The following is a 56,861-nucleotide window of genomic DNA, read 5'->3' on the forward strand; positions in this document are numbered from 1 at the left end:
AACCTCATGGAGCGAGCGGCTCTCGCTTTTGTCGACTGGTTCGTTGATCGCTTTCCAAACACAACATCCACCAAAATTTTCTGCGGGTTAGGCAATAACGGGGGTGATGGCTTAGCGATTGCCCGTCTGCTTCTTGAACGCGATTACCCAATCGATGTGTATGTCGTTCGGTATGCGCCCCGCGAGTCCGACGATTTCATGCACAACCACCGGCGTCTTAAGCTCGTCATCGAGCGTATCCACTACGTCGAATTAACGGAAGATATTCCTGCCATCCGCCATAACGAAGTAGTTATTGATGCCATTTTGGGCTCCGGTCTATCGCGGCCCGCCGAGGGTATTATCAAGGATACCATTGGAGCGATCAACCGCGCTCCGGCTACGGTAGTCTCGGTGGATATTGCCAGCGGTCTTTACACCGATCAACCCAACAGTCTGGCTGATGCTATTATTGAACCCGATTATACAATCACCTTTCAATTGCCTAAACTGGCCTTCGTGATGCCTAAAAACGGGCGTTACGTCGGCGAATGGCACCTTGTTGATATCCGGCTTCACAAGCGATATATCGACCATGCGCCAACGCCGTATTATTACACCCAGCCCAAGGACGCCCGTCTGCTGCTCCACAAGCGGGAACGCTTTTCGAACAAAGGTTCGTTTGGCCACGCTTTGCTGTTGGCCGGTAGTTACGGAAAGATCGGTGCCGCGGTGCTATCCGCGCGCGCTTGCCTGCGGTCAGGCGTTGGCTTACTGACGGTCCACGCTCCCAGCTGTGGCTATACGACGCTGCAAACGGCGGTTCCCGAAGCAATGTGCCGCCCGGATTCCAATGAGCGGATGCTAACGGGTCACAGTGAAGTAGATACTCCTCCCCCAGCCGACTACTCCACCGTCGGCATTGGGCCTGGTATTGGTAAAGCGCCCGAAACCCTGGCTATGCTGCGGGACTTACTGCCAACGCTGACGAAGCCAATGGTAGTAGACGCTGATGCCCTTAATTTGTTGTCGGAGAACCGGGAGTTACTGGATAAACTACCGAAGTATAGCATTCTAACCCCGCATCCCAAGGAATTTGAACGGCTCACCCAGACGTGGAAAGACGATTATCAAAAATTAGAGCTACTCCGCAACTTTGCGAAGAAGTATAAAGTCGTCGTCGTTCTGAAAGGTGCTTATTCGGCAGTAGCTACGCCCGACGGCGATATTCATTTTAATTCGACGGGAAACCCTGGTCTGAGCACCGGTGGCACTGGTGACGTACTTACGGGTGTACTAACCGCCCTACTTGCCCAAGGCTACGACCCAATCGAAGCAGCCGTACTAGGTGTTTTCTTCCACGGACTGGCGGGTGATCGAGCAGCGGAACAACGCGGCCCCATTGGAATGACGGCTTCTGACGTTGTCGATGCGCTACGGTGGGAGTAATCTGTAGAAAACGTTTAACATAAGTGTAGAGCGTATTCTACACTTATGCTCTAGAGTAACTTGATTCCAGAATTAGCGTAGCTACCGAATAATAAACATCGACGTATATAGGTTTCTAGCAAATCAGGTAGTTATACGCAGAACACAAAATCCGGATTTTCGCTCTAGGCGATAGCAGAAAACGGCCCCAAATTTGTACTGCACTTTGTAGCTTTATACTGACAAGTACTTATGAAACCTACAGCACAGCGTGATTGGCGCGTAAGTCGTCCTTCGCGAAAGAACCGGGCGACCTTCGATCAAACCAGCGCTTTAGGCGGCCTAACCCTGGCATTATTTGCTTATATTGTCTACCACTTTATTTATCCCTTGATCTCAAAAGGATTGCTTTGGTAATTGTAATTCTTTGTAAGACGTTGATCCCTGTCAGCCAAGCGCTGGCGGGGATTTTCTTTATAAACCAGATCCGACCGAATTGGTTAGCTACCTTTTAGCTTTTACAGCTTATTTTGTTAATGCGTGAACTTGTTTGTAACCCAGTCGCTGCTTGATAAGCAAGAAAGCACGTCTATATCGGCTGTAAGCAACCGACCTGGTAAGCACCCTGTAGCCTTTGTTTCGAATACAGTTTGGGAAAGGGCTGAGTTCAGGTTCAAGGATCGGATTACACAACTCAATCAGCCGCTAAACCTTGTCGGGGGAAGTACCTACCGCCACCATATTAGCTTAGCGAATGATAGGTTACGAATGCGGCTCCATAGGCTAATGCCATCATGTAAACCAGCTGAACCATCGGCCACTTCCAGCTTTTGGTTTCACGCTGGGTTGCCGCCAGTGTACTCATGCACATCATGGCGAAAACGTAGAAAATCAGCAAGGACCAGGCCAGCGCCGGTGTGTACATACGATCCCCCGTCTGCGGGTTGCGCTCCTGCCGAAGCCGCTCCCGAATCGTAACCCCTTCGTCGTCGCCCGTTCCAATGCTGTAAATGGTCGACATCGTACCGACAAATACCTCGCGGGCGGCAAAGGAACTGATTAACGCAATACCGATTTTCCAGTCATAGCCAAGCGGGCGGATAACGGGTTCGATAAAATGACCAAAGCGCCCGGCATACGAGGCTTCGAGTCGTTCGGAGGCAATTCGATTCGCCAATTCGTCGGCGTCCAATGGCTGGCTTTGCTGGCGGACCTGCTCTTCGGCGCGTTGCATGGAATCGCCGGGGCCGTAACTGGCCAGTACCCACAGCACGATCGAAATAGCCAGGATAACACGCCCGGCTTCCCACACAAATGCCCGCACGCTTTCCCAAACAGTTAGCGCCACGTGGTTCCAGCGGGGTAATTTGAACGTAGGCAGCTCCATGATAAAGAAACTGCGCTCTTTACTGCGAAGAACCAGTTTCAGCACATAGGCAGCAAGCAGAGCGCTCACCAAGCCTAAGAGGTATAGCCCCATCAGCGCCAATCCCTGTACGTTAAATATACCCAGCACACGCTGGTTCGGTACGACTAAGGCAATCAGAATAGTATAAATTGGCAATCGGGCCGAACAGCTCATGAGTGGCGTCACCAGGATCGTTATCAGACGATCCCGTCGGGTACCAATGCTACGGGTAGCCATAATGGCGGGAACAGCGCAGGCAACGCCCGAAATCAAGGGTACGACACTGCGTCCGTTCAGGCCGAATTTGCGCATGATGCGGTCCATGATGACCATTACCCTCGACATATAGCCCGATTCTTCGAGTAGCGCAACTAACAAGAACAAAAACGCGATTTGCGGGATAAAGACCAGAATCCCTCCCACTCCGGCCAGAATACCATCGGTAAGCAGATCCGTGAGCGGTCCTTCGGGTAAGCTGTCTTTTAGCCGACCGTTGAGCCAGGCTACGCCCGTATCAATACCGTCCATGAAGGGTTGTGCCCACGCAAAAATGGCCTGAAAAATGAGCATCAGGACCAGGGCGAAAATGGCGTACCCCCAAACCGGATGCAACAGCACACGGTCAAGTTTCTGCGTCCAGGTGGCTTGATCGGCCGGGCGCTGATCGGTAACGGTTTCGGCAACGACGTTCGCGATCCGCTTGTAACGCGTGATTGTTTCGCCCGCCTGAAACGTGGGTTCGTTAAATTGGTGTTTCGTAATGATGGCATCCAGTCCAGCCTGCTGCTGATGATTCAGAAACGTAAATCCATCGTGCTGAATGACGTACTGTAATGCCAGGTAATTGTTGCCGAGCTGGTACTGCGCTTTTGTATCGGCAATCAGATCAGCCGCTTCCTCGCCCGGATCAAAAAATAATTTCTCCTGCAACGTTGGTTTACGAAGCTGGCCCAGCACGGCTTTCTTGAGTGGCTCGATCCCTTCGCCCGTACGCGCATTGATGCGCACAACGGGCACTCCCAACTGCATCGCCAAACGTACGGCATTAACGTCTTTTGCCTGCTGGCGAGCCACATCGAGCATGTTCAGGGCCAGTATGACCGGAACGCCCAGATCAGCTATTTGGGTAAAAAGCAGCAGGTTGCGGTGCAGATTGGATGCGTCAACAACCACGACAGCGACATCGGGGTAATCCGGGTGAGCCGGATTAGCGAGTATGTCGGTAACGATCTGCTCGTCTAGCGATTTCGGATAAATGGAGTAAACACCGGGTAAGTCAACGACGTTGGCCGTTAGTTGATCCGTTATCGACCACGGACCAGACTTTTTGTCTACCGTAACGCCGGGAAAATTACCCGTCTTCTGGCGGAGCCCAGTCAGTTGGTTGAACAGCGACGATTTACCGGCATTAGGATTGCCAACAAGGGCGATTACGGGGGATGATTTCAAAGCAGTTATACAGATTATAGCATCCGGCTTACGACTCTTATGCGCCCGCAAACCGCCATAACCCTTTAATTGTCAATCAGAATTGTAGCAGCTTCGGATTTTCGCATGGCTAAACAATAGCCTGCCACGTTTAGGCAGATTGGATCGCCCAGTGGCGCTTTTCCACTTACGCACACTTCAGCTCCCGGCAAACAGCCCATTTCAAGTAGTTTAAGCGACATTAATTGATTGTCGAACGATTGAATAACCGCTCGCTCACCAATTTTCAAATCGGCAACGCTACGTTTGCTCATGGTACCGGGATCTTAAGCTTATTTAGATTCAGTTTAATTAACGCAAGATTACAACGGAAAGTTTGGGTTTGCAAGGAGCATTTGAAAATATCTTACCCCATCCACTCTACTACTTTTATCGGTAACGACTTGCCCTTACGGGTTATTTTATCCAACTAAATCCCAGCCAAATCGTATAATCGTCGCCGTAATGACGAGCAGAAAAAAGATGCGGATGAATTGGTTGCCTTTCAGTATGGCCAGCCGGGCTCCGAAAAAAGCGCCACACAAATTAGCGACGGCCATCGGTATCGCTACAGCATACAGGATTGTACCTTCTTTGACAAAAAATAAAACGCTGGCGAGGTTAGTAGCGGCATTGACCAATTTAGCGTGCGCGCTGGCTTTTAAAAAGTCGAAGCCGATCAAGGCAATAAAGCCCAACACGAGAAAACTGCCCGTGCCAGGGCCAAAAAAGCCGTCGTAAAAGCCAATACAGGCACCCATTGCCCACATCCGTATGCGCTGCTGACGCGCAGGAACGGACTGACGCGTTACTTGACCAAATTCTTTTTTTGTCAGTGTATAGATAAAAACGGCAATGAGAATAACCAGCGCAAACGGCTTCATAAAACTGTTGGGCACCCGGGTAAGCGTCCAGGACCCCAACCAGGAAGCGCCGAAAGCAATCGCCATCATCGGGGCAATAAATCGTCCGGCAACGGCTACCCGCCGACCGTACTGGAACGCGCCCATCAGGCTACCGCATAGGGATGGTATTTTGGTTGAACCGATCAGCGTTGGAATAGGATATTGGGGTAAGGTAAACAGAATCGCGGGCGTTTGAATCAGGCCGCCCCCACCAATGATGGCATCCACAAAACCAGCTAAAAACGAGAAACCGCAGAGAAGCAGAACAACTGAATAATCCATCACGAATAACTCTTACCGCACGTTGACAGGTCCAAACCAGACTACGCTGAGTAAAAGCCAACGCCATTTAAGGAGCAAATATAGTGATGTCTCGACGAACGTGATTCATGCGGCATGTACCAAGGGCTCTGTCCTGGTCGCTGTCAATAATCGGTTTGTCGTTTTGCCTGACAGCGCTCACGGGGTTCTATGACAACGATCATCAGCTTTAAGAACACAGAATACAAAACTATTTCTTTTTCGCATCGGCATTGCGCCGTAAATTTGCAGTCGTAAACGAATGACATGACCGATTCAGTACGACAGTTGAGTGCGTTGATGCGTAAAGAGTTTCTGCTCGAGTGGCGGCAACGCTACGCGCTCAACGGGATGCTATTATACATTGTCGGGGCGGTGTTTGTGTGCTACCTGAGTTTTAATGCCCGTCGTGGTCAATTGACGCCGATTGTCTGGAACACCCTGTTTTGGATTATTCTTTTGTTCACGGCGATCAACGCTATTGCGAAAAGCTTCGTGCAGGAACGCGCTGGCCGACAATTGTATTACTATATTCTGGCAAGTCCTGAGCAGATCATTATCTCAAAAATACTGTACAATACGGCCCTGATGCTCGTGTTGGCCTTGCTGGGATTTGGCGTCTACGCCTTTGTACTGGGCAATCCGGTTCAGGACGTAACGCTCTATCTGCTTACGTTGATCCTGGGTGCTATTGGTTTCGCGGCTTCGCTGACGCTCGTTTCGGGCATTGCTAGCAAAGCCGAGAATCCAGCGACGCTCATGGCGGTGTTAAGTTTCCCGATTATTCTTCCGCTGCTGCTGATGCTGCTGAAAATATCGAAAAATGCGCTCGATGGGCTTGATCGTGGTTCAAGCTGGGACGAGATCGGAATCGTACTCGCCATCGACGCCATTGTTTTAACATTATCCTGGCTGTTATTTCCGTTTTTATGGCGGAGCTAACGTAACGCGGACATCTCCGCTTACTTACATTAACTATACGGACAGAACGTCCGTGTTACTTATGAAAAAGAACTGGTGGAAAGCCCTTTCGGTCCTTATTCTGACCTATGTGATACTACAGGGGTTGCTGGGTGTCGTACCCCGTCAGCCCATTCTCAACGAAAGCATTCGCAACGTGTATTTTCACGTTCCGCTTTGGTTTGGTATGATCATTCTGCTTCTGACATCGGCGGTTTACTCAATTCGTTACCTGCGAAATGGTCGGCTCACTGACGATCTGGTAGCCATCGAATTTGCCAATACGGCGATTCTGTTTGGTCTGCTGGGCTGCGCGACGGGTTCGTTATGGGCTAATTTTACCTGGGGTGACCCCTGGCCTAATGATCCTAAACTAAACAGCGTTGCGGTTGGTATGCTGCTTTATCTGGCTTATCTGATTTTGCGCGGCTCGTTCGACGATGAACAGCGCCGTGCTCGCATTTCGGCGGTTTATAACATCTTTGCGTTTGCCGTTTTTGTTCCGCTTATTTTCATCGTTCCTCGCCTGAATGATTCGCTACACCCCGGTAATGGTGGCAATCCAGCGTTTGGCAAATACGACATGGATAACAACTTACGCATGGTGTTTTATCCGGCCATTATTGGCTTTACGCTTCTGGGCGTATGGATTACCGAGTTGCGGGTCCGGCTCCGGCGGATAAAACTAGCGCTCGAAGAATAATTCTGTGGGTGTAAACCGGAATGATTCTTTATATTTTTACGTTATTTTTTTGACTTCTTGTTCTTATTCAAATGCGACTGTCTTTTCTGACGAAAGCCCCACTAGCAGCCCTTCTTCTACTGGGCCATACTCTAATGGCTCAACAGCCTGTATCGGACGGCGTTGAGATGGCCGACAAGCTCCGGGCCGATGGTAAAATATGGGTGGTGGTGGCTGTCATCGCAGCCGTATTTGTGGGCATCATCGTTTATCTCGTTCGGCTCGACCGCCAAATCGGGAAGCTGGAGGATGAGGTCAAAGGCCAACGAAGAAACGTAACGGATACACCTGAGCGGACTAAAAATGCCATTCATTAATCAGTAGACCCGCTTATTTTTAGTTAACCTATCTTGTTTCACAGTTATGAAACTCTCTCACATTTTCGGGATTATTGTTATTGCATTAGCCATTGGTATCATTGTTGCAACGGCGGGTGATGCCAGTTCCTACGTTACCTTTAAACAAGCGGCCGAACTTGCTCAAGATGGCGACGATAAGATGATTCACGTCGTTGGTAAGGTTCAGAAAGATGCCCAAGGACGGGTTACGGACATGCTTTATGATCCTGCTATCGACCCAAACCACTTTGAGTTTACGCTGATCGACAATGAAAACCGGGCGCAGAAGGTTGTTTTCAACAGTCCTAAGCCACAGGATTTTGAGCGTTCCGAGCAAGTTGTCATCATCGGGGCAATGAAAGGGGATCACTTCCAGTGCGATAAGATTTTGCTAAAATGTCCGTCTAAGTACCAGGAAAATAAGCTGGAAACAACCGAACACGAAGCCAAAACAGCCCAACTTTAAAAGGCTTTCAGCTTACAGCTTTTCCCACTGAAAATTAAACATGATACATACAACAGTCGGGCAACTCGGCCATTTTTTTGTTATTCTGTCCTTCGTTACTGCGCTGGTAGCGACAGTGGCTTATTTTATTTCGTCGCTTGGTCGACGGACTGCGAAGCAGGCAATACCCGTTGAAGAACCCCAGCTTGCGTACGCGGGCGAATCGTCGTTCGGGGGAAAAACGGCCAAGCGGAAAGCTCCTGTCCAGGCAGCCAGCCCTTCTGCTCCCGAGAAGGACGACTGGAAAAAGCTGGCTCGGTGGGCTTTTTATATCCACGGTGCGGCTGTCGTTGGGGTGGCTGCCAGTCTGTTTTATATCATCTACAATCATTACTTCGAGTACCACTACGCCTGGAGTCACTCGTCGCGGGCGTTGCCGGTTCACTACATGATTTCGTGCTTCTGGGAAGGTCAGGAAGGCTCGTTTCTGCTCTGGCTGTTCTGGAACGCAACGCTGGGCGTTATTTTGACCCGTACCAGTGGTAGCCAGTGGGAAGCGCCGATGATGACCGTGTTTGCCTTGGTGCAGGCTTTTCTGGCATCGATGATTCTCGGCGTTGTTTTTGGTGGCACCTTTAAGCTTGGCTCCTCACCGTTCCTGCTGCTGTCGGAAGCCATGCCCGACGCCCCGATCTTTACGGCAGACCCGACCTTTGTGCCCAAAGATGGCAATGGTCTGAACCCGCTGCTCCAGAACTACTGGATGGTTATCCACCCGCCTACGACCTTTTTGGGGTACGCCCTGACGCTGGTTCCGTTTTCGTACTGCATTGCCGGACTTTGGCGCAATGAGCCCTTTGCGTGGATTCGCCCGGCCCTGCCCTGGACGTTGATTGGTGGTCTGGTACTTGGTACGGCTATTATGATGGGTGGCTACTGGGCTTACGAAACCCTTAACTTCGGTGGCTACTGGAACTGGGACCCCGTCGAAAACTCGGTTTATGTACCCTGGCTGGTCTTGGTTGGCTCCCTACATGCAATGCTGATAGCCAAACGCAGCTCAACGGGACTAAAAACGACGATTATTTTGAGCATCAGCACCTTCCTGCTCATTCTGTATTCTACGTTCCTCACCCGTAGCGGTATTTTGGGGAATGCATCCGTACACTCCTTTACGGATCTGGGCTTATCCGGACAGTTACTGGTTTATCTGCTGGTATTCGTTGGTCTGGCTGTGGTCTTAGCCGTGAGCAAGTGGAAATATATTCCAACCGACGAACAGGAAGCGTCGGTTTACACTAAAGAATTCTGGTTGTTTATTGGCGCTACGGTGCTGTGTTTGGCGGCTTTTCAGGTCATTGCCACCACGTCGATTCCAGTCTACAACAAGATTCTGGAGTCGTTCGGAAAGGTTTCGAACCTGGCCCTGCCCGCTGATCAGATTAGCCACTACAACAAATTCCAGGTTTGGTTCTTTGTCGTCATTGCCTTGCTGACGGGCGTTGGGCAATTCATGTGGTGGCGAAAACTGGAAAACAAAAAATGGGATGCGCTGATTACACCGGGGATTATAACCCTGCTTATCAGTGCCGGTCTGATTGCGTTCGGATCGATCAAAAATCCGGTTTACATGGCCTTGTTGGTTGCGTCGGTCTTCGCGCTTGTCACCAACGGTACCATTCTCCTTGGTATCGTACGGGGCAACTACCGTCTGTCGGGCGGAGCGATCGCACACATGGGTATGGCGTTGATGCTCATCGGTATCCTGTATTCGGCGGGCTACTCAAAAGTTATTTCGATTAATACGAGCGGATTACTGATTTCCAAACAGGACGAGTTTACCAAAAACGACAACAAGGAAAACAAAGAAAATACGCTGCTCTGGCTCAACCAGCCCGAACGGATGGGGACTTATCAGCTTACTTACCGTGGCCAGCGGATTGAAGCACGCGACGTTCCCGGCTACATTCCCCGCAAAGACGTGATGGTCATTGAGGGTGACTTCCACGGTATCGCGCAACGTGACATCGAGCAGAACGGCAAAGTGTACCACAAAAAAGGAGACACGCTCGCGCTTTATCCGGAAAACACGTATTACGAAGTAGAATACCGGGAGCCAAGCGGCAAGGTATTTAGCCTCTACCCGCGTGCCCAGGTGAATGAGCGCATGGGTCTGTTAGCCTCTCCGGACACACGCCATAAGGTTGACCGGGACATTTATACGTACGTCAATTCCGTACCCGACCCAACTGCCGAAAACAAATGGGAAAAAACAGAAACGTACAGTGTGGCGATCAAAGACACGTTCTACCTGAATGATTACGTGGCTATTCTGGATGACGTTGTTCGGACCAATGAAGTTGAAGGTATGGAAATTGGTCCGACTGACGCGGCTGTGCGCGCTCGTGTTCGGGTGTTGAGCAAAACAGGAGAGCAAACACTGAGTCCGGCTTTTGTTATCAAGAACCGCATGGTAGCTCACCCCGCCGAAATGAGCGATGAATTAGGCGTTCGTATCCAGTTGAACGAAATTGATCCCCGCACGGGTAAGTTTACCTTCGCCGTTAACCGGACGCAGCGAGATTACATCGTCATGAAAGCGTTCGAAAAACCGTTGATCAACGTACTTTGGGTCGGCACGCTCATTGTTATCCTGGGCTTCCTGATTTCGGCGGTTCGGCGGTATCGTGAGTTTAGCAAGATGCGCGACAAAATGATTTAAATGAAACTAAAGCTTTCTGAAATACTGCTGCTCTCGGCGGGGGCCGGATTCCTGATTCTGTGGATTGCCGAATACCAGCGGACAACATTTGCCGAGAGTTATTGGTTGTTGATGCTGTGTTTAGGCTTTCTACTGGCTTTCCAGTACGTAAAAAATAAACGGCTTGAACGCGAAAAAACGGTCTCTCCAACCATCAAGCAGATGCTGGAAGACCGGAAGAAAAAGAAAAAATAACGACTGGTTTGTAGTTTTGGGTCAAGAACGATAAATCAGGCGTTATACAACCAAAACTACAACCCATTGGAATCCTACGCGTTGCTCTTTGGAGCGTTACTGGCTCTTGTGCTAGCCGGGTTTTTCTCGGCAGTAGAAATGGCTTACGTATCGGTCAATCGACTGTATTTTGAAATACACGGTAAACAAGGTCCCCTCGGCGAGAAACTGGTATCGAGTTTTCTGCGGAATCCGGTCTTGTTTGTTGGCACAACGCTGACAGGAAATACGTTATTTCTGGTACTATACACGGTATTAGGCGTTATGGCGCTGAATCCGTTACTGATGAGCATCTTACCCAGCGCCTGGTCTGCTCATCAGTTTGTCTTTATCACCATTGAGACGCTGGTACTGACGGTGATTTTTTTACCGTTCGCCGATTACTTACCCAAAAGTCTGGCGCTGATACATCCCGACCGATTTCTGGAAGCGCTGGCCGTTCCGCTTTGGGTTCTTTATAAGTCCATTGCCCCGCTCGTGCGTATTCTGGTCGGAACAGCCCGTTTTGTTATTCATTACATCCTTGGCAGAAGTAATCCGGAAATTCGGCCCGTTTTTGGGCTCACGGATCTGAACCAGTACCTTCAACAACTCAATCAAAAAGCTGACCCTGAGGAAGAACTGGAAATCGATACGCAGATTTTCAACAATGCCATCGAGTTTCGCGACGTTCGCGTTCGGGACTGTCTGATTCCCCGCACGGAAATTACGGCAATTGAGGTAGACGATACGACGGAGGAACTACGGCAGGCTTTTCAGGATAGCGGCCATTCAAAAATTCTTATTTACCGTGACACCATCGATGACGTAATTGGCTATTGTCATGCGTTGGCTTTGTTTCAGAAACCAGCAACGGTCGAGGAAATTATAACACCAATCATTACGGTTCCGGAGACCATGCCCGCCCAGGATCTGCTGCTTCGCTTTTTGTCGGAGCACAAGAGTTTAGCGCTCGTCGTTGATGAATTTGGGGGTACGGCGGGTATTGTCAGTCTGGAAGATATGGTCGAGCAGATTTTCGGGGAAATCCAGGACGAGTACGACACGAACGAGGACTGGATCGAACAGCAGCTCGACGATCACACCTGGCTCTTGAGTGCCCGTCACGAAATTGAGCATCTGAACGAAACCTACGGATGGGCTATTCCCGAAGGAAGCTACGATACACTGGGTGGTCTAATTTTACAAACGAACGAAGATTTACCCCATGTCGGTGAAATAATCGAATTAGCACCGTTTACGTTTACGATTGTGACGATGGATGGCACCCGAATAGGTACAGTAAGAGTTCGTCTGAATCCGAAACACGCAGATTAACCGGCAAGATAACTTCAGCGGATGGCAGTTGTACCAGTTCGATGACAATTCTGCGGTGGAGTTTAAGTAATCAGTAGAGCGGTCTGCTTTCCTTTTCCTAATTTTGGGCCCGTAACTAATTGCTTCTTGTGAATTCACTATCGACTCCGCAGGCCGTTGCCCGGCATCTACTCTCGGTACAAGCCATCCGTTTACAACCCGATACACCATTTACCTGGAGTTCGGGCTGGAAATCGCCCATCTACTGCGACAACCGTGTCACACTGGCCTACCCCGACGTTCGAACGTACATTAAAAATGCACTGGCCGACCGCATCCGGAACGAATTTCCATCGGCGCAGGTAATTGCGGGCGTCGCGACGGCGGGAATCCCGCAAGGTGCCTTAGTAGCCGATGCGTTGAATCTTCCTTACTGCTACGTCCGGCCCGAACCCAAAGCGCACGGGATGGGCAAACAGATTGAAGGACGGCTGGAAGCTGGTCAGCGCGTGGTGGTCATCGAAGATCTGATCTCGACGGGTGGTAGTTCGCTTAAAGTTGTTGACGCCCTTCGTGCAGCAGGAGCCGACGTACTTGGTATGGCCGCTATTTTTACGTACGGCTTTCCGCTGGCAGCTCAGAATTTTGCCAACAAAAATGTTCAGCTGGTCTGCCTGAGTGATTACAACGTTTTACTGACCGAAGCACAGGAACTCGATTATATTTCTACCGATGCACTGGCTTCGCTCGCTGCCTGGCGCGAAAATCCCGCCGACTGGGGAAAGTAGATCGTATCTAAATTGGGGCTAGTGGTTAGCTCGTCAAAAACATTCTATGGTGAACCGGTTGTTTATACGTCATTGACTACCGCCGGCAATTCACGACCGCTAACCACCTCCCACTCTTCTATGGCCACCATAACCGCCCGGATTGAACGAACACCTTACGAAACACACCTATCGACTGGCACACAGGTTATTGTTGTCGATGAGCCGAAGGAAGTTGGGGGTCAAGATCGGGGGATGCGCCCTGGCGAGTTGCTGGCAGGCTCACTCGCGTCCTGCACCGCTGTAACCGTACGCATGTATGCCGACCGCAAAGGTTGGTCGCTTGACTCGGTGGTCATTCATGTCGATTATACGTACGATCCAGCGGAAAAACGGTCGCGTTTTGTCATGAAACTTATTCTAAACGGTGATCTTGACCCGGAACAACGTCTCCGGCTCCGTGAAATAGCGGATCGATGCCCAATTCACCGAGCCCTGGAACATCCAATTGATTTCGAAACCACGCTCGTTGATGAACCTGCGCAACCCGTTGCCAATCAATAACGGCATTAGTCGTTTCGGATTAAATGCTTGTTTCTTGCTTTTGGGAAGAATTTCCGTTTGAGTAGTTACTACAGTAGAAACAACGTTATCGTCTATGGAAACCCTGAACTTCAAAACGAATATCAAATCGAGCGCCGATGTAGCAGCGGTAACGCTAAACCTGAATGACATCGAGCAGGTAGATGGCTGGAACATCGCAACGGATGCTCCTGATAACTTATTGACCGTCCAAACAACAGACAATCGAATTGCCCATTTGGTGCAGAAAGCCGTCGAGAAAGCTGGGTATACAGCGCAGCTTGTCGAACCGTAATAGGCAGACATACCGCTAGCAAAACCTTACTTTCGTGTGATTTTGCTAGCGGAATTCTTTCTTGTCAATCAGGTAACATTGAGCTCAGGTCTGACGAATGGGTTGGATAGGCAAACAACATCTCCCCCATCGCTTTTGCCGTAATTTTATGCTTCATAGCCAGTGCAAAAAGATTGATAACTTCTTCGCTACCAGAGCCTAACAAATGCGCGCCTAAAATCTGGTCGGAATCTTCATCGACAATTGTTTTGAAACCGCTGACAGCTTCGTTGATTCGTCGGGTGCTGTACCAGCCGGCCGTTTCCTGAAACAAAATCTTTGCTTTACGTCCCTCTTTCTTCACCTGCTCTTCCGTCAGACCAATTGACGCCAGGGGCGGCACCGTAAATACCGTTGACGGGACCGGATCGTTTGAGTACATCTTTTTGTTGCCGCCCAGAATATTTTCGGCAACGATCTTTCCTTCGTAAGAAGCCAGGGGCGTCAGTGGCAAGCCTTTTTCGGCTACATCGCCACAGGCGTAGACAATCGGATTGGAAGGGCTTTGCAAATAGTCGTTGACAAGCACTCCTTTCTTCCCGACTTCAACATGGGCTTTATCCAGCGCCAGTTCCTCAACATCGGCCACGCGCCCGGCAGCATGGACAACCAGATTAGCCGATGCCGTATGATTCGCGCCATCACGCTCGTACTGAACGGTTAGCTTATTTGGCTCGCCTTCGATGGCGGTTACTTTTGCTTCTAGCACGATAAAAATGCCGAGAGCGCGCATAGCCTCTACCAGCAGTTGAACAACATCAGCGTCGAAGCCTTCCAATGGCCGTTTGCCCTGGTGCAGAATCGTTACGCTGGCACCGGCACGAGCCGCAACATGCGCAAACTCAAAGGCAATATACCCTCCGCCTACCATGACAATTTCCTGGGGCAGCTCCGGCAGTTCCAGGAAACCGGTGCTGTCCGTTAGTAATTCCTCACCTGGAATGTTCAGCGTCTGCGGTCGATGCCCCGTTGCAATAACGATGTTTTTTGCAACCAGTTCGTCATCGCCAACCCGGATAGTATTATCGGATACAAACGTCGCAACGCCGTGAACGATCTGGATACCTTGCTCCGTGAATTTTTCCTCCGTGTTTTCAGGAATCGGATCCGTAAACGTTTTTTTGAACTGAATCAGATCCGGCCAATGGATCGAAGTGGTATGGTCAATACCTTTACCCACTAGCTGAGCAGAACGGGCGACAACCTCGGCAGCACCAACTAAGACTTTCTTCGGGTCACACCCCCGTTGTGAACAGGTTCCCCCAAATGGTAATTTATCGATAATGGCCACCGACTTACCCGCTTTCCGAACAGCTTCAGCTACTGTTTTTCCGGCGGAACCGGTGCCGATGACGACAAGGTCAAATGATTGCATAGAAATAGTACAGGATAATTCTCGTGTACATAACTAGCAAACCAGACCAATCGTCTAAAAGAAAACGGGGAATCAAGCCCAAAGCCTGATTCCCCGTTTTTTGCGCTTCTTTATCTAGTTAAGCGACAGCTTCATACAACTCTTCCCGCTGCACTTTTACCCGATCGTCGGTCAGGTATTCGTCGTAGGTCATCAGCTTATCGAGAATACCAGCTGGTGTAATTTCGATGATGCGATTGGCAACCGTCTGCACAAACTGGTGGTCATGCGACGTAAACAGAATGGGTCCTTTGAAATCGATCATACCGTTGTTCAACGACTCAATGGATTCAAGGTCAAGGTGGTTCGTTGGTTCATCGAGCATCAGGACGTTCGCGCCCGACAGCATCATTTTCGACAACATACACCGCACTTTTTCGCCCCCACTCAGCACACTCGCTTTTTTAAGTGACTCTTCGCCCGAAAACAACATCCGACCCAGGAAGCCCCGGATAAAGCTTTCGTCTTTTTCGGCTGAATACTGCCGCAACCAATCCACCAGATTCAAATCGGTTTGGAAAAACTTATCTTTTTCGGCATCCGTCGGGAAATAGGACGACGTGATCGTGATTCCCCATTTGAACGAACCGGAATCGGCTTTGCGTTCGCCTGCCAGAATATCAAGCAGGGCCGAAACCGCCAGTCCGTCGCGGCTGTAAAGAAATATCTTGTCCTGACGGTTTACTGTGAACGACAGGTTTTCGAACAACTTCGTGCCATCTTCAGCCGTGTAAGTCAGGTTCTCGACGGTCAGGATCTGATCGCCGGGCTCCCGCTCCGACTTAAAGTTGACATAAGGATATTTCCGCGACGAAGGCTGAATGTCTTCAATCGTGAGCTTTTCGAGCAACTTAGCCCGGCTGGTTGCCTGCTTCGACTTCGATGCGTTGGCCGAGAAGCGACGGATGAATTCTTCGAGTTCTTTCCGTTTGTCTTCCGTTTTCTTGTTTTGATCCTGCCGTTGTTTCAACGCCAGTTGGCTCGACTCGTACCAGAACGAATAATTACCCGCAAAGAGCTTAACCTTACTGAAATCGACGTCAACGATCTGCGTACAAACCTGATCCAGGAAGTGCCGGTCGTGCGACACCACAATAACCGTGTTGTTGAAATTGGCCAGGAAGTTTTCGAGCCAGATCACCGATTCAACGTCGAGGTTGTTGGTCGGCTCATCAAGCAGCAGCACATCGGGGTTGCCAAACAGCGCCTGCGCCAGCAGGACCCGTACCTTTTCCGAGCCGTTCAAATCGCTCATCAAGGAGTAGTGCATGTTCTCTTTGATACCCAGCCCCGATAGCAGACTGGCCGCGTCGGATTCGGCATCCCAGCCGTTCATTTCGGCGAACTCCGATTCAAGGTCGGCGGCTTTTTCACCGTCGGCATCCGTAAAATCGGCTTTTGCGTATAGCTCATCTTTCTCCTGCATGATGTCATACAGGCGTTTGTTACCCATAATAACCGTTTGCAAGACAGGGTATTCGTCGTAGGCTGACTGGTTTTGGTTCAGCACCGACATGCGTTCACCCGGCGTCATTGTCACCGAACCCGTTTGTGGTTCGATTTCGCCGGAGAGAATTTTCAAAAATGTTGATTTACCGGCTCCGTTAGCTCCGATCACCCCGTAGCAGTTGCCAGACGTAAATTTTATAGTGACGTCGTCAAATAACACCCGCTTCCCATAGCGGAGGGAGACGTTTTGTACCGATATCATGCGTTGATTGCTGTTCAGATTGAATGGCAAAGATACGAAATTTTGCCGGGAAATGGTGTGTCTGCATTGGGTCAGTCGTTCTGGCATCGGCTAAAAGAAGTAGCTTTGCCCATCGCAACGCTCACTCTTATGCTGCAAGCCGAAACGCTGACTTTTCTACGTGATTTAAAAGCTAACAATACTAAAACCTGGTTCGATGCGAATCGATCTGCCTACGAAGCGGCCCGCGCAGACTTCGGCCAGTTTGTCAGCCAGTTGATTGAGGGCCTGAACGCCATCGACCCGGATCTGGCCGAATCGAATTTACAGGCGAAGGGATGCATGTTCCGCATCAATCGTGATGTTCGTTTTTCTACGAATAAATCACCCTACAAAACCAATTTCGGAGCCTGGTTCAACAAAGGGGGCAAGAAGCTTGAGACGGCGGGTTATTATTTTAATCTGGAACCCGGCCACAGCTTTATTGCGGGTGGTCTGTACATGCCCGATGCGACCGTACTGGCCAAGGCCCGACAGGAGATTGATTATAACGTTGACGAGTTTAATCAAATTCTCACGGCTCCGGCTTTCGCCAAAACGTTCAACGGACTGAGCCGCGAAGACACGCTGCAACGACCACCCAAAGGCTACACGCCGGACAACCCCGCTATCGAGTATCTCAAACTGAAAAGCTTTACGGCCAGTCACGCGTTGCCGGACGATGCGCTCACCAAGCCCAGTCTTACTAAACAGGCTCTGGACGGCTTTTCTACCTTGCAGCCATTGATTTCCTATTTGAACCGAGCCGTCGAATAACGTGGACGTTCTGCTCGCGTTACAGGGCTAGATTCTCGGAACAAATGGGCTCACCGAAGAAAACAGTAGCCTGCCGGTCAAAGTCATCGGTCGAGTCCGTCGTCAAAAACGTTCGCCGACCGTGTTGACTGCACTGCGCTTCCAGTTCAGGGTGGCGACTCAGGTAATGGGCCAAACTATCGGCAACAATCCCCCCCTGACTTAAAATTGTCGTACCAGCAGGCGCATACTGGCGAATTTTATCGAGCAGAAGCGGATAATGCGTACAGGCCAACAGGATTGTGTCAAGACCGGGGGCCTTTGCAACCAACCGATCAATGTGCTGCTTAACGAAATAATCAGCGCCCGGACTGGCATATTCGCCGTTTTCGACCAGCGGCACCCACATCGGACAAGCCTCCTGAACGACAGCCAGATCGGGGAAAAACTTTTCGATCTCAACCAGATACGATTCAGACGTAACGGTTCCGCGAGTTGCCAGAATACCGACCTGCCTCGTGGTCGAGTAATTACCAATCACTTCGGTTGTAGGCCGGATGACGCCTAACACGCGCCGAGTGGGTCCGTCCAGACCGGGTCCATCTAAGCCAGGATATAATACGGGCAAATTGAGTTGCTGAATATTTCGTAGCGCTTTGGCCGAGGCCGTGTTGCAGGCCAGCACAACCAGTCGGCACCCCCGGTCAAACAGGTGCTGAACACATTCCAAGGTGTACTGGTAAACGGTTTCAAACGAGCGCGTTCCGTAGGGCGTTCGGGCATTGTCCCCCAGATAAATATAATCGTACTGCGGAAGTTTGCGAACAATTTCTCGCAAGATCGTCAGGCCACCGTACCCCGAATCAAATACACCAATCGGCTGGTTCATAAAACATAAAAGTCATTCGGCGGCCATCGGTAATCATTCATTTGCAGAAGACTACCCAAGACCGCCGAATGACAAGCTACTGACTGACTTATCCTAACAACTCTTTACCCTGTGCCAAAGCCGCGTCTAATCCCGACAGATCGGAACCGCCAGCGGTGGCAAAAAACGGCTGGCCACCCCCACCGCCTTTGATGTTCTTAGCCAGCTCTTTCACGACCTGACCGGCATTCAATTTTCTGTCCTGAATAAGCGAATCGGGCAGCATGACGGCCAATTGCGGTTTCCCGTTAATGTCGGCTCCAAGTACGACAGCCAGATTGTCTATTTTCGCTTTCAGATCGTATGCTAACTGCTTCAACGCGTCCGCCGACGGCACGTCTACCCGTTCAACCAGACGAGCGTGACCAGGTCCAGCGGTTTCGACTTTTTCTAGAAGCTGGTTTTTCAGTTGCTGTACTTTTTCGTTCTGCAACGCTTCGACCTGCTTTTGCAGGGCGCTGCGTTCTTCAAGCAACGTTTGAACCGCTTTGACGACGTCTTTGGGCGCTTTCAACAGGTCTTTTAATTCGGTGACAATGGCCATCTGTTCGTTGACCAAGGCTTCGGCACCCGCCGATGTTTTGGCTTCAATCCGACGAACCCCCGTCGAAACCGACCCTTCTCCCGTAAACTTAAACAAACCGATGTGGCCCGTTGCGGGTACGTGCGTTCCCCCGCATAGCTCAACCGAATAGTTGGGATCAAAGGTGATGACCCGCACGAAGTCTCCGTATTTTTCGCCGAACAAGGCCGTAGCCCCTAACGCTTTCGCATCTTCGATGGGTACGTTCCGTTTCTCGTCGAGTTTGATGTCTTCGCGGATTTTTTCGTTGACGATGCGCTCAATTTGGGCGAGTTGCTCATCCGTCACTTTGCTAAAATGCGAAAAGTCGAAACGGAGGGCATCGGGTCCAACGTACGAGCCTTTCTGCGCCACGTGCGAGCCTAATACCTCACGCAAGGCGGAATGCAGCAGGTGCGTAGCCGTGTGGTTACTGCTAGTCAGCCCGCGACGTTCCGTGTTGATGATCGCGTATACCGAATCCGCTTCGGTCAGCAAATCGTCAATACCCGCTACGTCCTGAACGAGGTGGATCACCAGGTCGTTTTCTTTTTTAGTGTCGGTTACCGTCAGCGTACCGATTTGGTCAGAACCCGCAAATAGCTCCAACGTACCCGTATCGCCAATCTGACCACCCGATTCAGCGTAGAACGGCGTTTTATCCAGTACAACCTGTACCTGCGTACCCTGCTTATTCTGAATCTTACGGTACTTAACGATCTGCGCGTACGCTTCTGGTTGGTCGTAACCAACAAACTCGACTTTGTTGTCCAGTTCAGCCAGTTCCACCCAGTCGCCCGCCGACGATTGCGCGTCTTTGCGGGAGCGTGCTTTCTGCTCCTGAAGGGCTTTCTGGAAACCGGCTTCGTCAATCGTCAGGCCTTTTTCGCGGGCAATCAGAGCCGTTAAGTCAGCGGGGAAGCCGAATGTATCGTTTAGTTCGAATACCGTTTCGCCGGGAATTTCGTTTTTGCCGTCGGTCGTCAACTGGCCGATGATCTGGTCCAGACGGCCTAAACCACTTCCGAGTGTACGCAGGAAGGCAATTTCTTCTTCCCGAATAACCGTCGCCACGAAATCACGCTGGGCATTCAGTTCGGGGAACACGTCGGCGAACTGCATGGCTAACGTTGGCACGAGCTTGGTCATAAACGGCTCGGTCAGGCTCAGGTACGAATACCCGTAACGAATAGCCCGGCGCAGAATCCGCCGGATAACGTAGCCAGCTTTTGCATTGGAAGGAACCAGTCCGTCGGCGATGGCGAACGAAACAGCCCGGATGTGATCGGCAATGACGCGCATCGCTACATCCGGCTTTTCCATTGTGCCGCCGTAGGACAGGCCCGACAGTTCTTCGATCACCCGGATCGTTCCTGAAAAAACGTCGGTGTCGTAGTTCGATTTTTTGCGCTGAATGGCCATGCACAAACGTTCGAAACCCATACCCGTATCGACGTGACGGGCGGGCAGTGGTTCCAGCGACCCGTCGGCCTTCCGGTTGAACTGCATGAACACCAGGTTCCAGATTTCAACTACCTGCGGATGATCGGCGTTAACCAGTTCTTTTCCTGACTTTTCGGCTATTTCCTCCGCTGAGCGCAGATCAACGTGGATTTCTGAGCACGGTCCGCACGGGCCCGTATCGCCCATTTCCCAGAAGTTGTCTTTCTTATTGCCGTAGATTATCCGATCCTCGCCAACGATGGGTTTCCAAAGATCGAACGCTTCCTGATCGAAAGGCACATTGTCTTTATCGTCACCCTGAAACACCGACACGTAAAGCCGATCTTTCGGTAATTGATAAACATCCGTCAGCAGTTCCCACGCCCACGTAATGGCTTCTTTCTTAAAGTAATCGCCAAACGACCAGTTGCCGAGCATCTCGAACATCGTGTGGTGATAGGTATCAAAACCAACATCCTCAAGGTCGTTGTGCTTACCCGACACCCGCAGACACTTTTGGGTATCGGCTACGCGCTTCGACGGGGGCGTCCCATTGCCGAGAAAGAAATCTTTAAACTGGGCCATTCCTGAGTTGTTGAACATCAGCGTCGGGTCGTTCTTGGCGACGAGCGGAGCCGATGGCACAATCAGGTGTTGTTTCGAGCGGAAGAAGTCGAGAAAATGCCGACGTATTTCGTGGGAAGTCATTGTGTTCGTCATATGTAGCCAGTCGGTCGTCTGCCGGTTGCCGAGGGTTCTATCCAAAACAGCTACCATTTATTGACTACCAACTGATTTGCAAAATTACGCCAAAACTTGCAGGTTTAATCCAACATCAGCAAGTTTGTCGTATGGAAGGCACGGGGAAGCTGTATTATGGCATCAAGGAAGTGGCAGATCGGTTTGGCATCAATGCCTCCAAGCTGCGTTATTACGAAAAGGAGTTTCCTACGCTCCAGCCCAAGAAAAACCGAGCCGGCGACCGGGTGTACACCCAGGCAGATATCGACCACCTGGCCGAAATTCTGGATTTGATCGACCGGCAAAAGTACACGCTGCCCGGTGCTCGTGAGTTTTTGAAAGAGCGCGATGCCCGTCGGCGGGAAAACGCGAAATACGTTGCTAAACTGCAAAAGCTGAAGTCTTTTCTCGAACAGATCAGAGATGGCCTGGACAAGCCGGAACCAGCGCAGGCCGTTCAGAATCCGGGTTCGGACGCCGGTGATTCAACGAACTAATCGATTAGATTTTTGACGGAGCCACCCCGTAAGTCTTTTTGAAGACAAACGAAAAATGGGAAAGGTCTTCGAATCCCAGGTCCAGATACACCTCCGAAGGGGCTTTGCCTTTTTCTTTGATCAGGTAATAGGCTTCCTGAAGCCGTTTATGCTGTAGCCAGCGACTCGGCGACCGGTGGAATATTTTCTCAAAATCGCGCTTAAAGGTAGCCAGGCTCCGCCCGGTCAGGTACGCAAATCGTTTCAGTTCTACGTTAAAATGAAAGTTTTTATTCATAAACGCTTCCAGATCGATCTTGCCGGGCTCCGAAAAATCGAACAGCACATCGTTTAACTCCGGATTGGTTTTCAATAAAATAAGCACGGCTTCCCGCAGCTTCAACGCCAGTAATTGTTCGTTGCCCGGCTGCGTTACCTGCTGATAGGGAACTAGGGAGTCCATGTAGCTTTTAATCAGCGGATCGGGCTTTAACGCAACGATAGTACTTCCCGCCTGATGCTGTGCCGCCGTGTAGCCGTACTCCATACTCATTGAGCGAAGCATCTCCTGATTAAGAAAAATCGACAGCGATTTAAACGCACCGTCTTTGGGTGGCATCTTCGTAAACTTAACCAACTGGTTCCGTCTCGAAAACCGAAAATCACCCTCTCTAAACGTGTATTTCTGGTTGCCGTCGTTCATCAGCAGCGATCCGGCTATCTGATAGCTTAGAATATGTTCCGGCACAAACTGTTCGCCCTCCCGGCTTCGGGCATGGTTGCACGAATAAGCAATGGATGGTTGTTTCTCTATTTCTTTCTCACTCGTCATACGCCGAATAGCCAACAGCATGGTTGTATCATCCTGATCATAACCATGCTGTTTTTAAATAAGATCAAATAAACGTCGATTTTGACCTAATCGACTCGTACTCACTACGCATTATTTTTTGTTGCTAGGTACGTTTTTCCAAAGGCAGTGTCAAGGAAGTTAACGGCATCGTCGTGATCCGTCGAGCTACTAACAGGCATCCATTTTTCGAGCTCGGCTTGCCGGTCAGCATCCGCCTGTTCTACAATAGCAACCGCTTCGCTGCCCAGCACTAAATGCACGGGTGGCTGCGGGTTGTCAACCAGATCAACCATTACCCTGGCCGCTTTGTCCGGATCACCCATTGGTACGAAGTTACCATTTTTAAAGAATTCGCTTCGCTGATCGACGGTTGTTTCGTAGCCCTCAATCGATGGCGCGTAGGTCATGGAAGCCCCCGCCCAATCGGTACGAAATCCGCCGGGTTCGATGCTCGTCACGTAGATGCCGAGGGGAGCGACTTCTTTGGCAAGTGCTTCCGTAAAGCCACTCAATCCAAACTTGGCCGCCTGGTAAATCGATACCCCCGCGTTACCAACCCTGCCACCTACCGAGCTGATCTGTAGGATACGCCCCGAACGCTGCTGCCGCATGTAAGGAAGTACAATACGAGTCACTTCAATGGGTGCATACAGGTTTGTTGCTAACTGGCTCTGCACTTGCTCATCGGTAAAGGCTTCGGCGGCTCCAATGATGCCAAAACCAGCGTTATTGACCAGTACATCAATCCTACCAAACCGCTTTATGGTTTCTTGCACCGCTGCGACGACCTGCTTTTTGTTTGTTACATCCAGCGGTAAAGGATACAATTGATCCGGATACTGGCTCGCCAATTCGGCCAATGTTTCCGGGTTACGCGCGGTAGCGGCTACCCTATCCCCTTTCGCTAATACGGCTTCGGTCAGGCTACGACCAAGCCCACGCGAACTTCCTGTGATAAACCAAACGTTTGCCATTGTCTTTGCTTTTGTTTTCACAAAATTCGGCAAGAGTAAAGCGGGTGACTTTGTTTAAACGCTCAAAGTTGGTTTGCTCAAACGCTCATACGGCACGCTGTTAACGATAGCCTCAGCAGCGCAACGTCCTGGTATAAACTTGCTTGAAAATCGCACCCGGTTGTTTTTCTACGCAATTGGTTTTCAAATCAGAATTCTGTAAGCTTGCACAAGTAACCTTTACAGAGTTTATTGATTACATTTTTTCGTATCGTTTGTGCCCACCGACACTCAGCATCAAATCGCACTAACGCTCGTCCCGGGCGTTGGCAGCATCCTTATACGGCAACTGATTAGTTATTGCGGTTCTGCAACCGACGTTTTCCGATCTCCCTTATCACGACTAGTAAAGGTGCCGGGTATCGGTGACGTTACAGCGCGTGCCATTCTGAAACCGGGCGTTCTGCTCGAAGCCGAACAGGTGGTTAACCGCCTTCAAAAACTGGAGGCAACCGCCTTGTTTTTTACCGATAAAGCGTACCCGGCACGGCTGAAAACACTGTACGATGCGCCAGCACTCCTTTATTTTCGGGGTTCGGGCAATCTTAACGCTCCACGTACCATCGCCCTGGTGGGCACTCGGCAAGCCACCGACTACGGACGACGTGTCACCAACGAAATCATCGAAGCTGTTGCTCCTTATGGGGCCAGCGTTATCAGCGGGCTGGCCTATGGCATCGACATTGCCGCTCACCGATCTAGCCTGGTCAACAATGTTCCAACAATCGGGGTGATGGCCAGTGGTCCGGACATTATTTACCCCGCTGTTCACCAGAAAACCGCGCAGGAAATGCTTGTTCAGGGTGGGCTGCTCACCGAAAGTCAACCCGGCACCAAGCCCGACGCCCACTTATTTCCGGCTCGTAATCGTATCATCGCGGGTCTAAGCGACGCTGTTGTGGTGGTTGAGGCAGCCGCAAAAGGCGGAGCGCTGATTACAGCAGAATACGCCAACAATTACCACCGGGAAGTTTTTGCGGTACCGGGTCAGCTCATGCAGACGTTTTCGGCGGGTTGTAACAAACTCATCCGCGAAAACAAAGCGCAGATCTACACCAGCCCTCGGGATATTATCGAAGCGCTTAACTGGGATCAACCCCCGCTAAACCCGACGGACTCACCACTAGCAGGCGGTTCTTCGCGCAAAAAAAGCCTACCGCCCATTCCCGTCGATCTTACAGAAGAAGAGAGTCAGGTATTGGCATTGCTCCGCCAGACTTCGGATCTGCACATCGACGACTTAAGCTGGAAAAGTCAGATTCCGATGAGCCGGCTGGCGTCTGTCCTGCTCAATCTTGAATTTCGGGGGTTTGTCAAGTCGATACCGGGAAAAAAGTATGCGGTTGTTTATGTGTAGGCATCGGTTTACAGCCAATTGGCGATCTACCAGAGCGAATACGTAGACAATTTTCGACTGGCCGTCCGGTGAATCAATCTGCATACTTACTTTTACGGTAGATTCACTAACGTTACACTATGCCTAATTTCCGCGCGCTCTTCATTATTTTTCTCTTTGTCTCGATTGCCATTCCTTCACTTGCCCAAAAACCGGCTAGTTCCAATGGTAAGAAGTCGGGCAACCCTGTTTTTCCGGGCTGGTACGCCGATCCGGAAGGTGTTATTTTCGGCAAAAAATACTGGATCTATCCAACCTATTCGGCTCCCTACGAAAAACAGATTTTCTTCGACGCTTTTTCATCGCCGGATCTCGTAACCTGGACCAAACACAGCCGTATTCTGGATTCAGCAGCTGTAAAATGGGCCAAAAAAGCGATGTGGGCCCCTGCTATCGTTGAAAAAGACGGAAAGTATTACCTGTTCTTCGGGGCTAATGATATCCACGATGACAAAAAAGAAGTGGGCGGTATTGGCGTAGCCGTTGCGGACAATCCAGCCGGTCCTTTCCGCGATTATCTGGGCAAACCACTCGTCGGCCAAATTCATAACGGAGCACAACCCATCGATCAGTACGCGTTCAAAGACAAAGACGGTCAGTATTACTTGCTGTACGGTGGTTGGGGACATTGCAATATTGCCCGGTTGAAAGACGATTTTACCGGATTTCTGCCTTTCCCCGATGGCACTACGTTTCGGGAGATAACGCCGAAAAATTACGTAGAAGGTCCTACCATGTTCGTCCGCAACGGCAAATATTATTTTATGTGGTCGGAAGGTGGCTGGACGGGCCCAAATTACTCGGTGGCTTATGCGGTATCCAATTCCCCATTTGGTCCGTTTGAGCGGGCTGGCAAAATCCTTCAGCAAGACCCGGCCGTAGCAACTGGCGCGGGTCACCATTCGGTTATTCAGGTGCCGGGTAAAGATGAGTGGTACATCGTTTACCACCGCCGACCCTTGACGAAGACCGACGGTAACCACCGCGAAACCTGCATCGACCGACTTTATTTTGACGAGAAAGGAGCAATCAAACCCGTTAAAATTACCGTTGCGGGCGTTGATGCTCAGCCGTTGAACTAAGTTTTCCCTAACGAGAAAGGCTTCCGTGCGCTCTATTTTAGACATAGGGCGCACGGAAGCCTTTCTCGTTTATTCCTTATTTTCCTAGTTTACTTCTTTACTTTTTCGACTAATTCAACTAGTGTATATTGAAAACTGGAGCCATCCATCGGGGGATTTTCAATCGTCTCCCGCCTGACCATCAACTTATACTCGAATCCTTCTTCATACGCAAAGCCATCGATACCCCCGTAAAAGAGCTTCCAGCCTGTATCATCCTTTTCTTTCACCAACATACATTGCTGAGGGCCTACCCCCACGCAATCCTGCCGACGATCGCTGATTTGTAAGGTTATGATCTCGGGTTTTACAGTGGCTTTATCACAACTCAGGAGTGAAGTCGCCATTGCCAGAAGACAGGTGTAAATGAGTTTATTCATCGCGTTATGGTTCATTTTATTGCTTTATACTGAATTCATGACCCTTTTTCCAAACATGCCGTTGTAACACACCCAGCTACTTACGGACTCATCCCACCTGTAAGATACTGGTATACAGCAATAAAGGTCTTTGAAATTTGTTCCGGGCAGCTAAATAACCTACTTTTAGTTATTGCCAATCAAACTAGAACGAACACTAAACCAGTTACTGCTGATGGGAAAAGGCGATAAAAAATCACGGAAAGGGAAAATCACGCGAGGCTCTTACGGCAAAACGCGACCACAAAAACCGACTAAAGCAACAGCGTCAAAACCGGACACAAAACCCGCTACTGAATAGATCAACTCGCAATGCGGACACTCTGTCCGTGTTATAACAAACGAGCGGCATAACAGTAAATATCCTGTTATGCCGCTCGTTTGTCTTACTTTCGACTGTAATTACCGCGTTTTGGCTTTCGTCGTTTTTGCGGATGAGCGTTCTAATTCGGGTGTTGATGGCAAAACTGGCTCAGGAGCTAGTACAGGCTCGGTGCGTCGATTACGTCCTTCGAGGAACAAAACGAAACCGATCAGGGCAATCAACAACACATTGCTGATCAGATCGATCATATCACCTATCTTAGCCAGTGGCGGCTCAAACCGGAATTCGATGGTATGTTTTCCGGCGGGTACATGCATGGCCCGCAAGGTGTAGTTAGCCCGCAGATGGGGAGCGGGTTTTCCGTCGATAAACGCCTGCCAATCTTCATTCCCCCGATAATACACTTCCGAGAAAACAACCAGCCCATTCCGAACGGCATTCGCCTGATAAATAAGCTTGTCGGGGCGATAGCTTGTCAACGCAATCGTACTACCCGTATGATCCATCGTAGCGGGCAGGTTGCCTAACTCTGGTGCGAATCGCTTGTCAACGACCGCCGAATCGCGGGGATTGAGCGATTTCATAACGGCCATCTCTTCATCGGCACTACCTACCTGCTGCACCGTTTTAACAAACCAGGCAGCCCCCAACACCTCTGGATTCGGCAAAGCTACCGGCCCCGTCGATGCTTGTTGCGGAACAGCGGGATCAGGCTCGCTAGGACGAATCACGTACTTGGCATTCAACATGTTCAGGATGTTGAGGAAATTGGGCTGAAACGCGTACGTAATCAATTCATTATAACGACGCAGGCGGGTTGTGTTATAGCCACCAATCGAGCGGTGAAAGTACGACGCCCGGTTGCTTTCCATAAACGATTCGGTCTGATCGAAGACCCGGAAACCCAGCGTTTTATCCTGAAGAATTTGTTGATCAGCACCCGTTGGTTCAAAAATAGTGGCTACCTGCGCTTTGGGCACGAAATCCGCATTGTTTAGAAACCGCTTGTCCACGGCAAACAGGTCGAAGATAACGATAGCCGACAGGATTGGGTAGAACAGAGCCGCTTTAATCTTGTTGGTCAGAAACAGCCAAACAGCGCCGGCAGCCAATAAGATAAAAATAACCGACCGGAACGCATCCGAGCGCAGCATACTCTGCCGGTCGCTGATGAGGGCTAGCTGAAAATCTTTAGCGGCTTCGCCAAAATAGCGGGCTAGCATATCGATATCGTTCGGCTTTTCGAACGAGAATAACGTTCCGCCCATCAGGGCCAGTACAAGCGCTACCCCCGCCGTAAGACCGAGGCTAACCAGCAACGGCTGTTTTAACTGAACCAGCGTCAGTTTTTCGTTTACAATCGTCTGAATACCCAGGGCAGCCCCGGCGGCCAGAAACAACTGCGCCAGACAAAGTGCCATCGTCATCGCCCGGAACTTATTCAGATAAGGCAGGTAGTCGAACAGGAACTCGTTAAAGAAAAGCAGGTTTTTCCCCCACGCCAGCATGATCATCAGCACAGCCGCGCTCAACAACCACCACCGGACAGGACCGCGAATGACAAACATACCAAGCACGAACAGAAACAAGAGTGCCGCGCCCGCGTATGCCGGACCGCCCAGAATTGGTTGATCACCCCAGTAAGTTGGTGCGCCGAGTTCAGCCATTTGCTTGGCAGCAGCCGGATCAACACCCCGGCTCGTCATAGCCTTGTAAAACTGCGAATCCGTCGTCAGACCACCCGCTGATCCACCACCGTACACGTTCGGGACGAGTAATGTCAGCGTTTCAGCTTTGCCATAGCTGTACGTAAACGCGTAGTCTTTATCCAGTCCTCCTTTCGACTCACTGGTTGGTGTTTTGCCGTCCGGATTCGTCGTTTTCGCCGTCAGCTCAGACTTACCCCGAATTGTTTCCTTCGTGTATTGGTTTAGGATTAATAGGCGTTTACCGAAGCTGCCAGCAGCCAGCGCCCCCGCCAGAACAATCGTAGCTAGACCCAATCCCAACTGACGGCCTCGCCCACCGCGAATAAGTGCTATCCCTTCGATGAGTACGTACAAGCCGATGGTCATGAACAGGTAGTAGGTAATCTGAATGTGGTTGGCACCCAGCTCCATACAAAGGAAGAAGCCCATCAGGGCTGCGCCAACCCAGTAACGACCGCGCAGCGCCAGAACTACCCCCGCCAGCATACCCGCGCCGTACCCCATTGCAAACAGTTTGGATACGTGTCCCGCTTCGAGACTGACGATACCGAAGGTGCCCAAGCCGTAAGCCGCTGCACCCAGTACCGACAGCCAGGGGTTACAGCCCAGCACTACCAGTAAAATGTACGCGCCCAGCATCACCACAAACAGGATACTTGCCGTGTTTGGCAGTATATTGACAACAGCCATCACGGCTTTGTAAACCAGAATGTACGGGTAATGAAAGTCAATCATGTAGCCCGGCATACCGCTAAAAAGCGCGTCGGTCCAGAGTGGTTTGATACCCGTTTCTTTTGCGATTTCACGAATTTCACGAGCCGAAGCAGAGGCCTGCTGCACATCGGGCATGGATAAGGTTTTTCCCGAAAGCACCGGCGAGAAGTATATAACGGCCAGCACCAGAAGCCCTAGCACGGCAATCAAATGCGGGCGAAGGCGTTGAAAAAGGGTTGGTTGGTTCATAAAGTCAATAGTACGTAGCCCAAAGATACGGCTTTGTACTAAAACGGCGGAATGAACGGGCTATTTTGCCGTGTCAATGGACAACATGCCGTATATTCATCCCTGCATTGGTGACCTACTCTAGCCGGTTTACAGCGATGCGCTTGCCAGCAGATCATTAGCTTATAATCCAGCAACTATACCTTGGAAAAAGAAGCGCTCAAAGCAACCGTATTCCGCACGATGCCCTTACTTGACGAGGAATGGGAAGCTTTTGCTGCTTGCTGGCATCCTGTGCACTACAAACGAAAAACCCTGCTGACCAGCGCCGGGGCTGTTGAACATTACCTTTATTTTGTGCAGGAAGGGGTGCAACGAGCCTTTTATATGGACGATGCATCAACCGAAACGACATTGGTGTTTTCCTACACCGGTTCGTTCGCAGGCGTGGTTGATTCGTTTCAATTGCAACAACCCTCTCGCTATTACCTCGAAACATTGACCGCTAGCCATCTGCTGCGCATTTCGTACGCCGACTTTACCCGGCTGCTCGATACGCATCCCAATCTTGAACGGTGGGTGCGGCTGGCAACGGCCCAGGCCTTATCCGGCGTGCTGCAACGTCAGATTGAACTGGCGACGTGCAGTGCCGAGGAAAAATTTCGCATTCTACTAACCCGTAGCCCACAGGTACTTCAACTAATTCCACAAAAATACCTGGCTTCTTATTTGGGTATAGACCCGGCCACGTTCAGCAAATTGCTTAAATCCGTTCGGGTGTAATGTCGGCGGGGCCGTGGTGTCGGTTTCTCAAAACCGACACCACGGCCCCGCCGACATTACACCGACGAGATCCTTTTGGGTAGTGCTAAAACGTAGGTCGCTAACTCATACATTTTGTCGAATAGCGACTTGTCTTCCGTTACGGATGTATCTACCAAAAGCACAGCGTCGGGATCAAAGCTATCTTCATCACTTCTCAATAAAATCTTGACATACACCAAGATTTTTGTGTGATAGGAACCCTAAGTTTGCGGTAAACATCAACCGCTATGCCGCGTTTCGTGAGTCAGGTTTTGATCGATCAGTTGCAGAAAGACGTAATGATAATACGCCAGCTTGCCGATCAGCATTTTGCGCCTTTATCCGAGGCCCAGTTGCTTGAACGGCCCGGACCAGCGGAGTGGAGCGTCGCGCAATGCCTGGAGCATCTGAACACTTACGGATCGTATTACCTGCCGCTGCTTGAGCAAGCGATTCTTCAGGGCGAACAAAGTGGCTCTGGGGCAAGAGCCTTTTTTCGAAGCGGTTGGCTCGGCAACTATTTCGCCACGTCCATGCGTCCCGGTGCCGACGGACGTATTCGACTTAAAGCGAAAGCCGTTAAAAGCCATACCCCCAATGACCAACCCAATGCACAAAACGTACGGCGCGAATTTCTTCGACAACAGGCGCAATTGGAATCCCTGCTCGACCGGGCGAAAGCGGTTGACCTGGAAGGCTCGCGCATACCCATTTCAATTGCCCGCTGGATCAAGCTGAGTCTGGGTGATACGTTTCGTTTTTTAATTGCTCACGAGCAGCGGCACGTCTTGCAGGCACAACGCGTCCTGAAAGCGGTGGGTATTTCGCCCACCACAAATACGCCCTTCAGGGCCTCGTAAGCCAGCTAAAGTTTTTGTGTACTCGCCTGCTCTTGTTTGTCCAGAACAGAGATTGCCGAGTGGTTGTACGGCAACTTTTACTATAGCTATGGTGCTGAAACGTCGATTTCGACTGCGGTCGTATTGGCTTTTCACCGTTCCCTAAAGACTTTATCCAGCAAGTCAGCTCCTTCAATACATTTGGCCATATCTACTTGTAAACACTATGGCTGCCAGCAACTTTCAGATCGAATCGTACCAGGTATTCGTCACACAAAACTTTCAAAGTTTTTCCCGAACGATAAAACTTGTTAGTCCTGATCTCTCGCATGGTATTCGCGTGCGCGCTACGCTATTCTTTCAAGAAGCGAATGCGTTTCAGAAATGGAATGGTATCGGGAAAGCGACGAACGTTGGCGGCACGAACTTCGACGGGAGCGATTTCCAGATTGTTTGTAATCCGGCCTTGTTCGATGGGTTTTACCAGGTTCTTGTCTCGGAAAAACCGGTGTACCTTGCCTATATCTACGAAAACTGGCCCGATGAACCCAACGGAACGACAAAGCTTCTCCGTCAGGTCACGTTAAAAACAGATTCCGAGCTACCGGGCGATTTCGAATCGTAGAAAAAATGGGGGCCAACAGCTTACGATGTGCCGTAATCTGGAGTCAGCCCGGCGCACTTAAACGACGGCTGTTCTAAAAAATGTAAGCCGATTACCTCGTCGGCAATCGGCTTACAACACTTACTTTTCTGCGGTCTATACCGACAGAATATCTTTTTCTTTGACGGCAAATACCTCGTCAACCCGTGTGATAAAAGCATCCGTTAGTTTCTGAACGCGTTCTTCACCTTGTTTGACCGCATCTTCCGATACCCCTTCCTTTACCAGTTTGCGGATATCGTCGTTCGTGTCTTTGCGGATGTTGCGCACGTTGACTTTCGCCGTTTCTACCTCCTGTTTTACTTTCTTAACCAGATCCCGACGACGTTCTTCGGTCAGGGGTGGAATACTCAACCGGATCTGCTCGCCGTCGTTGTTTGGATTCAGGCCGAGATTGGAATTCCGAATTGATTTCTCAACCTCTCCAATGAGTTTTTTCTCGAAGGGTTTGATCACGATTGTCCGGGCATCGGGCGTATTAACCGATGCGACGGTGTGCAACGGTGACATCATTCCGTAGTATTCAACCTGAATGCCGTCGAGCATCTGAGCAGAAGCCTTACCGGCGCGAATTTTAGTTAATTCGATGGCTAAGTGCTTTAGCGCCTTTTCCATCGTATCTTTTGCATCGTCGAGGTATAGCTCGATCTCTTCCATTTTTGTGGTTTCTATTTACAGATTACCGGTTAGGCGATAAACGCATTTGTTACCCTGAACTGTGATCGCTAATCGCTATTTTATACTGTTTCTTCGGGTAATTTAGTTGTAATCAGGGTACCAACGTCTTCACCCTGAACAAGCCGGAGCAAACTGCCCGTTTCATTCATGTTAAAGACAATAATGGGCAAATTGTTTTCCTGACAAAGCGTAAAGGCCGTCAGGTCCATCACACTTAGTTTCTTTTCGTAAACGTCCTCAAACGTAATGGTGGTATACCGGGTAGCGGTTTTGTCTTTCATCGGATCAGCCGTGTAAACACCATCTACCTTAGTACCTTTCAGAACGGCATCGGCTTCGATTTCGATAGCCCGCAGAGCCGCCGTTGAGTCGGTTGTAAAATAAGGGTTGCCCGTTCCGGCACCAAAGATCACGACGCGGCCTTTCTCAAGGTGACGTACAGCCCGCCGACGGACGTACGGTTCGCAGACCTGCTCCATTTTGATCGCCGACATAACACGGGTGTACAAACCCTGTTTTTCGAGCGAGCTTTGGATGGCCATCGCGTTGATAACCGTTGCCAGCATACCCATGTAATCGCCCTGAACGCGGTCGATGCCCGACCGTTCGCCCGATACGCCCCGGAAGATATTGCCCCCCCCGATCACGATGGCGACCTGAACGCCCATGTCTACTACCTGCTTAATTTCACGGCTGTATTGTTCCAGCACAATCGGGTCAATATTGTACCCGCTAGGGCCCGCCAATGCCTCTCCGCTCAGCTTGAGCAGAATGCGTTTGTAGTTCGTCGAAGGTGTCATGAGGAGAAATTTTGCGGACAAAGATACGAAAAGCGTTGGGCATAGCCCACATGGTCTGACGTTTTACCCTTGTTTTTTACTGTGCGCAACGGTCTTCACAGGCTATTTATGAGGCAAATTCAATCAACACCTGCCCTTTTTCTACCCGGTCGCCCTTAGCCGTACGAATGCTTTTGATGAGGCCATCGCCACTGGCTTTCAGGACGTTTTCCATCTTCATCGCTTCCAGAATCAGCAGACTATCCCCTTTACTCACGGTATCGCCCGGCTGCACGTTGACCCCCACAATTAATCCTGGCATGGGGGCTTTCAGATCGTTTACCTTGGCCATAGCCGCGCTGCTCATGCCCATCTTTTCAAGCAACAGATCAAAGCGATCCTTTAGCTGAACCTGATGAATGTGCCCGTTGATCGTCAACTTCACGCTTTTTTCGGCCTGATTCAATTCCAGAATTTCGGCGGTGTACGAGCGGTTCTGGTACAGAATATGGATAGTCCGCTCAGTCAATTTCACCAGATCCCAATCAAAGGGCGCTCCGTTGAGGGTTGGACCAGCAGCCGTAAGGTCAATTGTAACGGGCTGATTGGCAAGAATCGTTTGGTACATAAAAAGTAGGGTGTTGGCCGTTCAATTTCCGGCTTCTCGACCAGAATCCAAAATCTTTTTCTTCCGGCGTGGCTGACGCAGCAATTTTGCCAATGCCATACCAGTTGTTACGCTCATATACGTAAGTAAGCCTTTATCTTTGGCGCTTATTCAGGTCATTACAAGCCCTGTAAACCAATTAACGCAATGCTCAACGATTCTCAGCCAGATCTGGCCCCGATTACCCGCCACCTACGGGCGATGTTTGGTTCCCGCTTACTTATTGCAGCCGTCAGCCATTTACCCGTTTTTGATTATCTTAGTGACACTTCGCTCTCCGTTAACGAGTTGCGTGAGCGACTGAACTTACAGGAACGCCCGGCCATGGTGCTGTTTCCGGCGCTGTGCGCAATGGATCTGCTCCGTTACGATGCATCAGACCGCTTAACGATTACCGAATTAGGGCGTTATCTAGTCCGCCAGCAAACGCCGAATGTCGCTGGATACGTAGGGCTGGAAAAAGATGATCTGGGCGCCCTTGAAATGGTCATCCGGCTTCAAAATGATGGTCCGCTCGATGCTCCGCAGGGCATCACGTTTGTTAAAGAAGGCGAAGGGCCATCACCGATGGACGACCCGGCTCTCGCGCGGGAGCTAACGCTTGGGCTGTCGGGCCGCGCCCGTCGATTATCGCCCATTGTCGCGTCAAAAATCACGAAGCGCGACGGTCATTTACTGGATGTAGCGGGGGGAACCGGTTTTTACACCTACGAATGGCTCCTGCAAAATCCGACATCGACAGCCACCTTGTTTGACCGGCCAGCGGTCTTATCGGTCGCTTCCGAATTGCTGGACGAATTAAGCCAAAGTGGCCGTCCGGGAGCAGAGACGCTTCGCGAGCGGGTAACATTCCTGCCTGGCGATATGCTGACGGACGAACTTCCCCAAACGGATATCCTGCTGGCAGCGAGCCTTTTTCACGACTGGCCTACCCCCACTTGTCAATTATTAGCCGACCGCTTTGCGGCTGCGCTGCGCCCCGGCGGAGAACTGTGGGTTCACGATGCCTTTCTAAACGACACGCTCGACGGGCCACTGCCGGTTACGGACTACTCCGCTCAATTGTTCTGGGGAACAAAGGGTCGATGCTACAGCCGGGCCGAATACCGAAGCTGGTTTGTGCAGGCTGGGCTGGAACCCACTTCCGACAACATTCCGACTCAGATGGATTACGGCTTGATCTGGGCGCGTAAACCAAACGGGTAATGCGAACGGAATCGCTACCGACCGGGTTATGGAGCAGGTTCACTATGTCGGCTACAAACGGCGTTTCACCCGATTCGCCTAAACAAACCAACGATGGAAGTAGAAATCTGGAGTGATGTCATGTGCCCGTTTTGCTACATTGGCAAACGCAAATTCGAACATGCACTCAACGAGTTTTCGCATAAAGATCAGGTAACGATTGTCTGGAAAAGCTTTCAGCTTAATCCGGCTATGAAAACCGATCCGAGCAAGAATATCAACGATTATTTGTCCGAAGCCAAAGGTTGGAGTCTTGATCAGGCCCGGCAGATGAATGATCGCGTTACGGCGATGGCTGGTGACGTTGGCTTAACCTACGACTTCGATAAAGCCGTCGTCGCCAATTCGTTCGACGCCCACCGCCTGATTCAGCTAGCCAAAGCGCACGGATTAGGTGATGCCGCCGAAGAGCGTCTGTTTCGGGCTTATTTTACGGAAGGCCGTAACACGGCTGACCACGAAACGTTGCTGGAATTAGGCACCGATATTGGCCTGGACGCTTCAGATGTGCGGCAAATGCTGGAAAGCAATCAGTACGCGGAAGCTGTTCAGCGCGACATTTACGAAGCACAGCAGGTCGGCGCACGGGGTGTTCCGTTTTTTGTCTTTAATCGTCGGTACGCCGTTTCGGGCGCGCAACAACCGGAAACGTTTTTGGGTGCACTCAATACGGCCTGGTCCGAAGCACAGAAAGAAACCGTTTAGCGAGCTAAACGTACGAGCGAAGGCCCCACGCAACCCCGGTCTGGTTGCGTGGGGCCTTGCTTGTTGATAACTGTTTACACCAGTTCAGGCATGTATTTTTCCTGTATTTCGTCCAGAAGGGCAGCGACTCCGGCGTAAGAATCCGTCGTAACGAGCTGCGACCGGTACGGCTTAAAATCGGGTAAGCCTTTAAAGTAGTTCGCGTAGTGACGGCGCATCTCAAATAAGCCGACAATCTCACCTTTCCAGCGAATCGAAAAGTCAAGGTGCTGCCGACAAACGGCTACTCGGTCAGCAATAGTTGGAGCGAGTCGGTGTTCGCCGGTGCGCACGAAATGCTTGATCTCGTCGAAGATCCAGGGATAACCGATACTGGCCCGACCAATCATCACACCGTCTACGCCGTATTTATTTTTGTATTCGAGCGCTTTTTCGGGCGAATCAATATCGCCATTCCCGAAGATGGGAATCTGAATGCGCGGATTTTCTTTGATGCGACCGATGAGCGTCCAGTCCGCTTCGCCTTTGTACATTTGCACGCGCGTGCGACCGTGAATCGTCAGGGCTTTGATGCCGATATCCTGCAACCGTTCGGCAACCTCGCCCACGTTTTTGGTGTTGTCGTCCCAGCCAAGCCGGGTTTTTACCGTTACGGGCAGATGCGTGGCTTTGACAACGGCGTCGGTCATGCGCACCATCTTGGGAATGTCCTGCAACAGAGCCGCGCCCGCGCCCCGGCAAGCCACATTTTTTACGGGGCAGCCGTAATTGATGTCGATCAGATCTGGATTGGCACGGGAGGCTATTTCGGCACAGGCCCCCATCGTTTCCACGTCCGAGCCGAATAATTGAATACCAATCGGGCGTTCGTATTCGAAGATGTCCAGCTTCTGCACGCTTTTAGCGGCATCGCGAATCAACCCTTCCGACGAAATAAACTCCGTGTACATCAGGTCGGCTCCGTTGGCCTTACAAACCGCCCGAAAGGGTGGATCGCTGACATCTTCCATAGGAGCCAGCAGCAGCGGAAAATCCGGTAATTGAATGTTGCCAATAGTAACCACGCAGGCAATAAGTTATGATCTATACTGTCGGAATTACGATTTACGGACTCGTTTGGTTCCTCAGTGGTGTAAACGCTTAGGAAAGGCTGCGTACGCAACACCTGAGCGTTGTCTCTTTGCCTGAGCTTACGACTTCTCGGGCGAGAACAGCGATAACATCACCGTAAAATAACCATCATCATCCCGAATGATGGGCTCAGACTGCGCGAGTAGCCGATATTTAGCCGCAATGTTGGACAACCCAACCTGGTTTGACGCCATCCGGTTATTTTTCCGCTGCAAATTATTCCGCACAATCAGCCAGCCCATCCCCTCGCTCGCTTTACCGGGTCGACAGATTTGACGAATGGGAGTCTGGTCCATCCTATCGAGCGCTAGTGTAGTCGTACTGATTTCCAACAGTAACGGTTTATTGGCCGCAACAACGTTATGTTTTACGGCATTTTCGACCAGCATTTGTAACGTTAAAGGAGGCAATCGATGCGTCAGCAGATCAGCCGAAACGTCTATCTGCAAGTCGATGCCTGCCCGATACCGGGTTTTAAGCAGGTGGTAATACGAATCAATAAATTTCAACTCGGTTTCCAGCGTTGTTAATTCGCTCCCTCCTTCCGTACTGACGGCTTTATTGGTCTGGAGCAGATACCGGTACACATTGGCCATCTCGTACAAAAACTCTTCGGCTTGCTCCGGCTCGTCGGCAATCAGCGACGACAGCGAATTAAGGCTGTTAAACAAAAAGTGCGGATTGACCTGGTGCTTCAAACTTTCGTACTGACTTTGAAGCGTCACTTCCTTCAGCTTTTCCTGTTCCAGAAGACTTTCCCGCCATTTGGTAAGCGAATACACGGTTTCGTCGATACCCACCGAAATTACGTTGACCAGGGCGTTGTACAACAAAATTTTAGTCGTTAAGCCAGGCTCGTGCTGATAGCCAAACAGATGAAAATGTTCGTAGATAAAAATGCCAAGCAGCAAAAAGGCCGGCGTGACGAAACCAAAAATCAGCAGCATTCGCCAGACCCGTGACCAAACCTGGGTTAAGCTCGGGTAACGCTGAATTACGCGCGGAGTCAGATAATTTAGCACTGAAACACAACAGCCGGTCAACGTGAAATTCAGCACGGTACCGCCCACAAAAGCCCGCCAGTCGGACAGGTACGTCGGGCCAATGATCCAGTAGGAAACCAGCGGAATAAAAAAGACGGGCATGAGTAAAACGTGCCACCGCAATGCGGGCTGCTTTCCCGGTAAAGCCCGCTGCGCTTCGGTGACGGACGCGTCCGGTTTTGCCCCAAAACGCGGTATCAGTAGCCTCTGGGATAACCACTGGCGAATCGTATGTCGAACTGATGAGTGCATAAAAGCATGTCTACGCTGAGCTGTGTACAATATAAGCGCAACTAACAACCGATTCGGCGGATACCCATCCTCATCCCGACCGGGCTGTTATTTCTGCCATTCGATCTGCAAAAACAACGGAACAGACTGTAAAGCCATCCCTGCGGGTGTCAATGGGTACGTACTTCTCAGACCTTATTCAGATTGATTAACGGTGCCGTAACCACAAACCAGTCTCCTTCCTGGCGAATCAGTAATTTTTCGTCGCTAATAATACGATATCTGGCCGTTAGATTTGCTAGTCCGGCCCGAGTTGTTTCTACCCGATTTGTCTTTCGTTGCACAATATTTCGGGCTTGCAGGCTTCCATCTGGCGTAGTCGTTACCCCAATCACCAGCGGATTGGAGACCGACATGATGTTATGCTTGATCGCATTGTCGATTAATGTTTGCATCGTTAACGGGGGCAAATGATGATCCCGATAGTCATCGGCTACCTGAAAGCTGATAGCCAAACTATCACCATACCGCGTTTTCAGCAAATTAGCGTATACCCGGGTATAATCCAGTTCAACCTGTAGCGAAACCAGTTCATGCTTACCCGCCTGCAACAGATAGCGATACACCCTCGCTAAATCGTCCACAAATCGCTCAGCCTGAGCCGTGTCTTCACCAATGAGTGCCGACAGTGAGTTTAGGCTATTAAACAGAAAGTGCGGATTCAAATCGCCTTTTAAGGCTTCAAATTGGTGTTGTAACGCGATACGCTTCAGGCGATCATTTTCAAACTGGTGCGTTTCCCATTGCGAGTACGTATAGTAAACGCTGATTCCCGTGCACAGAAAAACGTCGAAAATGTAACTGACAATCCAGATAGGCTGTACGATACCCCATGAAAACGAAATACCCAGAACGGGAATCAGACTGTAGCACCAGACGTACAATACGGCAAACCCAGTTGTCACTCCGGCGGCCACACAAAGCATGGTCAGCGTACGAAGCATTGCCTGCCGCACCTGAGAAAACCGGCGGAGTGCCCCAAGCACCACAACCCTGAGCGTCAGTATTAATGACCAATAAATTAAAACGGACAGAACGGTTCCAATGGCAAAGGCCGCCCCTTCCTGGATATACCGAAGCCCCAGTAGGTAATAATTACCCAGCAACACAAAAACCGGTAACCCAAGCAGGTAATACCGGCGTTCGATGGTGGAATACGTAAGGGGCTGAATGAGGTAAGGCCTTATCAGAGGCAACAAATTCATGAATACACAGCGAGGAATCAACCGGCAATGTACGAAATCCAAGCGGCTTCCGTGCGAAATGGAGCGCTACTTCAAGCCTAAGCCCGCAGCTCTTTAGCGACCGGTAGTTCCGGGTCCGGTTGGTCCCCGCGCACGGCCTAGCCACAACACAGAATTCATGGCATTTGGCTTTAAACGCCGTCAGGGTCGTTTTTTGTCGTAACTTGCGGTCCAATGGACTGATTTGGTTCGTTTCACGGAAACGGTACTTCAGCCGATTCGTCAGCGTCTTTCTCGACAAGCCAGGGTCTATCGGATAAATTTACGAACGTATGCAACCCTTTTCTATACCCGAACGCCCGTTATCGCGGCCGCCTACGCTTGGTGGCCTGATAATGTTAGTCGGTTTTGTGCTGATCGGTGGGGTCATCAGTACGCTTTTGCTGTTCGGTCTCCTGATGGTCGTCAAGGGGATAGGTCCTACTCAAGCGCAGGCTTACTTAACCGAATTGGCGGCCAATCCGCAGGCTGTACCTACCGGCTGGTACGAACTTATGTTTCTGCAAGCCGTCAATCACCTCGGTACGTTTCTTCTACCGTCGCTCGGCTACTGGTATTTAACGGAGCGTCGAACCTGGGATCAGTTCAACGCCCGTCCTATCTCGGCGGTGGCCGGGATTGGGTTGGTTTCCTTGATCGTGATTGCGTTTATGCCCTTCGACGGGCTCATCATCGAATGGAACCAGGGACTGCATCTTCCCCAAACCCTAGCTCCGCTGGAACAGTGGATTCGGGACAAAGAAAAGAATCTGGAAGGCGTCACCAAATACCTTACAACGTTTAAAACACCCCTGCAACTGACCATAGCCATGCTGGTCATCGCGGTTATTCCGGCCATTGGTGAAGAAACCCTTTTTCGAGGTATTCTACAACGCAACCTCAGCTACTGGACTGGCAACGTCCACGTGGGCGTCTGGCTGGCAGCGGCCTTGTTCAGTGCAATTCATGTGCAGTTTCTGGGCTTTTTTCCCCGCATGTTGCTAGGCGCTTTGTTTGGCTACCTGTATGTCTCGTCGGGAAATCTATGGGTACCTATCCTGGCTCACTTCGTTAACAATGGCTTTACGGTAGCGATGGTTTACCTTTTCCAGCGTAAGATGGTGCCGGTAGACATCGAAAGCACCGAGTCGGTGCCGGTGTTGGGAGCCTTAGTCTCGGGTGTTGTCACCCTTGGTTTTTTGTACTACTTCAGGCAGGCCAATAAGCAATAATTGACTAAATTGAGCGGTTTGGTTGGCAATCCCATTTGCCTAATGAATAATATAGCTAAACAATGAGCGAAAACTGGGAGTCTATTTACATCACCCCTTTACCACACCGGGCCGAACTGGCGAAGGCGTTGTTGAGCGAACACGATATTCCGGCGGTGGTAATTAACAAACAAAGCAGTAGTTATCCAACGATCGGGTGGGGAAAAAGTGAAGTTCACGTATTGGCAAAAGACGCTATTTTGGCCAAAGTAATTCTGGATAATGAAGCAACGTTTAGCTAGCATGTCAAACCTACAGCAGCGGGTTATCGCGGCTATTGTAGGGGTTCCTTTTATTATTTTCATGATTTGGTATGCCGACTGGACGTTCGCGCTGCTATTTTGTGTCATCAGTGCACTCACCCAACGGGAGTTTTATCGCTTGCTGGGCCTCGACGGTTTCGAACCGCTTACCGCTTACGGAACGCTTGTCGGGTGCATGGTCTGCATACTGGCCTACTTCATCGAAACCGACCAAATCGGTACTGGCAACTATTTTCTCATCTGCCCGGCTTCGTCGATGATCTTTCTGATCAAGCTTTACAAGAAGCGCGACATGAAACCGTTTACCAATATCGGTTTTACGTTTTTGGGCATCATCTACGTGGCGATGCCATTTGCCCTGTTGATTATACTAGCGTTGCGCGGAGGCACTTTTCATCCCATGATCATTACGGGTTGCCTGCTGTTGCTGTGGGCCAGTGACATCGGCGCTTATTTTGCCGGTACCTATTTTGGCAAACGCAAATTGTTTGAACGGGTTTCTCCCAAGAAATCGTGGGAAGGAGCGCTTGGGGGCGCGGCAGCCGCAGGCATCATCGCTCTTGGACTGGCCTTGTATGCCGATGAGTTACGTCCCTGGCAATGGTATTGCGTCGGGGGCATCATCGTCGTGACGGGTACCTATGGCGATCTGGTCGAATCGTTATTCAAGCGGAGCATTGCCATTAAAGATTCTGGATCTAGCATTCCGGGCCACGGTGGATTTCTCGACCGCTTCGACGGGCTTTTATTGGCAGCCCCGTTTATTATTACCTTTCTGAAATTATTTGCCTAGTTAATCTGGTGTATAGGGCTGAATAAGGTTCAACAGATATTTTCGTTCAACTTTATCGATAGCAGGTTTCACATTACTTTCTCAGGCCGCTCTGTACAGAGCGGCTTTTTTATTATCTCTCTTGACAGTATGTAAATGTTCGCCAAGGCAGAAAAACGGAATCAAGAAAAGGAAGGCGCTTATTTCGTAAACGTTGTTGATCAATCCAATCAGAAAGGCCATCAATCTATACAGAATGCTCTTCAACGCGCTATAGATAGTCTGTTTTTGTTTATAAAATGACATTTTTATAAACTTTCTATACCTTTACTTTGTATAATATAGAACATGTATCTAAAAAGAGGAAGGAGCTAAACGCCTGGTTCGCTTTGAGACCGGGCGTTTTTATCAGTTACGCATAGCAATCTCCCTTATTGATCTCCAGTAGTTAACTGAAACCTAAAGTAATCTATTATTTACCCGTTTATCTTTTGCTCGCTGGCATTAAAAACGATAATTCTGCATTACGAGCATAGGAAACCGTTTTTTTCTGTTCTTCGGAAAGTAAAATCCCCGTCTGCAACGCGAACGGGGATTCAGCATTCTCAAATTACTAACAGGTAATAAATAGGTATGACGTGTACAATGTGAAAGACGCGTTGTTAAAGAAATACCTTACTTACGTTTTTGTTACCGGATAATAAATATAATATTATAATTCATTTTAGTAACTATATTTGAATAAAAATGCATTTACAAACCTAAACCTGAACTAATTTAACCAAGCTTTCAACATTTGAGAAAACATAATGGAAAAAATTACACGTAACCGAGCTCAGACTATCCAGCGAATTGTCGATGCATTAGAGCAGATCATAGCCGAGGGAGGTATTGAAGCAGTGGGTATCAATCACATTGCTGAGAGAGCTGGTGTGAGTAAAGTACTGATCTACCGTTATTTTGGTGGCATTGAGGGCTTATTGGAGTACTTTGTGCGAATGGGGCGACTATTTCCTCACTATACACCCGCTTGGCTAGAGCAGATCAGGCCCGCCCAGCCCAGTGAACTAGCCAATATCTGGTCGAGCCAGTCCTTGCAACTTTTCCGTCAACTTCGCACATCTCGCTCGGCTCGTGAATTACTTAAAGCTTCGGTAAAAGAGAACGACTCATTAGCTGAAACCATCAGCAAAGCGCAGGATGACGAAATGACCCGGTTGGTTGACCAGTTGGTTTTCATTGAAGGTTGTGATCATCACGCGATTTCGGCTGTTGTTTTAGGCGCTTTGTCCTATTTAACCATACAGGCCCAAAATGATCGGCCCGTTATTGGGATCGACTTACGTAGTGAAGACGGTTGGCAACGCATTGAGAAAGCCGTTACCATCATTTGCAAAGCAATTGGCAAAATGGCTACCAGTTCTTCTAACACCCATGTGGCTACCAGAGCTGTCGATTTGAAAGTAAGCAGCTGGTAATAAAATAAACTTTCTGAACGATAAACGCCCGGATTTAGCCAAATCCGGGCGTTTATCGTTCAGAAAGCCAGTTAATCTTCGTGCGCTAAAACCACCTCAACATAGTAGTTCATGTCCGACGTAAAAATGGTTTGGGTGGCGTTGACGTTGAACCAGACAACGGTGTAGTCGTCACCGGAAAAAGCGGGCTGCCCATTTGCATCTTTCAGTGTATCAACGCTAAACTGCACGCCCGATCCTTTCGGCGGCACATAATCCATTTCTTTAGCGATCGACTGTACTTTGTTGGGGGTGAACGTGAAAAGAATATTCATAGTTGGATAAAGCGTCTGCTACAAGACCTTGTCAAGTTACAGAATCTCACAATAGAGCGCCGGGCGATATTAGCAATCGGTACACTAATTTTGAACGACCCTGTTTTCCCTAACCCGTAGGATAAAGCCACAGGCTGTAGCGGTTCTAAATGATGGCTATTTCTGGTCGATTTATAGGTTCTCAGCTACTGTCTTTACACCTTTTACGCATTCAGTCGCTTCCTGCTGCATTTTCTCATAAGACCCCTCCAAGGTTTCGGTATAATCTACTCTATTTTGTCTTTGGCTGATCTTTCGGAGCTGACCCGGTGATTGATACCCTTTAGCGATTCGTCTGAGTGTGCTTAACATATCGTTGAATTGTTCTGCTTGTTTTTTTGTCATGTCGATTTGTGTTCAATTGGTCATTAGCATGCTTTTGACTTACTTAACTGCGTTTGGATACATTTTTTCTATAAATAGGCACTTGTGCGATTCCGCTTATATCAAAGTCAGCCCGACTTCACTACCAGAAACGGGTAAATTTGTCTGGCTGACATCTTCTGAAAACAAAAAGGCAGCAAAATCTCGCTGGTGAGTAATAGGCCGATTCATGCTTTTGCCGACGACGGAAACTTTAACTTTTCTTAAATTATTTGGCTAAATACCGGCAATTGCCAAATCATTCGTTATTTTGTGTAGTTTACGTTAATAAGACACTGGCTGCTGGCAATTCACCATACGGTCTATTAGACTGTCCTTCAACGGCCTGTCATAGTTCAGTGTTTATTTAAAGCATGAGGCAATCGCTAAAACATATACTTCTTGGGTTAAGCCTACTGGTTCTTTCGGGCCTGTTTACGGATACGTTTGCGCAGGGGCAAGACCGGCAGGTGACATTTACGGGCTTCCTGACTGGCGGGAGGAACAACGATCCGCTACCGGGTGCTTACATCTACATTCCCAAAGCAGGTAAAGGAGTTCTGTCGGCTCCAAATGGGTATTTTGCGTTACCCGTGTTTCCGGGCGATAGCGTGATTTTCAGTTACGTTGGTTTCCGGACGCAATACCATATTATTCCCTCGCGACTTGCGGATTTGACGTATTCGGCGGTGGTGGCCCTTCAGGAAGATGTAAAGACGCTGGCGGAGGTAAAAGTATACCCTTACGCTACGGAGGAGTTGTTTAAAGATGCATTTGTGAACCTTAAGCTTCCCGACGAAAAAGAGCGGGAAAACCTGGCAAAAAACACAAGTCCGGAAGCCATCATGCGGCAGGCAGCCACCATGCCTATGGGCGCGCTGGCCAACCACCAGAACTTTGTCAACCAACAGTTCTTTGGGCGGGAATCCGTTATTGGCCGCAGTCAAACACCGACCTTCTCATTCACGAACCCATTCGCCTGGGCTAACTTTATTCGATCCGTCAAACGAGGGGATCTTAAAAACAAGGAGTGGCGCAGCGAACTCAATAAAGCCCCCCGGGAAAACGTCTCCCGAAAAGATTTGTTGCAATCGAATTAATCGGTGTAGTCAGGCACCCATATGTTGATCTGTAGGACGATCCGATTCTGCCTATGTAGATCCCTATTTACCCCACGTTTTTAATTGCAGGTCCGCTCCGTCAAATACCGCGTAGGTTTTTGCGTTTACCCATTCACCCAGATTTAGGTAGCGACTAGTTGGCGATACGGCCAGATCGAGGGGTAAATGCCGATGCCCAAAAACGTAGAAATCGTGATGTTCACGGGCTTCCACTTCGCGGGAATAAAGCATGAGCCACTCCCGGTCCTCGCCCAGAAAATGCTCCTCTCCTTTCGACTGATTGCTGATACGGCTCCGACGCGACCACGCCTGGGCTATGCCAATACCCATGTCAGGATGCAGATACCGAAAGAGCCGTCGGGCCAATCCGCTTTCAAAAACGCGCTTTAACTTTTTGTACGTATAATCGCCGGGGCCGAGTCCATCGCCATGACCGACGTAAAACCGTTTGTCGCCAATAACATAAGACTGGGGATTCCGGTAAACGGGGATGCCCATCTCCTGCGTAAAATAGGAGTCCATCCACATATCGTGATTTCCCGTAAACAACACGATACGTATTCCGGCGTCCGTCAGTTCAGCCAGTTTCCCCTGCAATCGAATAAACCCTTTGGGAATACTGCGCTTGTATTCAAACCAAAAATCAAACACATCGCCGACCAGGAAAATCATTTCTGCGTCTGAACGGATTTCATTGAGCCAGGCGACAATAGCTCGTTCGCGGGTAAGACTCTGTTCGGAGGAGGGTGTTCCGAGGTGAAAATCGGAGGCAAAATATACCTTTTGGCCAGCGGGCAGCTGAATAATTTCTGGATTCGACATGAATACGGTAATTCGGCACAAAGCTACGCAATGAATGTCGTTCACCCATGCTTCCCCGCTGTTCACTCATTCTTACCCAATCGCTGCGTCACGAATCACATCGTTGTCCATGGCACAACGCCCACCTAACTAACTTATAAAATAGCTTTCAGTATCAGGCTATTGGCCAGGCTACGAAGGCTACGACGAAGGCTTTTTTGCTGATCTCACCAAAGTTGCGGACCGACGAAAACATCTAACTGCGTTCGATGGTATTTAAGAAAACACTACTTTTAAGCTTTCTTAGAATAACTTATGAAACTCAAATCACTGATTCTAGCTTTTCCTGTACTTTGTTTCGCCTGCGGCAACTCCGATTCTGACAACGCCAATAACGCGGCAGGTACCGGCAGTCCTTATTTAGCTAAACAAGTGGTAGGTGTTACGACCCTTAGTGTTGATGCCAACTACCAAAAGCCCTGCAACATTCTGGACGAAGAATACATGCGGGGTGCTTTTAACATTGGAGAAAGCAGCGAAATAGAAGTACTTGACCATCAAAATGGTTGTGAATTTGAATGGAGCGGCAATAAAATAGCCCTTTCCTTTGGCGGAACCAAGCCGTTTGAATCCATGTATGTCGCTGAATACACGTTTGATAAGCTGTATCAGGGCAAAAAAGGTCATGAAAGCGAAGAGGAGAAACCCGCACTGACCGGGCCACATCCTGAAGGTACCGGCTCTGAGATGCCCGCCGACGAACAGGATGCAACCGCAAAAAGCGACTCGTCGAAAGAAGTTCAGGGTGATAGCACGTTAGGTGCACTCCCTTTAACGAAACCTGCCGTTAGTAAAGGTCGTTTCGTAGCCGTACAAGGCGTGGGCGACAAAGCAGTTTGGGACCCGAAAGAAGGCGCTTTACACGTATTGTATAACAACCATATCATCAACGTCACCGTTGAAACCAAAGAGAAGCAAGAGGTTCGGAAAGAACACGCGCAAAATCTGGCCGAAGTTCTGATCGAAAAAATTGTCGGCAACGAGTACCAACGCCGACTCTAAGAATCGTCTGATCCAAAAACAAATCAAGGGACATGGTCAAAAGCCGTGTCCCTTGATTTGTTTTTGGCGTTTCGCTATTCGACAGCGCTTAGCGAACCAGGCCGTCCCGGCGAGCGCGGTCACGAACCCGTTGAGCCCGCGCTTTGCTATCGGGGTGCGATGACAGTATCTGCGTAACGCTTCCTCCACCTCCCCCATTTTGCTTAGCCAGCTTCTCGAACGACGTCGCCAGCGCTATTACATTGTACCCGTTTCGTTTCAGGAAGTCGTAGCTATAATCATCGGCTTCGCTTTCCTGACGACGACTAAATGAGGCTCCCAGCAGGTTATCGGCAAGCCCCCCGACCTGGGAGCGGGATAACTTCCCAACAATACCGGATTGGGATGCCGCTACGTTACGGATGGCAGAGCGACGAAGCGCACTTTTCATCGCATCCCGTGAGTCGTGATTGATAACGTGACCAATTTCGTGGCCCATGATAGCCAGTAATTCGTTATCCGTCATAATATCCATCAACCCTTTGAAAACGCGAACACTACCGTCGGCGGTGGCAAACGCGTTGACGTCTTTTACTTTATACACTTTGTAGTTGATGGGCAATCCGCTGACGGTACGATGCCGACTGACAATTCGGTTCAGGCGCTGAGTATACGGATCATTCGGACCAGCGACCGGATTTTGAGCATCCATTTGCTGAACGGCCTGTCGGGAGTATTGGACAACCTGATCGTTGCTTAAGGTTGCCGAGTTTATGGCGTCGAGTCCCGCTTGCATAAGACTAGGGTTGAGTTGCGCGAACGTTAGAGTAGGCAACCCGAACGCGATCAAGAATAGGCTTGCAATACGCTTCATATACGGAGTCAATTTAGGTAGTTACCGGGTATACCGCACCAGGTAAATTTTCTCTATTGACTTAAAAAAGGGGGTAAAGGTTTAACAGATGATCAGGAACGCATGTTGGTTCATGGCCGGCAATGCTGTTACTTTATTCTTCCAGGGCGAGTTCCTGCCTTACAACCTCGTAATTGGTCCAGTCTACATGCTTGGCGGCTTCCTTCGGCACAACAATCCAGCGGTATTCCCCGTCGATGGTTTGTCCGGGCTTTTGCTGAAAGCTGATAATCCCTTTATCGTTCATCGCATAATACGTAAACGAGATCGACTGATTACCGAGCGTAACGGGTAAGGGAAAAATGTGGTCGCTGGCCGAATGACGATAGAAAGCAACGACCAGACCATTTTCAACCACCGCGTTTGTCACCGCACTATCAACGAAGCCAGCGATGTGCATTTGTGGCGCTTTAGGACTCACCGACCAGGTATTGGCATTGATCGCGATCCAGTCGGAAACCGAAACGGTCTGGTTGACACCAACGGCCTGACTGGGTCGTACGACGTCGGTTGGTGTCTGACAGGCGGTTACGCCCAATAGACCGATTAGCACTACCCCGGCAAGAAAAGAATACGCTCGTGCAGGCATCATACGCTTTTTTCTGACCAACGATTAAGCCACAAAAAATCGTACAGATTTAAACAAATTTTTAACTCTAGTTCGCTACAAAGCGAAAAAGCGTACTATGACTGTCAATCATAATACGCTTTCTTTATTTTCTCAACAAATCGATCAATGCACCGCCATTGGAATCTGCTCAAACGTAACGGCGGGCTTATCGCCGTTTTTAAAGGCTTTGCGGGGCCGAATATTCAGCGTCTGGAACAACTGCTGATCCAAATCTTCGCCGGGGTTAGGCGTTGTCAGAAGCTTATCGCCGGCAAAAATGGAATTAGCGCCCGCCAGGAAACACAAGGCTTGCTCTTCGGTATTCATCCGAACACGACCAGCTGAAAGACGTACCATGGCTTTCGGCATAATGATCCGGGCCGTTGCGATCATCCGAATCATTTCCCAAACCGACACACGAGGCTGCTCTTCCAGCGGAGTTCCTTCTACGGGAACGAGCGCATTAACCGGTACCGATTCAGGGTGTTGGGGCAGCGTCGCCAGTGTATGCAGCATGCCGATACGATCCTGATCAGATTCGCCCATGCCGATAATACCACCCGAGCAAACCGAAATACCCGCTTTACGCGCATGACCCAGCGTGTCCAGCCGGTCGTCGTAGGTACGGGTACTGATGATATCTCCGTAATACTCTTCGCTTGTATCCAGGTTGTGATTGTAGGCGTACAGACCCGCGTCTTTTAATTTTTGCGCCTGACTTTCTGTCAGCATACCAAGTGTGCAGCATACTTCCAGTCCCATTTCGTTGACGCCCTGTACCATTTCAAGCACCTTATCGAAATCCCGGTTATCACGCACTTCACGCCAGGCGGCTCCCATGCAGAAGCGCGTACTACCTGTTTCTTTGGCCCGGTGTGCGGCTGTTAGCACCTCATCAACCTCCATCAGCTTATGTACTTTCACGGCGGTATGATAGCGAGCCGCCTGCGGACAATAGGCACAATCTTCGGGGCAACCGCCCGTTTTCACCGACAGCAGCGTACAGACCTGTACTTCCTGCGGATCGTGGTGTTGACGGTGGACGGTAGCGGCCCGGTACATCAGGTCCAGAACGGGGGAATTGTATATTTCGGCAATTTCGGCACGGGTCCAATCGGTGCGCAGCATAACGTTCGGTTTTAATGTTGGCGAGGAACCATCGTACGGCATGATTTTCCGTGCTATGATGGATTCTATTTGTCAAAAATCGTAAACCGGCGCTGGTAAATCAATACTAAGCCCGTTTATTTCAATCCGAACAGGATACGAGTAAGCTTGAAGGGCCGGATCAACAGCAGGTAAATGGCGACACAAATCACTAATGATGAAAGGCTTACTGCCATAAATCCATCGTAAACACCCAATTGAGTTCTTGTCAGAACAAAGTACCCAATGATCACAATGACGGTCTGGTGCAGGATGTAAAACGGGTAAACGGCTTCGTTCAACTGCGAAAGAATAGGTTTGTTCACGTTTAAATAGCGATAGCCGTAAGCTACGGTTGCCAGCACCGAAAACCAGGTTAGGCTAAGGCCGTTAAAGCTGTATAACGTAGTCAGCAGTTGAGAAGCGTTAATACTGTCGGGACCTATAAATACCCGGGCGCTGTAAAGAAGAAGAGTACAGACGACTGTTCCTACCAGAAAATAACGTCGTTGGTCAGTCAGGATTTGCCAGAAGTCGCGTCGGCTAATCAACACATACCCCAGCCAGAACAGGATTAGGTTTTGCATAAAGTACGCCCAGTCATTGATTAACGCATGAGTCTCATTGGGGAAGAGCCCACCCAGAGCAAGATCGTTCACAATGAGCAAACCAACCAGCCACATCGCTCCGCCCGGTCGCGCCACTAACCGTCCGATCCGGTCCGTGAAGCGTTGTCCAGATTCTCCTTTCAGCCACCGGAATACGGGAATGCTCAGAATCGAATACAAAAACAGGTAGCACACAAACCACAGGTGATGCCAGCTAAAAGCTCCACCCGTCCCGCCATCGTGGTACGGCTGAAACCCAAAAACTTCAGGATAAAACTCGCTATAGCTACCCGTGAATCGCCCTCGAAAAATCCATTCCGTATAAATTTGAGGGGGCACGATCACGAACATCCCAAACACGAGCGGTATAAACAACCGCCGGACACGCTCCCCCGCATAAGTACCAAACGTGCGCTTTTTCAACGCGAAAAATGTCCCTGCGCCCGAAATAAAGAACAGGAGTGGCATTCGCCAGCGGTGTAGCCAGCGCATCACTTCTTCCATCGGCGGACTTGTTTCATTGCTTTGTACGTGCCAGCCCCACGAGACGTAGATCATTCCCGTATGGTAAAACAACAGCGTCACAATGGCAATGACGCGCAGCCAGTCGAGGTCGTAACGACGCAGTGTTGGCGGTACAATAGTGGAAGCCTGTTCCGTAGAGGAGAGCTTATTCTGTAGTGGCGAAGCAGAGGGCATTGTAAGGACAGTTTGGTTCGATGGGCCAAAATTGGCCTCAGGAAGCTCTAAATGCCCTATCTCCCGATGCTTACGAAGTTCTTGCCGACCGGGACGAAGTTCTGTCGTCTCGGTTCTTCGTCAATGTCAGCAGATCGCTTAGTTGGGTTTGTTACGATCCGGTTGTGCTGGTACGCAGCAAAGCGCGGTACTGAGCGGGGGTCTGATTGGTCAGCCGCTTGAAGGCCGTATGGAACGCCGACGGGGAATTATAGCCAACCCGTTCCGCGATCTCGTCAATCTTCAGATTTGCCGTTGCCGGGTCATTCAGCAACCGTTGGGCTTCGGCAATCCGATGCGTAGCCAGCCAGTCGAAAAAGGTCTGCCCAAGGCGGTCATTCAGCAGTTGCGACAAGTGGTGTGGGCTCGTGTTCAACCGGTCGGCGAGTTTAGGGAGCGACAAATCACTTTCCAGATACGGTTGTTCCATTTCGAGCAAACGGCTGATTCGAGCCAGAACAGCCTCTTCTACTTCTTCCGATAAGGCCGACTTTTCGTATTTTTTCTTTGGCTCAACGACAGGTTCGGACGCTACAGGCAATGGGTCGGAAACAGACGCAGGTTTGCTGTGCAAAAAATCTGATCCCTGCATGACCAGATAACTGGTCGTGTAAATCGTGATCGCGATGTACGTAGCCAGAAGGTAGTCACCAACATCATGGTAAAACTGGGGCTTGATGAGGATGATCAGCAGGGGCACCAGTGCAAACAGCCAACTGAGCGTACGCAAGGATGTCAGACCGGTAGACCGATGCCAATTAGCCTGCTGCTGGCTTGCATTCCGGATGGTTAACAAGGCTACTACCGCATAGACAAGGCAACTCAGCAAAGTCATCTCGTTGATATACGGTCGAAGCCCGGTAAAATCTTCGTTCAGGTAGGGCTTGGCGTGAATATACGGCAGTTCCGGATGCTGCGAATCGACGTACGAATTGTATTTAAACTCAGTAGGTTGATAAATCCACGTCACCGAATTGGCGAGCCAAATGGCAAACGGAATCAGGTGCCAGAGCCAGTGCTTGGGTAATCGGTACCACAATCGACTGAATACAAAAAAGTAAAATAACGGACCAAGCACGAAGTTGAACGGCTCTGCCAGATCGCCGGTCCACAATACCCGAAAGGTATAATTGGTGTAGTTCAGAAATATCTCACCGCAGATCGCGGATATGGCCAGGGTAAACAAACCCAGACAGCGATTTGCCAGGCTCTTACGCCGTTCCCCCGTCAAAAAGAACGCACCCAGAAAAACGCCCTGCGCGACACCCAGCAAAATAATGAGCGCAAACAGATCGAGGTGTATAGGAAGAGTCTGCATGGGAACGGCATTACTTGATGCAAGGTAAAAAAAGTGGGGCAAAAAAAGGCCCACACAGTCGTAAGACTACATGGGCCAACCGGGTTGCAAACCTAACTTACTTATCGGATTGTCATCTCGAAAGGCATCCGCATCTGAACACCTTCCATTGTCTTTAGTTTTTTCAGGTACTTCACGTAAGGAGCCAGTTCGCCGAGTTGAGCCTGGATCTTGGTTTCTTCATCACCACCAAACGAACTCATCAACTGCTCGAAGAATGGTTTCTTGCGGGGTTGGTATTTAAGCCGGTAGTCTCCCTCTTTCAGCTTAGCCGATTGAGCCGCCAGCTTAATGGCGTCATCCAAACCACCCAACTGATCAACCAGTCCGATGGCTTTCCCTTGTGTGCCCGTCCAGACGCGCCCACCCGCAATAGCCCGGAGACTGTCAACGGGCAGTTTACGTCCGGCAGCCGCTTTGCTCGTAAAGTCGTTGTAAATACGCTCTGTCGCCCGTTGTAGCGTCTGCTTCTGGAACGGAGTCATTTCGTGCGTCACAGCCGGAAAATCGGCGTTTTCGTTTGATTTAACCCGGTCGTAGGTAACGCCCAGCTTGTCTTTAAAGAACGTTTCGGTGTTGAACAGCAGCGAGAATACGCCAATCGAGCCCGTGATGGTGTTAGGCTGCGCCACAATCTTGTCGCATCCCATGAGCATGTAATAGCCTCCCGAGGCCGCGTAGTCTGACATAGAGCCGATTACGGGTTTTGCTTTGCGGGCCAACTGCACTTCACGGTACATAACATCCGACGCCAGTGCACTGCCACCTCCCGAGTTCACGCGTAGCACGATTGCCTTTACTTTATCGTCCATGCGCGCTTTCCGGATCTCTTCTACGATGGTTTCGGAACCGATGCTGTTTTCTTCGCCTTTACCCGTGTGAATATCGCCAGAGGCCACGATAACAGCGATGCGGTTGCTGCCTGACCCCTCGGATTTTGAATCTGTCGATTCGGAGCTTTGGTACTTGCCCAGCGACACGTAATTGATTTTCTTTTTCTCTTCGACGCCCAGTTGCTTCCGGATTACGCTTTCCAGTTCGTCCTGATACCCAACATTCGTTACAAGTTTTGTGCGGAGTGCATCGGCTGGTTTCTGGATGGTAAGCTTATCGGCATAGCGTTTCAGCGAGTCTACTCGTAGCCCCCGGCTTTGTGCCACCCGAACGAGCATATGGTCGTTGATCGAATTAATGAAGGAAGTCACCTGACGCTTGTTGGGCTCACTCATGTCCTCACGGATGAAGGGCTCAACGGCGCTTTTAAACTCGCCGACCCGGAAAATTTCGGGTTTGATACCCAGCTTGTCGAGCGTTCCTTTGTAAAAAGACAGTTCAGCGTCCAGACCGTTCCATTCCAGATCACCAGCGGGATTCAGGTAAATTTTATCGGCAATCGAAGCGATGTAATAGCCTTTTTCGTTCATCGTTTCGGCATAGGCGTACACGAATTTTTTCGATTGCTTAAAGTCGATCAGTGCATTGCGAACCTCTTCGACAGAAGCCCAGCCAGCGCTCGGACTTTCGGTGTGAAGATAGATTCCTTTAATGTTATCGTCTTCTTTCGCTTCTTTAAGCGCCTTTTTTAGTTCAATCAGACCTATGGCATCACCAGACGTGCTGATTGGTCCAAACCCGTTGAACGGATTTTCGGAACTGCGCTCTTCAATGGGTTTATCTAAATCGATCTTCAACACCGAATTTTCCTTCACCTCGGCTTTCTGATCTGATGAGGACGACAAAGCCGCGCTCAATCCGATCAGCAGCAAAAAGCCGATGAAGGAAAACAAGAGTAAGCCAACAATTGTGGCTAAAACATATTTAAGAAACTGTCGCATGAATCAATGTTTATAAGCTAGGTTAATATGCATAGTAAACAAATTTACACGGCATAGTTGCCGTTTTTTTAGAAAAATGTTGAATGCGCAAATGGACGGATAAGTGGTTTCCTGAATCAACGGGGCACGCCGTCCGCTTTTTTGGAAAAGAAAATGGGTAGCTGAAAAAGCCAGCCATTGCCGCTTTTCCAACTACCCATCTGTTTGTGTACTTCTTTGTCTGACTAAGCGGGCATATTCGCGTAATCTTCCATAGACGTACGGATTACGTCAAGGGCTTCCTCGCGACCGTATACGCTGGCCAATTCCATAACAGCCGGCTCATCGGGCAACGTTTTGTACGTTAAGAAATAGTGTTGCAGGCGCTTCACTACGGCGATTGGCAATTCACTCAGATCATTGTACTGACCGTACATGGAGTCGCCTTTCAGAACGGCAATAATTTTGTCATCCGCTTCGCCTTTATCGATCAGCCGGAAACCACCGATGGGAATAGCTTGCAGCAAGATGTCACCGTGGGTGATCTCGCGCTCCGTCAGTACGCAGATGTCCAGTGGGTCACCGTCACCTAACTCGATGGTACGCCCTGACCGTTCAGAAGCTAACTGAGCAATTCCGTCACCGCAGTACGTGCGGGGAACAAATCCGTAAAGTGCTGGAATAATATTCGAGTATTGTTGGGGCCGATCAATTTTTAAATAACCCGTCTCTTTGTCGATTTCATACTTAACCGTATCAGTCGGGACAATTTCAATAAATGCGGTTATAATTTCAGGAGCTTTATCACCTGGCGAGATACCATGCCAGGGGTGAGCTTTAGAAGGAGTTTTTGCCATAGGATCGAGTTGTGTCGGCTCAAGAAATGCTTGCATACTATTTTAAATAAAAAACTGGAATAATCAATGTTTGTTAACGCCCCGAAATAAACATTCCGTCCAATTTCGTCAGTCAAATACATCTGGGCCTGACAAAAGAATCGGACGGAATAATCAGCATCAGCCAAAAATACAAAAGGAATGTTATACCCTAAATTTTTCCTTTTAAACGGATACACTATACGTATTTACTCTTCCAAAGTTACTATTATTCGATAATAATCAACCAATAGTAAACAACAAAACTATTTTTAAACCGATACTCGATCCGTAAACCCGATCCGCTCGGCTACCTGGTGCTCGCCCGTACGGTTCAGCGATTGCCGCACAAGCATTTCGCCGAGAAAACCGGCCAGGAATAACTGGACACCGAGAATGATAGCGACCAACCCGAAGTAAAACAGGGGATTATCGGTCGCGTTTCGAAATTTAGCGCCCTGCGCAATGTTGATCAGCTTTTCGACGATCAGCCACACGGCCAGCACCGTTCCCACAAAAAATGAGAGGGTGCCGAATGTACCGAAGAAGTGCATGGGTCGTTTGCTGAACCGATGAACGAACGCAATGACCAGCACATCCAGAAAGCCATTGACGAAACGCTCGAGGCCAAACTTGGTCGAACCGTATTTCCGGGCGCGGTGCTGCACAACCTTCTCCCCGATCCGGCTGAACCCGTTCCAGTTAGCGACAATCGGCAAGTTGCGGTGCATATCGCCGTACAACGTTGGCGCAATTGATTTGACTACTTTCTGTTTGTACGCCTTCAGGCCGCAATTGAAATCATGCAGTTGTACGCCCGAAATCCAGCGCGAAACGGAATTAAATAGCTTTGTCGGTAACGTTTTGGTGATCGGATCGTAGCGTTTCTGTTTCCAGCCCGAAACCAGATCGTATTTATCCGCCACGATCATTCGGTACAGTTCCGGGATCTCGTCGGGACTGTCCTGCAAGTCGGCGTCCATTGTAATCACAACTTGCCCGCGTGCGGCCTGAAAGCCGGTTTGCAAAGCCGCCGTCTTGCCGTAGTTCCGGTTAAAGCGAATTCCCCGAACGTTCGGATTGACACCCGCCAGCCGTTCAACGACCGTCCAGGAGTCGTCCGTGCTGCCGTCGTCAACGAACAGGATTTCGTAGGTATACTGTTGTTCCGTTACGACCCGCACAATCCAGTCGTGCAATTCGGGCAACGACTCATCTTCGTTGAAAAGCGGAATCAGAACGGTTAATTGAAGCAATTCAGTCATTTAATTCGAACCGTTTGTTCTTTCTTCGTGAACATAATTTTGCCGCAAAATGCTCAAACTGCCACGAAGTTCACAAAGGTATTCAGAATATCAGGTAAAAATCACGCAACAGTGCCCGGAATGCGCTTGTATAAGTCCGTCCATCCACCTCATAAATGTCCAGCGTTTCTTCCACACACGTACCCGTTTTGAACGAATACCCGGTTACGAACCGGAACGCTGGCTTACGC

The 56,861-nt window shown here is 49.9% G+C and carries 57 protein-coding genes (2 of these 57 cut by a window edge); 28 read left to right on the top strand and 29 right to left on the bottom strand.

Going from position 1 to position 56,861, the window contains the following annotated elements:
- Both LQ777_RS12850 and LQ777_RS12855 read left to right on the top strand, forming a co-directional pair.
- Window positions 1-1,428, top strand: partial view of an NAD(P)H-hydrate dehydratase gene (locus tag LQ777_RS12850; protein ID WP_232558326.1) — the 3' portion only. 75 nt of this gene lie to the left of the window's left edge; 1,428 of the gene's 1,503 nt are visible here — the last part of the coding sequence; its start codon lies beyond the left edge, outside the window; the stop codon is at window positions 1,426-1,428.
- Between the two features lie 231 nt (window positions 1,429-1,659).
- The gene (locus LQ777_RS12855) at window positions 1,660-1,824 is read left to right on the top strand and encodes a hypothetical protein (RefSeq protein ID WP_232558327.1); all 165 of its coding nucleotides are present in this window, start codon (window positions 1,660-1,662) and stop codon (window positions 1,822-1,824) included.
- Window positions 1,825-2,149: 325 nt separating this feature from the next.
- Here the strand turns inward: LQ777_RS12855 and feoB are convergent, their stop codons facing one another.
- From feoB to LQ777_RS12870, 3 genes are all read right to left on the bottom strand, one after another.
- Window positions 2,150-4,264 (bottom strand): ferrous iron transport protein B, encoded by a 2,115-nt coding sequence (gene feoB / locus LQ777_RS12860; protein ID WP_232558328.1) that lies wholly within the window; start codon window positions 4,262-4,264, stop codon window positions 2,150-2,152.
- Window positions 4,265-4,329: 65 nt separating this feature from the next.
- Window positions 4,330-4,557 (bottom strand): FeoA family protein, encoded by a 228-nt coding sequence (locus tag LQ777_RS12865; RefSeq protein ID WP_232558329.1) that lies wholly within the window; start codon window positions 4,555-4,557, stop codon window positions 4,330-4,332.
- Between the two features lie 147 nt (window positions 4,558-4,704).
- On the bottom strand, window positions 4,705-5,469 hold the full coding sequence (locus LQ777_RS12870; RefSeq protein WP_232558330.1) for a sulfite exporter TauE/SafE family protein: 765 nt from the start codon (window positions 5,467-5,469) through the stop codon (window positions 4,705-4,707).
- Window positions 5,470-5,754: 285 nt separating this feature from the next.
- Between LQ777_RS12870 and LQ777_RS12875 the strand changes: the two genes are divergently transcribed.
- The 10 genes from LQ777_RS12875 (at window position 5,755) to LQ777_RS12920 (ending at window position 13,907) form a co-directional block, all read left to right on the top strand.
- Entirely contained in the window at window positions 5,755-6,429 is a 675-nt protein-coding gene (locus LQ777_RS12875; protein WP_232558331.1) for a heme exporter protein CcmB, read from the top strand.
- A 61-nt stretch (window positions 6,430-6,490) separates the two neighbouring features.
- Window positions 6,491-7,150: a cytochrome c biogenesis protein CcsA gene (gene ccsA / locus LQ777_RS12880; protein ID WP_232558332.1), complete on the top strand. Its 660-nt coding sequence runs from the start codon at window positions 6,491-6,493 to the stop codon at window positions 7,148-7,150.
- Window positions 7,151-7,221: 71 nt separating this feature from the next.
- A complete protein-coding gene (locus LQ777_RS12885; RefSeq protein ID WP_232558333.1) occupies window positions 7,222-7,506 on the top strand; it encodes a CcmD family protein in 285 nt (94 codons plus the stop codon).
- 46 nt (window positions 7,507-7,552) lie between these two features.
- Window positions 7,553-7,993, top strand: coding sequence for a cytochrome c maturation protein CcmE domain-containing protein (locus tag LQ777_RS12890; RefSeq protein WP_232558334.1), 441 nt, complete (start codon window positions 7,553-7,555; stop codon window positions 7,991-7,993).
- Window positions 7,994-8,033: 40 nt separating this feature from the next.
- Window positions 8,034-10,694, top strand: a complete 2,661-nt coding sequence (gene ccsA / locus LQ777_RS12895) for a cytochrome c biogenesis protein CcsA (RefSeq protein ID WP_232558335.1) — start codon at window positions 8,034-8,036, stop codon at window positions 10,692-10,694.
- Window positions 10,695-10,928, top strand: coding sequence for a hypothetical protein (locus LQ777_RS12900; protein WP_232558336.1), 234 nt, complete (start codon window positions 10,695-10,697; stop codon window positions 10,926-10,928).
- Window positions 10,929-10,994: 66 nt separating this feature from the next.
- Entirely contained in the window at window positions 10,995-12,284 is a 1,290-nt protein-coding gene (locus LQ777_RS12905) for a hemolysin family protein (protein ID WP_232558337.1), read from the top strand.
- Between the two features lie 128 nt (window positions 12,285-12,412).
- A complete protein-coding gene (pyrE, locus tag LQ777_RS12910; RefSeq protein ID WP_232558338.1) occupies window positions 12,413-13,051 on the top strand; it encodes an orotate phosphoribosyltransferase in 639 nt (212 codons plus the stop codon).
- 120 nt (window positions 13,052-13,171) lie between these two features.
- The gene (locus tag LQ777_RS12915; RefSeq protein WP_232558339.1) at window positions 13,172-13,594 is read left to right on the top strand and encodes an OsmC family protein; all 423 of its coding nucleotides are present in this window, start codon (window positions 13,172-13,174) and stop codon (window positions 13,592-13,594) included.
- Window positions 13,595-13,688: 94 nt separating this feature from the next.
- Window positions 13,689-13,907, top strand: a complete 219-nt coding sequence (locus LQ777_RS12920; protein ID WP_232558340.1) for a copper chaperone — start codon at window positions 13,689-13,691, stop codon at window positions 13,905-13,907.
- 64 nt (window positions 13,908-13,971) lie between these two features.
- Here the strand turns inward: LQ777_RS12920 and LQ777_RS12925 are convergent, their stop codons facing one another.
- Complete coding sequence (locus LQ777_RS12925) at window positions 13,972-15,321, bottom strand: dihydrolipoyl dehydrogenase family protein (protein ID WP_232558341.1); 1,350 nt, start codon at window positions 15,319-15,321, stop codon at window positions 13,972-13,974.
- Window positions 15,322-15,439: 118 nt separating this feature from the next.
- Window positions 15,440-17,071: an ABC-F family ATP-binding cassette domain-containing protein gene (locus LQ777_RS12930; RefSeq protein WP_232558342.1), complete on the bottom strand. Its 1,632-nt coding sequence runs from the start codon at window positions 17,069-17,071 to the stop codon at window positions 15,440-15,442.
- A 57-nt stretch (window positions 17,072-17,128) separates the two neighbouring features.
- Between LQ777_RS12930 and LQ777_RS12935 the strand changes: the two genes are divergently transcribed.
- Window positions 17,129-17,866 carry a DUF2461 domain-containing protein gene (locus LQ777_RS12935; RefSeq protein ID WP_232558343.1) on the top strand — a complete coding sequence of 246 codons (738 nt, stop codon included), beginning with the start codon at window positions 17,129-17,131 and terminating at the stop codon, window positions 17,864-17,866.
- A 19-nt stretch (window positions 17,867-17,885) separates the two neighbouring features.
- Here the strand turns inward: LQ777_RS12935 and LQ777_RS12940 are convergent, their stop codons facing one another.
- Both LQ777_RS12940 and alaS read right to left on the bottom strand, forming a co-directional pair.
- On the bottom strand, window positions 17,886-18,734 hold the full coding sequence (locus tag LQ777_RS12940) for a glutamate racemase (RefSeq protein ID WP_232558344.1): 849 nt from the start codon (window positions 18,732-18,734) through the stop codon (window positions 17,886-17,888).
- A gap of 88 nt (window positions 18,735-18,822) precedes the next feature.
- Window positions 18,823-21,486, bottom strand: a complete 2,664-nt coding sequence (gene alaS / locus LQ777_RS12945) for an alanine--tRNA ligase (protein WP_232562846.1) — start codon at window positions 21,484-21,486, stop codon at window positions 18,823-18,825.
- Window positions 21,487-21,629: 143 nt separating this feature from the next.
- On the opposite strand from alaS, the gene LQ777_RS12950 reads away from it, so the two are divergent.
- Window positions 21,630-22,016, top strand: a complete 387-nt coding sequence (locus LQ777_RS12950; RefSeq protein WP_232558345.1) for a MerR family transcriptional regulator — start codon at window positions 21,630-21,632, stop codon at window positions 22,014-22,016.
- A 4-nt stretch (window positions 22,017-22,020) separates the two neighbouring features.
- Here LQ777_RS12950 and LQ777_RS12955 read toward each other — a convergent pair whose 3' ends face one another.
- Together LQ777_RS12955 and LQ777_RS12960 are read right to left on the bottom strand one after the other, a co-directional pair.
- Window positions 22,021-22,848, bottom strand: coding sequence for a helix-turn-helix domain-containing protein (locus LQ777_RS12955; protein WP_232558346.1), 828 nt, complete (start codon window positions 22,846-22,848; stop codon window positions 22,021-22,023).
- An 83-nt stretch (window positions 22,849-22,931) separates the two neighbouring features.
- Window positions 22,932-23,822 (bottom strand): oxidoreductase, encoded by an 891-nt coding sequence (locus LQ777_RS12960; protein WP_232558347.1) that lies wholly within the window; start codon window positions 23,820-23,822, stop codon window positions 22,932-22,934.
- Window positions 23,823-24,078: 256 nt separating this feature from the next.
- Here LQ777_RS12960 and dprA point away from each other — a divergent pair, with 256 nt between their 5' ends.
- Together dprA and LQ777_RS12970 are read left to right on the top strand one after the other, a co-directional pair.
- Window positions 24,079-25,218 carry a DNA-processing protein DprA gene (dprA, locus tag LQ777_RS12965; RefSeq protein WP_232558348.1) on the top strand — a complete coding sequence of 380 codons (1,140 nt, stop codon included), beginning with the start codon at window positions 24,079-24,081 and terminating at the stop codon, window positions 25,216-25,218.
- A gap of 119 nt (window positions 25,219-25,337) precedes the next feature.
- The gene (locus LQ777_RS12970) at window positions 25,338-26,339 is read left to right on the top strand and encodes a glycoside hydrolase family 43 protein (RefSeq protein ID WP_232558349.1); all 1,002 of its coding nucleotides are present in this window, start codon (window positions 25,338-25,340) and stop codon (window positions 26,337-26,339) included.
- An 89-nt stretch (window positions 26,340-26,428) separates the two neighbouring features.
- Here the strand turns inward: LQ777_RS12970 and LQ777_RS12975 are convergent, their stop codons facing one another.
- The gene (locus LQ777_RS12975; protein ID WP_232558350.1) at window positions 26,429-26,758 is read right to left on the bottom strand and encodes a DUF4377 domain-containing protein; all 330 of its coding nucleotides are present in this window, start codon (window positions 26,756-26,758) and stop codon (window positions 26,429-26,431) included.
- A 214-nt stretch (window positions 26,759-26,972) separates the two neighbouring features.
- Here LQ777_RS12975 and LQ777_RS12980 point away from each other — a divergent pair, with 214 nt between their 5' ends.
- Window positions 26,973-27,098 (top strand): 30S ribosomal protein THX, encoded by a 126-nt coding sequence (locus LQ777_RS12980; RefSeq protein ID WP_232562847.1) that lies wholly within the window; start codon window positions 26,973-26,975, stop codon window positions 27,096-27,098.
- A 101-nt stretch (window positions 27,099-27,199) separates the two neighbouring features.
- Here LQ777_RS12980 and LQ777_RS12985 read toward each other — a convergent pair whose 3' ends face one another.
- Window positions 27,200-29,794 (bottom strand): YfhO family protein, encoded by a 2,595-nt coding sequence (locus tag LQ777_RS12985; protein ID WP_232558351.1) that lies wholly within the window; start codon window positions 29,792-29,794, stop codon window positions 27,200-27,202.
- Window positions 29,795-29,977: 183 nt separating this feature from the next.
- On the opposite strand from LQ777_RS12985, the gene LQ777_RS12990 reads away from it, so the two are divergent.
- From LQ777_RS12990 to LQ777_RS13000, 3 genes are all read left to right on the top strand, one after another.
- Complete coding sequence (locus tag LQ777_RS12990; RefSeq protein WP_232558352.1) at window positions 29,978-30,556, top strand: Crp/Fnr family transcriptional regulator; 579 nt, start codon at window positions 29,978-29,980, stop codon at window positions 30,554-30,556.
- Window positions 30,557-30,825: 269 nt separating this feature from the next.
- On the top strand, window positions 30,826-31,437 hold the full coding sequence (locus LQ777_RS12995) for a DinB family protein (protein WP_232558353.1): 612 nt from the start codon (window positions 30,826-30,828) through the stop codon (window positions 31,435-31,437).
- A gap of 205 nt (window positions 31,438-31,642) precedes the next feature.
- Entirely contained in the window at window positions 31,643-32,041 is a 399-nt protein-coding gene (locus LQ777_RS13000) for a hypothetical protein (RefSeq protein ID WP_232558354.1), read from the top strand.
- Window positions 32,042-32,176: 135 nt separating this feature from the next.
- Here LQ777_RS13000 and frr read toward each other — a convergent pair whose 3' ends face one another.
- From frr to LQ777_RS13015, 3 genes are all read right to left on the bottom strand, one after another.
- A complete protein-coding gene (gene frr, locus LQ777_RS13005; RefSeq protein ID WP_232558355.1) occupies window positions 32,177-32,737 on the bottom strand; it encodes a ribosome recycling factor in 561 nt (186 codons plus the stop codon).
- Window positions 32,738-32,817: 80 nt separating this feature from the next.
- Window positions 32,818-33,558: a UMP kinase gene (gene pyrH, locus LQ777_RS13010; RefSeq protein WP_232558356.1), complete on the bottom strand. Its 741-nt coding sequence runs from the start codon at window positions 33,556-33,558 to the stop codon at window positions 32,818-32,820.
- A 106-nt stretch (window positions 33,559-33,664) separates the two neighbouring features.
- Window positions 33,665-34,165, bottom strand: a complete 501-nt coding sequence (locus tag LQ777_RS13015) for an acyl-CoA carboxylase biotin carboxyl carrier protein subunit (protein ID WP_232558357.1) — start codon at window positions 34,163-34,165, stop codon at window positions 33,665-33,667.
- 186 nt (window positions 34,166-34,351) lie between these two features.
- On the opposite strand from LQ777_RS13015, the gene LQ777_RS13020 reads away from it, so the two are divergent.
- Both LQ777_RS13020 and LQ777_RS13025 read left to right on the top strand, forming a co-directional pair.
- Window positions 34,352-35,410, top strand: a complete 1,059-nt coding sequence (locus LQ777_RS13020) for a methyltransferase (protein ID WP_232558358.1) — start codon at window positions 34,352-34,354, stop codon at window positions 35,408-35,410.
- A gap of 93 nt (window positions 35,411-35,503) precedes the next feature.
- A complete protein-coding gene (locus tag LQ777_RS13025; protein WP_232558359.1) occupies window positions 35,504-36,154 on the top strand; it encodes a DsbA family oxidoreductase in 651 nt (216 codons plus the stop codon).
- 74 nt (window positions 36,155-36,228) lie between these two features.
- On the opposite strand, the gene dusB is transcribed toward LQ777_RS13025, so the two are convergent.
- From dusB to LQ777_RS13040, 3 genes are all read right to left on the bottom strand, one after another.
- On the bottom strand, window positions 36,229-37,218 hold the full coding sequence (gene dusB / locus LQ777_RS13030) for a tRNA dihydrouridine synthase DusB (RefSeq protein WP_232558360.1): 990 nt from the start codon (window positions 37,216-37,218) through the stop codon (window positions 36,229-36,231).
- Window positions 37,219-37,344: 126 nt separating this feature from the next.
- Window positions 37,345-38,580 (bottom strand): sensor histidine kinase, encoded by a 1,236-nt coding sequence (locus LQ777_RS13035; protein WP_232558361.1) that lies wholly within the window; start codon window positions 38,578-38,580, stop codon window positions 37,345-37,347.
- A 167-nt stretch (window positions 38,581-38,747) separates the two neighbouring features.
- Window positions 38,748-39,824: a sensor histidine kinase gene (locus LQ777_RS13040; RefSeq protein ID WP_232558362.1), complete on the bottom strand. Its 1,077-nt coding sequence runs from the start codon at window positions 39,822-39,824 to the stop codon at window positions 38,748-38,750.
- A 311-nt stretch (window positions 39,825-40,135) separates the two neighbouring features.
- Here LQ777_RS13040 and LQ777_RS13045 point away from each other — a divergent pair, with 311 nt between their 5' ends.
- The 4 genes from LQ777_RS13045 to LQ777_RS13060 all read left to right on the top strand — a co-directional run bounded on the left by LQ777_RS13045 (window position 40,136) and on the right by LQ777_RS13060 (window position 43,626).
- On the top strand, window positions 40,136-41,074 hold the full coding sequence (locus LQ777_RS13045; protein WP_425276904.1) for a CPBP family intramembrane glutamic endopeptidase: 939 nt from the start codon (window positions 40,136-40,138) through the stop codon (window positions 41,072-41,074).
- A 62-nt stretch (window positions 41,075-41,136) separates the two neighbouring features.
- Window positions 41,137-41,355, top strand: coding sequence for a putative signal transducing protein (locus LQ777_RS13050; RefSeq protein ID WP_232558363.1), 219 nt, complete (start codon window positions 41,137-41,139; stop codon window positions 41,353-41,355).
- Window positions 41,336-42,169, top strand: coding sequence for a phosphatidate cytidylyltransferase (locus LQ777_RS13055; RefSeq protein ID WP_232558364.1), 834 nt, complete (start codon window positions 41,336-41,338; stop codon window positions 42,167-42,169). Before LQ777_RS13050 ends, LQ777_RS13055 begins: the two co-directional genes overlap by 20 nt.
- A gap of 788 nt (window positions 42,170-42,957) precedes the next feature.
- The gene (locus tag LQ777_RS13060; protein WP_232558365.1) at window positions 42,958-43,626 is read left to right on the top strand and encodes a TetR/AcrR family transcriptional regulator; all 669 of its coding nucleotides are present in this window, start codon (window positions 42,958-42,960) and stop codon (window positions 43,624-43,626) included.
- Between the two features lie 71 nt (window positions 43,627-43,697).
- Here LQ777_RS13060 and LQ777_RS13065 read toward each other — a convergent pair whose 3' ends face one another.
- A complete protein-coding gene (locus LQ777_RS13065; RefSeq protein WP_232558366.1) occupies window positions 43,698-43,940 on the bottom strand; it encodes a hypothetical protein in 243 nt (80 codons plus the stop codon).
- Between the two features lie 171 nt (window positions 43,941-44,111).
- Entirely contained in the window at window positions 44,112-44,324 is a 213-nt protein-coding gene (locus LQ777_RS13070; RefSeq protein ID WP_232558367.1) for a hypothetical protein, read from the bottom strand.
- A gap of 392 nt (window positions 44,325-44,716) precedes the next feature.
- Here LQ777_RS13070 and LQ777_RS13075 point away from each other — a divergent pair, with 392 nt between their 5' ends.
- Window positions 44,717-45,442, top strand: coding sequence for a carboxypeptidase-like regulatory domain-containing protein (locus LQ777_RS13075; protein ID WP_232558368.1), 726 nt, complete (start codon window positions 44,717-44,719; stop codon window positions 45,440-45,442).
- 63 nt (window positions 45,443-45,505) lie between these two features.
- On the opposite strand, the gene LQ777_RS13080 is transcribed toward LQ777_RS13075, so the two are convergent.
- Window positions 45,506-46,285 carry a UDP-2,3-diacylglucosamine diphosphatase gene (locus LQ777_RS13080; RefSeq protein WP_232558369.1) on the bottom strand — a complete coding sequence of 260 codons (780 nt, stop codon included), beginning with the start codon at window positions 46,283-46,285 and terminating at the stop codon, window positions 45,506-45,508.
- Window positions 46,286-46,579: 294 nt separating this feature from the next.
- Here LQ777_RS13080 and LQ777_RS13085 point away from each other — a divergent pair, with 294 nt between their 5' ends.
- Window positions 46,580-47,326, top strand: coding sequence for a hypothetical protein (locus LQ777_RS13085; protein ID WP_232558370.1), 747 nt, complete (start codon window positions 46,580-46,582; stop codon window positions 47,324-47,326).
- 88 nt (window positions 47,327-47,414) lie between these two features.
- Here LQ777_RS13085 and LQ777_RS13090 read toward each other — a convergent pair whose 3' ends face one another.
- From LQ777_RS13090 to LQ777_RS13130, 9 genes are all read right to left on the bottom strand, one after another.
- A complete protein-coding gene (locus LQ777_RS13090) occupies window positions 47,415-48,179 on the bottom strand; it encodes a M48 family metallopeptidase (RefSeq protein WP_232558371.1) in 765 nt (254 codons plus the stop codon).
- Between the two features lie 133 nt (window positions 48,180-48,312).
- Window positions 48,313-48,810 carry a hypothetical protein gene (locus LQ777_RS13095; protein WP_232558372.1) on the bottom strand — a complete coding sequence of 166 codons (498 nt, stop codon included), beginning with the start codon at window positions 48,808-48,810 and terminating at the stop codon, window positions 48,313-48,315.
- A 141-nt stretch (window positions 48,811-48,951) separates the two neighbouring features.
- Window positions 48,952-49,956, bottom strand: coding sequence for a biotin synthase BioB (bioB, locus tag LQ777_RS13100; RefSeq protein WP_232558373.1), 1,005 nt, complete (start codon window positions 49,954-49,956; stop codon window positions 48,952-48,954).
- Between the two features lie 116 nt (window positions 49,957-50,072).
- Window positions 50,073-51,281, bottom strand: coding sequence for an acyltransferase family protein (locus LQ777_RS13105; protein ID WP_232558374.1), 1,209 nt, complete (start codon window positions 51,279-51,281; stop codon window positions 50,073-50,075).
- Window positions 51,282-51,432: 151 nt separating this feature from the next.
- Entirely contained in the window at window positions 51,433-52,638 is a 1,206-nt protein-coding gene (locus tag LQ777_RS13110; protein WP_232558375.1) for a helix-turn-helix domain-containing protein, read from the bottom strand.
- A 101-nt stretch (window positions 52,639-52,739) separates the two neighbouring features.
- Window positions 52,740-54,512 (bottom strand): signal peptide peptidase SppA, encoded by a 1,773-nt coding sequence (gene sppA / locus LQ777_RS13115; RefSeq protein WP_232558376.1) that lies wholly within the window; start codon window positions 54,510-54,512, stop codon window positions 52,740-52,742.
- 224 nt (window positions 54,513-54,736) lie between these two features.
- Window positions 54,737-55,384, bottom strand: a complete 648-nt coding sequence (locus tag LQ777_RS13120; protein WP_232558377.1) for an inorganic pyrophosphatase — start codon at window positions 55,382-55,384, stop codon at window positions 54,737-54,739.
- Between the two features lie 254 nt (window positions 55,385-55,638).
- A complete protein-coding gene (locus LQ777_RS13125; protein ID WP_232558378.1) occupies window positions 55,639-56,631 on the bottom strand; it encodes a glycosyltransferase family 2 protein in 993 nt (330 codons plus the stop codon).
- A gap of 82 nt (window positions 56,632-56,713) precedes the next feature.
- A protein-coding gene (locus LQ777_RS13130) for a tRNA1(Val) (adenine(37)-N6)-methyltransferase (RefSeq protein WP_425276950.1) crosses the window boundary here: on the bottom strand, window positions 56,714-56,861 show its final stretch. It continues 593 nt past the right edge of the window; 148 of the gene's 741 nt are visible here — the last part of the coding sequence; its start codon lies beyond the right edge, outside the window; its stop codon occupies window positions 56,714-56,716.

Origin of the sequence: Spirosoma oryzicola (genome assembly GCF_021233055.1) — a bacterium.
Lineage (GTDB): Bacteria > Bacteroidota > Bacteroidia > Cytophagales > Spirosomataceae > Spirosoma > Spirosoma oryzicola.

What these genes read in the sequence shown, in the direction of transcription:
- LQ777_RS12855 (WP_232558327.1), top strand. Translation starts at nt 1,660, where the DNA reads ATGAAACCTACAGCACAGCGTGATTGGCGCGTAAGTCGTCCTTCGCGA.
- LQ777_RS12865 (WP_232558329.1), bottom strand. Translation starts at nt 4,557, where the DNA reads ATGAGCAAACGTAGCGTTGCCGATTTGAAAATTGGTGAGCGAGCGGTT.
- LQ777_RS12870 (WP_232558330.1), bottom strand. Translation starts at nt 5,469, where the DNA reads ATGGATTATTCAGTTGTTCTGCTTCTCTGCGGTTTCTCGTTTTTAGCT.
- LQ777_RS12875 (WP_232558331.1), top strand. Translation starts at nt 5,755, where the DNA reads ATGACCGATTCAGTACGACAGTTGAGTGCGTTGATGCGTAAAGAGTTT.
- ccsA (WP_232558332.1), top strand. Translation starts at nt 6,491, where the DNA reads ATGAAAAAGAACTGGTGGAAAGCCCTTTCGGTCCTTATTCTGACCTAT.
- LQ777_RS12885 (WP_232558333.1), top strand. Translation starts at nt 7,222, where the DNA reads ATGCGACTGTCTTTTCTGACGAAAGCCCCACTAGCAGCCCTTCTTCTA.
- LQ777_RS12890 (WP_232558334.1), top strand. Translation starts at nt 7,553, where the DNA reads ATGAAACTCTCTCACATTTTCGGGATTATTGTTATTGCATTAGCCATT.
- ccsA (WP_232558335.1), top strand. Translation starts at nt 8,034, where the DNA reads ATGATACATACAACAGTCGGGCAACTCGGCCATTTTTTTGTTATTCTG.
- LQ777_RS12900 (WP_232558336.1), top strand. Translation starts at nt 10,695, where the DNA reads ATGAAACTAAAGCTTTCTGAAATACTGCTGCTCTCGGCGGGGGCCGGA.
- LQ777_RS12915 (WP_232558339.1), top strand. Translation starts at nt 13,172, where the DNA reads ATGGCCACCATAACCGCCCGGATTGAACGAACACCTTACGAAACACAC.
- LQ777_RS12920 (WP_232558340.1), top strand. Translation starts at nt 13,689, where the DNA reads ATGGAAACCCTGAACTTCAAAACGAATATCAAATCGAGCGCCGATGTA.
- LQ777_RS12925 (WP_232558341.1), bottom strand. Translation starts at nt 15,321, where the DNA reads ATGCAATCATTTGACCTTGTCGTCATCGGCACCGGTTCCGCCGGAAAA.
- LQ777_RS12930 (WP_232558342.1), bottom strand. Translation starts at nt 17,071, where the DNA reads ATGATATCGGTACAAAACGTCTCCCTCCGCTATGGGAAGCGGGTGTTA.
- LQ777_RS12940 (WP_232558344.1), bottom strand. Translation starts at nt 18,734, where the DNA reads ATGAACCAGCCGATTGGTGTATTTGATTCGGGGTACGGTGGCCTGACG.
- alaS (WP_232562846.1), bottom strand. Translation starts at nt 21,486, where the DNA reads ATGACTTCCCACGAAATACGTCGGCATTTTCTCGACTTCTTCCGCTCG.
- LQ777_RS12950 (WP_232558345.1), top strand. Translation starts at nt 21,630, where the DNA reads ATGGAAGGCACGGGGAAGCTGTATTATGGCATCAAGGAAGTGGCAGAT.
- LQ777_RS12955 (WP_232558346.1), bottom strand. Translation starts at nt 22,848, where the DNA reads ATGCTGTTGGCTATTCGGCGTATGACGAGTGAGAAAGAAATAGAGAAA.
- LQ777_RS12960 (WP_232558347.1), bottom strand. Translation starts at nt 23,822, where the DNA reads ATGGCAAACGTTTGGTTTATCACAGGAAGTTCGCGTGGGCTTGGTCGT.
- LQ777_RS12970 (WP_232558349.1), top strand. Translation starts at nt 25,338, where the DNA reads ATGCCTAATTTCCGCGCGCTCTTCATTATTTTTCTCTTTGTCTCGATT.
- LQ777_RS12975 (WP_232558350.1), bottom strand. Translation starts at nt 26,758, where the DNA reads ATGAATAAACTCATTTACACCTGTCTTCTGGCAATGGCGACTTCACTC.
- LQ777_RS12980 (WP_232562847.1), top strand. Translation starts at nt 26,973, where the DNA reads ATGGGAAAAGGCGATAAAAAATCACGGAAAGGGAAAATCACGCGAGGC.
- LQ777_RS12985 (WP_232558351.1), bottom strand. Translation starts at nt 29,794, where the DNA reads ATGAACCAACCAACCCTTTTTCAACGCCTTCGCCCGCATTTGATTGCC.
- LQ777_RS12995 (WP_232558353.1), top strand. Translation starts at nt 30,826, where the DNA reads ATGCCGCGTTTCGTGAGTCAGGTTTTGATCGATCAGTTGCAGAAAGAC.
- LQ777_RS13000 (WP_232558354.1), top strand. Translation starts at nt 31,643, where the DNA reads ATGGCTGCCAGCAACTTTCAGATCGAATCGTACCAGGTATTCGTCACA.
- frr (WP_232558355.1), bottom strand. Translation starts at nt 32,737, where the DNA reads ATGGAAGAGATCGAGCTATACCTCGACGATGCAAAAGATACGATGGAA.
- pyrH (WP_232558356.1), bottom strand. Translation starts at nt 33,558, where the DNA reads ATGACACCTTCGACGAACTACAAACGCATTCTGCTCAAGCTGAGCGGA.
- LQ777_RS13015 (WP_232558357.1), bottom strand. Translation starts at nt 34,165, where the DNA reads ATGTACCAAACGATTCTTGCCAATCAGCCCGTTACAATTGACCTTACG.
- LQ777_RS13020 (WP_232558358.1), top strand. Translation starts at nt 34,352, where the DNA reads ATGCTCAACGATTCTCAGCCAGATCTGGCCCCGATTACCCGCCACCTA.
- LQ777_RS13025 (WP_232558359.1), top strand. Translation starts at nt 35,504, where the DNA reads ATGGAAGTAGAAATCTGGAGTGATGTCATGTGCCCGTTTTGCTACATT.
- LQ777_RS13035 (WP_232558361.1), bottom strand. Translation starts at nt 38,580, where the DNA reads ATGCACTCATCAGTTCGACATACGATTCGCCAGTGGTTATCCCAGAGG.
- LQ777_RS13040 (WP_232558362.1), bottom strand. Translation starts at nt 39,824, where the DNA reads ATGAATTTGTTGCCTCTGATAAGGCCTTACCTCATTCAGCCCCTTACG.
- LQ777_RS13045 (WP_425276904.1), top strand. Translation starts at nt 40,136, where the DNA reads ATGCAACCCTTTTCTATACCCGAACGCCCGTTATCGCGGCCGCCTACG.
- LQ777_RS13050 (WP_232558363.1), top strand. Translation starts at nt 41,137, where the DNA reads ATGAGCGAAAACTGGGAGTCTATTTACATCACCCCTTTACCACACCGG.
- LQ777_RS13055 (WP_232558364.1), top strand. Translation starts at nt 41,336, where the DNA reads ATGAAGCAACGTTTAGCTAGCATGTCAAACCTACAGCAGCGGGTTATC.
- LQ777_RS13060 (WP_232558365.1), top strand. Translation starts at nt 42,958, where the DNA reads ATGGAAAAAATTACACGTAACCGAGCTCAGACTATCCAGCGAATTGTC.
- LQ777_RS13065 (WP_232558366.1), bottom strand. Translation starts at nt 43,940, where the DNA reads ATGAATATTCTTTTCACGTTCACCCCCAACAAAGTACAGTCGATCGCT.
- LQ777_RS13070 (WP_232558367.1), bottom strand. Translation starts at nt 44,324, where the DNA reads ATGACAAAAAAACAAGCAGAACAATTCAACGATATGTTAAGCACACTC.
- LQ777_RS13075 (WP_232558368.1), top strand. Translation starts at nt 44,717, where the DNA reads ATGAGGCAATCGCTAAAACATATACTTCTTGGGTTAAGCCTACTGGTT.
- LQ777_RS13080 (WP_232558369.1), bottom strand. Translation starts at nt 46,285, where the DNA reads ATGTCGAATCCAGAAATTATTCAGCTGCCCGCTGGCCAAAAGGTATAT.
- LQ777_RS13085 (WP_232558370.1), top strand. Translation starts at nt 46,580, where the DNA reads ATGAAACTCAAATCACTGATTCTAGCTTTTCCTGTACTTTGTTTCGCC.
- LQ777_RS13090 (WP_232558371.1), bottom strand. Translation starts at nt 48,179, where the DNA reads ATGAAGCGTATTGCAAGCCTATTCTTGATCGCGTTCGGGTTGCCTACT.
- LQ777_RS13095 (WP_232558372.1), bottom strand. Translation starts at nt 48,810, where the DNA reads ATGATGCCTGCACGAGCGTATTCTTTTCTTGCCGGGGTAGTGCTAATC.
- bioB (WP_232558373.1), bottom strand. Translation starts at nt 49,956, where the DNA reads ATGCTGCGCACCGATTGGACCCGTGCCGAAATTGCCGAAATATACAAT.
- LQ777_RS13105 (WP_232558374.1), bottom strand. Translation starts at nt 51,281, where the DNA reads ATGCCCTCTGCTTCGCCACTACAGAATAAGCTCTCCTCTACGGAACAG.
- LQ777_RS13110 (WP_232558375.1), bottom strand. Translation starts at nt 52,638, where the DNA reads ATGCAGACTCTTCCTATACACCTCGATCTGTTTGCGCTCATTATTTTG.
- sppA (WP_232558376.1), bottom strand. Translation starts at nt 54,512, where the DNA reads ATGCGACAGTTTCTTAAATATGTTTTAGCCACAATTGTTGGCTTACTC.
- LQ777_RS13120 (WP_232558377.1), bottom strand. Translation starts at nt 55,384, where the DNA reads ATGCAAGCATTTCTTGAGCCGACACAACTCGATCCTATGGCAAAAACT.
- LQ777_RS13125 (WP_232558378.1), bottom strand. Translation starts at nt 56,631, where the DNA reads ATGACTGAATTGCTTCAATTAACCGTTCTGATTCCGCTTTTCAACGAA.